The organism is Eubacterium sp. AM05-23, from assembly GCF_003477535.1.
Lineage (GTDB): Bacteria > Bacillota > Clostridia > Eubacteriales > Eubacteriaceae > Eubacterium > Eubacterium maltosivorans.
In genome coordinates this window covers 1-56,652 of sequence record NZ_QUDF01000018.1, presented here as the reverse complement: position 1 = coordinate 56,652, position 56,652 = coordinate 1, and the positions used below count along the sequence as shown (strand labels likewise).

Below are 56,652 nucleotides of genomic sequence, written 5' to 3'. Positions count from 1 at the left end.
TCAGTATTATCTTTTTTCATTTTCTCCTTGACTTTTTATTTGCAGGCTTTATAAAAGAAAATCCAGCATGCATAATGCCGTTACCGCCTCGACCACCGGGCAGGCCCGCAGCACAATGCAAGGATCGTGCCGGCCCTGAATTTCGATTTCAGCGTCCTCACTGGTCGCCATGTTAACAGTCTTCTGGGGCTGCGCGATGGAAGCCGTAGGCTTAAAGGCTGCCCGGTACACGATGGGCATGCCGTTTGTAATTCCGCCGTTGATGCCGCCGTTATTGTTGGTCGTGGTCTTAACCCGGCTGCCGTCCATATAAAAGGGATCGTTGGCCACAGAGCCGCGGAGGCCGGTGATGTCAAAGCCCAATCCAAATTCAACACCCTTAACCGCCGGCACTGAAAACAGCAGCGCGGACAGCCGGCTTTCGACTGAATCGAACAGCGGGTCCCCCACGCCGGCCGGCATTCCCGTCACATAGCCCTCGATCACACCGCCCACAGAATCCTGATCCTTAATGGCGTCGAGGATTTCATCCTTCATCGCCTCCTCCAGCGTCTTTGTATACAGCGGGAACATCGGATTTTCATAGCGAAGCGCTGCATATTCTCCAGGCTTTAAATCTTTTTTATCCCAGACACTGCCGATGGATAAAATCCGGCTGCCGATTTTAACCTCGGGAGCGACCTGAGCCAACGCAGCCTTAGCGACAGCGCCTGCAAAAACAAGGGGTGCTGTAAGACGTCCTGAAAAATGGCCACCTCCCCGGTAATCCTGAAAACCACTGTAGCGCACCCAGCCGCTGTAATCGGCGTGCCCCGGGCGCATAAGATCCTTGGTGCGGGCGTAGTCCTTAGAACGGGTATTACCATTGCGGATGATCCCGGTAAGCGGCGTGCCTGTAGTTTTTCCTTCAAAAAAGCCACTGACAATTTCCACCTCATCTGCCTCCTTACGCGGTGTCGCCAGTCGGCTGCTGGATGCCGCGCGGCGTTTCATCTCAAAGGCGACCGCCTCCTGATCAACACTCACGCCAGAGGGAAGCCCATCAATGGTCGCGCCAATGGCAGCTCCATGGGATTCTCCAAACACCGAAACCTTTATCTTATTTCCCCAGATCGAACTCATGGATGTCGCCTCCCATTTTTTTAAAATCTTCCCAAAAATCCGGATAGGATTTCCGCACACTTTCGGCACCTGTGATCGTGAGTTTATCCTCACAGGCAAAGCTGGCAATAGCTGCGGCCATGGCGATACGGTGGTCATTATGGCTGTCAACCACGCCGCCTTTCAGGCGCTTAACCCCTTCAATGGTCATCCCCTCAGGATGCTCGGTTACCTTTGCCCCCAGCATGGTCAGCACTTCATTCATGGCAGCCAGCCGGTCAGACTCCTTAAAGCGCAGCCGGGCGGCTCCCACAATCTCTGTCACCCCCTCGCTCAGAGCCGCCAGCACCGTGAGCACCGGCACCAGATCCGGGCACTGAGACACATCCACCACCGTGCCATGTGTCGTTCCAGGCTCTGCCACATAGCCCGATTTTGTCTGGGATACACAGCCGCCCATGGACTGAATGATCTCAACAATGACTTTATCCCCCTGGGATGAGGCGGGCTGCAAATCCTCACAATCCGTTTTTTCGCCCAGGATACCGCCCACCAGCCAGAAAGCGCCCTGGGAAAAATCGCCCTCTACCCGGTAATCCCGAGCCTTATACCGCTGCTTTCCGGCAATGCGGAACAAACGGTAATCCTCATTGATCACAGCAATGCCAAATTTTTCCATCACATCCAGTGTAATGTCGACATAAGGCTTAGATTCCAGCGGCGTAGTGATCTCGATGACTGAATCCCCGTCAAGCAGCGGCAGCGCAAACAGCAGCCCTGTAATAAACTGAGAAGAAATGCTGCCATTTAGGCGGTAAGTCCCGGGTTTTAAAGCCCCTGTAAAACATAGAGGCAGCTCCTGGCCTTCGGTTTCCTTTTGATAGGCGATGCCCTGCTCCTCAAAAATATCATAGTAGGGCTGCATTGGCCGCGCTGTCAGCCTTCCGCGGCCAATGACCCGCGAATTCCTGGCTTTTAACGCAAGCAGTGGAATGATAAAGCGCAGGGTGGAGCCGGACTCAATACAGTCAATGGTCTTGCCCTCTGTATCTGGACGACTCACACCAGTGATCATCAGGGTAAAACGCTTTCCCTCATTTTCTTTATATTTGATCTCTGCTCCCAGGGTTTCCATAGCTTTACAGGTCGCGGTGATATCGTCGGACAAAAGGATATTGGTAATCACGCTGGTTCCCTGTGACAGGGCCGCGCACATCACCGCCCGGTGGCTGACGCTCTTGGACGGAGGAATACAGATAACGCCGCCGAGCTTTTTAGGTGTAATTTCGACTTTTTTCATGCTGTCCCTTTCTACTGAAATAACTGAATGGCCTGATCCTTATGGATTTTTACGATCTCTGCCTTGCCAATTTTAGTGATGATGCACATATTTAAAACGTCATTCTCAAACTTTTTATCCGAATACAGAATCTCCTTCACACGGTTCATATCCATCTCAGGCATTTCATAGGGAAGGCCATAGGTTTCCAGAATCAGCTGAAGGTTGCCCAGGGTTTCCGGCGCAGTGATCCCCTCGCGCACGCTCATCTTGGTGATCTGGTACATACCGATGGCTACTGCTTCACCGTGGGAGTACTCCTTAAATTCAAAGTAGGATTCAATGACGTGACCGATGGTATGACCAAAGTTGAGCACGCGGCGGAGGCCTTTTTCCTTTTCATCGCTTTCCACCACATTGCGCTTGATCTGCACACATTTGGCAATGATTTCCTCCATATCCTCCAGCAGGTCCTCCTGATACTCAAAGCCCATGAGCCGCACAAACAGCTTGGCCGAGCTGATGCACCCGTACTTGATCACCTCACCCATGCCATCGGTCAGGTAGTGGTCGTCCAAAGTGTCCAGAAATTCGGGATCGATGATCACGGCCTTTGGCTGGTGGAAAGCGCCCACCAGGTTTTTGCCAAAGCCGAGGTCCACGCCCACCTTGCCGCCAACGCTGCTGTCCACCTGAGCCAAAAGGGATGTCGGAATCTGCACAAAATCGATACCGCGCATATAGGTAGCGGCACAGAAACCAGCCAGATCTCCCACAACGCCGCCGCCCAAAGCCACAATGGCATCGGAACGGGTGATGCCGATATCCATCAGTTTATAATAGATTTCCTCGACCTGAGCCAGATTTTTGGATTCCTCTCCGGCAGGTATCACGATGGTATAGACCTCTGCGCCAAGGCTTCTAAGCTGCTTTCTCACATTGCTCAGGTACAGCTTGGCCACGTTCTTGTCGCTGATAATGACAATGCTGCGGTAGCTGCCAAAGACCTCATCCATTTCGTACAGATGCTCTTTTAACCCATTGCCAATCATAATCTTGTACTGGTGTTTGTTTTCCGTTGTACAGGTTAGTTCCTTCATGATTTCGCTCCTTTATCTATAATACAATATGCAGTTTCGATATTTTGATTAATTATTATATCATACTTTTACTAAAGTGAGAAAACAACCTTTAGGTAAAGCATTTCAAACTTCATTTTATAATATGAAACTTTCACTACAATTATCAAGAAAGCTTCAAATTAAGAAAACTTTGTTGCATTTTACGGTATAATCCTGTATGATAAACATATAAGCAACCAGGTTGATTATAGTGTTATTTACCTTTCACCGCGGGTATACAATAGAATAACAGAAAACAGACATTTTTTTAATGAAAGGAGTCTTTATTTATGTATGAAGAACAAGAACCCAAGGGACCGATTGAAACACTTGAAGAGGACCTGGAAAAGACCATAAAACACTGGTGGATGTTCCTGATTCTGGGCATCCTGGCCATCGCCATCGGCATCTGGCTGTTCTTTACACCCATGCAGGGCTATGCTGCCTTGACCATTATCTTTGCCCTGACCTTTCTGGTTTCAGGGATTGCTTCTATTTTTGTTACCATTTTCAACCGGAAAGCCATTCCCGCCTGGGGGTGGAATCTTATATCCGGCATTCTCATGCTGGTGCTCGGGATCATTCTGGTGGCAAATCTGAATCTGTCCGCAGACGTACTGGCCTTTTATGTTGCCTTTGCCGTCATGTTTGGCGGGTTTAATACCATCGGCTATGCCTTCACCACGAAATCGTTGGGCGATACCGGCTGGGGCTGGAACCTGGCACTGGGGATTCTGGTTGTCATTTTGTCAATCGTTCTTCTCCTCCACCCAGTTTTCACCGCGCTGACCATCACCATCTGGACAGGCATTGCTTTTTTAAGTCTTGGTATTTCCTTCTGCGTGCTGGCATACCGGTTGTCTAAAACCAACAGCATGCTGAAAAAATAAATCCGGCCAGCGGCCGAACTGTGATAAAACCCCGGAACCCGGTCACACCGGCTTGGTTCCGGTCTTTATCATAGTTTGATGAAGTGAGGTATTATGATGAAAAAGGAAAAAAAGAGTAAGAAACCGGCTGAAAAGAAGAATTCAAAGAAAAAGAGCGGCAAGAAAAAAGAAATTCTGAAAACGGCGGAAGTCAAACCGTCAAAAACCAAAGCGCCGGCGGCCAGAATCGACCTCCAGGCGGCCCTGTCCGAAATCGCGGCCCAATATCAGATGATCGAGAGTCTCCCACGGTTTTATGGCGGCGATATTCCCCTCTACCTTTCCGAAACCAGCGCCCTGCGCGTCATCGGCACTACCCCCGGCCTCAACCTGACCGCCATTGCGGCAGCCCTGAACGTCTCCAAGAGCGCCGTTTCCAAAAGCACGAGCAAGCTTCTCGAAAAAGGACTTGTCACCAAGGAGCGCTCCCTGCGCGAAGTCATCTTTAACCTGACAGATGACGGGCAGGCTCTTTACAGCCGGATGAAGGCCGACGAAGACCACCTGGTGGAGGGCGTGGATAGCCTCATCGGCCACCTAAACAGTGCTGATAAAAAGGTCATCTCCAACTTTTTAACCGGACTGACCGGAGAGCTCGAAAAAATCATCAATAAACTCAAAGAACCCCTAGAGGATATTGATGAAAAATAACACTTCCGAAATGCCGCTCTGCCGGCATTTTTTTATTTTTTAACTTCTGTCACAATTTTGCCATAAATCTCCTCTATAATAAAGCCAAGATCAAGAAATAAGGAGTGTTTAAAATGAAAACGAACAAAAAAGTCATGACTGGACTCATTGTCGGAGCAGCACTGCTCACCGGTACCACGGCCCTGGCCGCTGGAAACGGCGGACGGTTTATGCAGGAATACAATGCCCAGAATACCGCAGTGGTCTGTGACGCAGACGGCGATGGTATCTGCGATGTTACCGGCAGTCCCGTTCATACTGGAGACTGTAACGGTGACGGAAACTGTGTTTCCACCGCCGTTCAGAATAGCGAAGCCCCGGCAGAAAACCCGGGAAATATCCTGGTCTCCAGCCAGAATAAAGGCGGAAATGGCTGCGGCTACGGCGATACCGATGGTGACGGCATCTGTGATGTTAGCGGCAATCCAGTTGGCCAGGGCTGCCAGAATGGCAGCCCCAAGGCCTACGGAGACGTCGATGGCGACGGTATCTGCGACCGCTCCGGCAACCCGGTAGGTGAGGGGCGACACCATGGCGGGGGCCGTCAAGGCAACGGTCAGCACTGCCAGTAAACCCGCACCGCAAAAGCCCTGCTCCTGTCCCGTTTTGGGACAGGAGCAGGGCTTTCTCATTGTTTTCCAGTTTCCAGCGTTTTGTCATAGGGAAGGGTATCTCTGGAATAAATATGCTTCTCGTAAACCTTGGTACCTGGCTTTTCCAGCTCCCGCATCAGAAACTGATAGTAAGCGCCGGGGGTAACAATCCCCGGTATGGCCGGCTTGTCAAAATTCGTATTTTCAAACAGAGAGTCCGCCACCTTCACGCAGTTGGTATCCACCGCAAAATAGGTTTTCAGGGTACCCTTTTTAAATTTATAAAAGGAAGCGCCGTTCCCCTTATATATCTGGTCGGCAACATCATCGTATACTTTTTCCGGAAGCAGCCCCTGCTCCATGAGCTGAGTATCGCAGTACCACTCAGTCATATTCTCACGCATGGTTTCAAAATTCCGTTTAATCTGCAAAAGCTCCTCTTTCTCAAAGGCCACCTTAAAGGCAATGAGCACCTTATCGTCGTGATAGGTGGACTGCTGGAGATAGCGCTCCCGGTTGCAGCGAAACAGCACCCCATCGCTGATCACTCCGAACAGCCTGTAGCTGTGGCCGTCAAAGTTACCATAGGATACAGCCTCATCACCTAAAATGAGGTCTACATGGCCAAAGGATTCCATAAATTTCTTGGAAAGGTGCACCAGGATCTCGACGTTAAAGGGCGCCAGCCCCGCTGCTTTTCCTGGGATAGACACATTCTGCTCGTGGAGATAAATGTTAGCGTCCTCGGACGCCACCTTTGCATCATATTCCTTGAGCAGCCTCCTGGGCAAAAGTCCGCCGAGCACCGGTGGAATGGCAAAGCGCAGCTTTCTCTGCATCTTTTTAGCCGTAGCCGACATTTTTTGCTGAGTCGATTCCTCGTTAAAAGTATCAAAAATCATGGTAAAGCCGTACCACAGCACATAGATCCCCGCCACCAGCCCAAATCCAATGGCATTTAGGCGGTTGTTGACCAACATAAGTGCCCCCGCCACCAGTGTGACCACTCCGTTCACAAAATAGGCGCCGTAGTTTGGCGCGCCGTCCTTAAAGTAAGTGACCGCGGACATAAAACGGATGATAGAGTTTAAGATAATCCATCCGGCAAAAATATCCGGTATCCAGCGTATCACCTTAAAACGCAGCACAAAAAAGGCAACGGCAAAGCCAAGGTTGACCACGGCCTCCAGCACCTCGCCCTGGCCCTTAATTTTCTTTTTGTAGATCACTGCCACCAGGTTCATAAACGCAATGATCAGCAGAACCACAGCGATAAGCAACACCAGATCGGTGAGCGAGGTCTTTGGCCGCAGAATTAAAAACATTCCGGCCGAGATAACGAGGAGCCCGGCCAACAGGCCGACGAGCTTTTGTGCAACAGTTTTTTCCATTCTTCTTCCCCTTTTTAGTCTTGTCTCCATTTTATCCTGTTTCTGCCGCCCACGCAACTAAAAAATCCCTTCCCGTCGCGCCGTGCGACAGGAAGGGATAAATTCTCGATTTTAGTAGGTTTCAACAAACAGCTGGAAGTAAGAACGGTCATGTTTACAAGCCGGGCATACCTGAGGCGCGTCGTTGCCTTCATAGATATAGCCACAGTTGCCGCATTTCCATTTTACATCGCCAAAACGTTTGAATACTTTGCCCTGTTCGATGTTGGCCGCTAATTTTTTATAGCGGTTTTCATGAGCTTTTTCAGCCACGCAGATCTGAGTAAAGGATTCTGCGATATCGTCAAAGCCTTCTTTTTTAGCGGTTGCCGCAAAAGCCGGGTATAAATCTGCCCATTCTTCCTTTTCGCCGGCAGCAGCGTTTAACAGGTTGCTTTTTGTATCGCCCAGTGCTACTGGATAGTCAGCATTGACATTCAGCATCATGGCTTCGCCGCCTTCTAATTCAGCAGCCATATATTTGTAGAAAACTTCAGCATGTTCTTTTTCGTTCGCCGCAGTTTCCAGGAAAATTTCCTGAATCTGTACATACCCTTCTTTTTTAGCCTTTGAGGCAAAAAATGTGTAGCGGTTACGTGCCTGGCTTTCACCTGCAAATGCCTTCATTAAGTTAGACAGGGTTTCCGTACCTTTTAATCTTCCCATTGGTAAATTCCTCCTTGATTAATGAAATATTGTTCGTTTCTTTATTATAACGCGATCTAAAAAAAATTTCAAATTATTTCACCTGCCAGTTTAGAATTATTTTATTTTTTAAGCTGCATTTAAAGGCTTGTTCGTTTTTAATGACTTCTGTGGTAAAAAAGACCGCCGAAGCGGTCCTATATGCCTATTTGATATTTTTGATAAACTCTACCAGGGATTCGGCAGCAACGAAGGGGCCGTCCTGCTCAAAGCCCGGAATGCCCAGCTGGGTGCGGATCACACCGATTTTGACGCCCTTTTCCTTCATGCGCTTAAAGTAGTTTTCCGCAATTTTTTCATGCTCCTTCTTCAACTGCACTGCGCCAAATGGGTTAGCAAAATAGGTCGTGGTGATGCCCACCTCTCCGGTTGTACCCTTGGCCATACGTTTACCCTCGGAGAAGACCGCCAAGGCGGTGTCGAGATCCTCGAACATTTCGATGGGCTGGTGTTCCTCGTCAATTTTTTCATAATTATTGATATAAAAAATATAGTCCACCGGCGTGGAGGCGGAGATTTCCTCATAGGTCATCTGCGGCACAATCACGCGGGCATTGACAATGTTAGGGTTCATAAAAATGGAGCGGTCCATTGTGCTGTAGGCATAACCTGGCTGGAGGTCATCCAGCCTCACAAAGGCACCGATTTCGGTACCCACAGCCATGAGCTCGTCCTCCTTGTTAAAGTGGAGAGAGCCCATATCGTCGATGAGGATATCCACATCGCAGCCCAGCTCCTTGGGCAGCTTGTGAATGGCTTCCAGGGTTTCAGATTTTCCAGCCCCGCTGTCTCCTACCAGCATGATGTTGACAGGCTTTTCAGCCGCCAGACGTATTTTTGCAAAAGCGCCGTGGATGGGCAGCCAGAAGTTTTTGATCTGAATGATATTGTGCAGGGTCAGGATCATTTTCTTCATATAGCCAAAGTAATCGATGGTCGCTTCGTTGGGCAGCATGCCATAATAGACGCCGTCTTCTTTCACCACAAAGCCCAGCATTTCATCCTCGTCAAAGAGGCTCTTGTCCAGACCGAAGAACACCACGCCGTCAGGCTTTTTGTGGAGGAACTCTTCCGGGGTAGCCAGCTCAAAGAGGTTAAACAGGCCTGCGCCCAGCTCCAGAAAATCCTTGTGGCAGTACACAATAATCAGCAGACGGCCGGCTTTTACCGGAATGGCGTACCAGGACTCCGCGTCCATATAAAACCGCTCGAGGATTTTTTTATCCTTTTTAATAGGGAACACACCGTTTCGCTTGCTGGACTGGGTATAGAAAATGACCGGAGGCTCAAAAATGGCCTCCCAGACATAGGGCACGCGGTACAGCGAGTCGTTTTTGCTCTTGACATCGTTTGGGAAATCAAAATGGTCGACCAGAAAAGAGACCTGGGCGCCGGAGGGCAGCTGTCTGTAAATACTGAGGCTCTTACCGGTGACGTTGTATAAAATATTCCGGTACAAATCCAGCACCAGCTTTTTGAGGGAGTCATTGTTGGATGCCAGCGAGTGTGCTTTGGAACGCTTTGCGCCATCGTCCGGATTATAGGTTTCGTTTTTGACCATAAAACGCTGAATATTACGCCAGTAATTGTAAAAACCTTCAAGGAAATCCAGCATGATGGCTGTATACTCATCCACGCCGTACTGGATATCAAAATAACCGCTGCGCATGACCTCCTTTAAGGGTTTCATATTGAGCAGGGTCACAAAATCCCGGAATTTCTCCAGATCAAAAGATTTGTTTTCGTCCCTGAAGGGAATGACTGCCTTCAGCTTTCTGGAATGGCGGATTTCCAGCTCGTTCACAAAGGTGGTGATCATTTTTCCAAAGGTTTTGGACTGCAGCACACGGCTCACGTTCGTAAACTTCAGATCGCCGTTGATCACAATGCTGCGATGTACATTCAAACTTTCCATAATATTTTTACTTCCTTTCTGTTTTATCCTTTTACGATTTCAATCAGATCCATCATGTGATCCACCACTGCGATGGAGCCCGCTTCAAGCAATTCTTCCCGGGTTCCGTTGCCAAAGGCCACTCCGGCTGCGTCGATACCGCAGGCGTGAGCGCCCTCAATATCGTAATAGCGGTCCCCCACCATGAGCACGCCGGCTTTTTTCTCCGGCGTATCGTAGCCGTAATCCTCTAAAAAAGCGCTGATGATTTCGATCTTGTTGGTGCGGGTGCCGGCCTCGTCGGGGCCATACACATGATCCGCGTCGATATTGACCCCGGATTTCCCCACAATCTGCCGGGCTGTGGGCTCCCCCTTGTTGGTACAGATGCCGACCGTACAGCCTAAAGCCCGCAGCGCCTCCACAGTTTCGGTTGCTCCGTCAAAGAAAGGGTCCTTATACATACGGCCATGAGTTACGTACTCTTCCTGATAAAAGTCGTAGCCACGCCAGCCGTCTTCCTCGCTGTAGCCATAATATTTCGTAAAGACCTGCTCGATCGGCGGCCCGATAAGGGGCTCAATATCCTCGATTTTTGGGTTGGGATGCCCCAGCATCTTAAGCGCGTACTCAAAGGAACGCCAGACGCCCTCCTTGGAATTCAGCAATGTGCCGTCCAGGTCAAACAATACGCAGTGATATTTCATGAACACCCTCCTTCAATTGTCCCATTGGGATGAAAATAATCCCATCTGGGTTCTGCTACTTATTATAACTGTCTCTCATTATAATACAAATGTCTCTCAAATAAAAGCTTTTCTTGGCTGCAAAAGGTTTTCAGCTTTGCTTTTTCTCAAATTCCCCGTGCAGTCCGCTGCTTTTTGTACTATAATGTTATGCAGGATTGAATCCATTTTTCATTTATCCCATAAAGGACAAAGATTAAAGGACAAAGATACAGAAAGGAAGCACAACATGCAGCAGATTCACAACAATATTTTAGAGACCATCGGCCGCACCCCCATGGTGCGCCTTAACCATTTAAGCCCAAACCCCAGGGTGGAAATCGTCGCCAAGGTAGAAGGTTTTAACCCCACCGGCAGTATTAAGGACCGCATCGCCCTTAAAATGATCGAACAGGCCGAAGCGTCCGGCGCTCTGACCAAGGATAAGACCATCATTGAGCCCACCTCGGGTAACACAGGCATCGGACTGGCCATGATCGGGGCCGTCAAGGGCTATAATGTGGAGATCGTCATGAGCGAGGCGGTTTCCATCGAACGCCGCAAGATGATCCAGGCCTTCGGTGCCAAGGTCACGCTGACCGCGCCCGACAAAGGTACTGACGGTGCCATCTGCCGGGTGCGGGAGCTGCTGGCAGAAAACCCGGATAAATATTTTAACCCCAACCAGTTCAGTAACGAGTATAATAAGTTGGCCCACTACACCACCACCGCCGAGGAAATCTGGGAGCAGACTGGCGGAAAGGTTACCCATATGGTCTCCTCTCTGGGAACTTCCGGCACCATCATGGGCATTGGCATGGGCCTTAAAAGTCATAATCCGGACGTACAGATCGTGGAGGCACACCCGGTAAAAGGGCACTATATTCAGGGGCTCAAAAATATGGAGGAGGCTATTGTTCCTGCCATTTACGATCCTGATAAAATCGATACGCATATCATGGTGGAATCTGAGATCGCCTTTGAGTACGTGCGGCAGATTGTCAAAAAAGAAGGGATCTTTGTGGGTATGAGCAGCGGCGCGGCCATGTACGCGGCCTGCGAGGTGGCAAAAACTTTGGACTCGGGCCTCATCGTGGTCATTTTCCCGGACCGGGGCGAAAAATACTTAAGTACGGATTTATTTAAGCTGTAGGCTGTCTGAAATTCTTTTAGAAGGCAGGAAAATGTGGTATAATGAGATCAACTTAAACGCAGGAGGTTTACAATGATTGCACTCATAATCATCATTGCCATTGTGGTCATCCTCGCCCTTGTGGTGATGGGCAGCTATAATGGTCTGGTTAAAACAAAAAATCAAACCGAAGAAGCATTCTCAACCATGGATGTTTATATGAAAAAACGGTATGACCTGATTCCAAACCTGGTGGAAACCGTTAAAGGCTATGCCAAGCATGAATCCCAGACGCTGGAACAGGTGACCGCAGCCCGCAACGCTGCTATGACCGCCACATCCATCGACGATAAGCTGAAAAGTGAAAACGCCCTGACCGGCACCTTAAAAAGCCTGTTTGCCGTTACCGAATCCTACCCGGATTTAAAGGCAAACACCAATTTCATGGATTTACAGCGTCAGCTTCAGAACATTGAAGAAGACATTGCCAATTCGAGAAAATACTACAATGCTTCCGTTAAAAACCTGAACAACAAAATTGAAATGTTTCCGGGCAGCATCATCGCCGGCATGTTCCATTTTGAAAAGAAACCTTATTTTGAAGTATCTTCTCAGGAAGAGCGTGAAAACGTCAAAGTACAATTTTAAATCAACGGACAATTATGCTTGGAGAATTGAGAATTAAAAGAATAAAAGCTTTAATTCTCCATTCTCCTTTTTACATTCCTTTAAGGAGGTGCACCAATGAAAAAGAAACTGCCTGTACTGACGGCACTTCTTCTACTGCTGGCGCTTGTGTTTCCCGGAGCCGGTTTGGCCAGGGAATACTTCACCATAGACAGCTACGCTGTGACCATGAACGTACAGGAAAACCACGCCTATGATGTCAACGAAAAAATTAATGTTACTTTCAGCCAGCCACGACATGGGCTTTACCGTTATATTCCCTACAGTGGAAGCTATTACCGTGATATCGACGGCAAAGCGACCGAAACATCTTACAATGCCCGAATATCCAACATCAAGGTTCCGGGCTACAACTTTGACACCGATACCGAAAACGGCAGTAAGGTCCTTAAAATCGGCGACGAAGACGAATATGTAGATGGCGACCAGACCTATGATATCTCTTATACCTGGGATCCCGGGGATGACCATATCAGCCAGTTTGACGATGTTTATTTCAATATCATCCCGGGGAAATGGGACACTACCATTGACAGCGCAAGCTTTACCATCAATATGCCCAAGGAATTCGACCCTTCAAAAATCGAATTTATTGTGGGCGGCTATGGTGTCACAGATACCAATGCAGTAACCTATACAGTTGACGGCAACACCATTCATGGCACGCTCAATCGGCCGTTGCAGGCCAATGAGGGCGTTACCCTTAATATCCGTCTGCCCCAGGGCTATTTTGTGGGCGCACGCACCGGCAATGAGTGGAATCCGATCGTCTATATTGTCTCAGGTATATGTCTGGTTCTGGCTGTTTTTCTGTGGTTTCGCTATGGCCGTGACCACAAGCCGCTGGAGCCAGTCATGTTCTACGCCCCGGATGGCCTCACACCAGCTCAGATTGGGACGGTGATCGACGGTAAAACCGGCAACGAGGAAATCCTGTCCATGATTATGTATTTGGCGGACAAGGGCTATCTGACCATTGAGCAAACCAGCAAAAAGAACTTTAAGTTCGAGAAAATACAGGAACTCCCAGCCGATGCACTGAACTTTGAGCGCACGGTCATGCGCGCCCTTTTCCCAAACAATCGCACAGTCTCCAACATGAAGGACCTTGAGGATACCTTTTACGAGGATATGCAGGTGGCTAAGGCAGAGGTTGGCGGTTTTTTCGCAGAGCCTCAGAACAGACTGTTCACCCCAGGCTCCAAAACGGCTCAGGCTTTTATTCACCTGGCCTGCTTCCTCCCACTGTTCATTTTTGGCTGTGTTATGGGCTACAGAAGCGAAGGTTACTTTGATGTGTTCATGGTACTGATCATGGGCTGCCTGTTCGGGATTCTTCCCTTTGCAGGACTCAGCTTTTTAGCCCACACCATCGAAACCCGCCAGGGTATGACCGCGGGCTCTTTTACCGGGCGTGTGATTGCGGGCACTCTGATTTCCGCTGCGCTTCTGGTCATTGTTCTGGCCACAGGCACGGTCACCTTTGGCACCATTTTAATGCCGCTGGTACCCGTTTTGGTATCTGTTATCGCAGCGTTCTTCGCCGCCTTTGCCACCAAGCGGACACCTCAGGGCAGCAAGTGGCTCGGCGAGACCCTTGGTTTTAAAAACTTTATCCAGACCGCAGAGCTGGACCGCATCAAAACCCTAGTGGATGAAAACCCCAACTATTTCTTTGATGTACTTCCGTACGCTTATGTGCTGGGCGTAACAGATAAATGGGCCAAACGTTTTGAAAGTCTGGCGATCGAACCGCCACATTGGTACAGAACCTATGACTCCTACAGCATGTTCAATACGATTTATTTCACCAACGCGCTCATGCACAGCATGAACGCCATCTCAACCAACATTACCGTTCCACCGAATTCCGGTTCCGGCGGATTTGGCGGCGGCGGCTTTACGGGTGGCGGCGGCTTCTCCGGCGGCGGCGGTGGCGGCGGTGGCGGCGGAAGCTGGTAAATAGCTTCTCCGCTCCTTCAAAGAATAAAAACAGTCCCTATGGCCCTGCGTCTTTGCAGCATTAGGGGGATTTTTTACAGGCTCTGATAAATAAAAAACACCATGCTGGGCGTCTCCCTCATGGTGTTTTTATTCTTAATACCTATTGTGGATTACCTCAACCACACACAGGCAATCCTTTAAATCCATAACTTCTCCGCCATCCTGCGCTACTTTTCCGGTAAAACGGTCAGACATCCCTTCCCCAGTCCAGTACACTCATGGCACTATCCGGTCTAAAGCGGTGCTTTTTATCCCCGGCCTTACCCAGCAGCAGGCAGGCATACAGTTGATCTTCTGGTTAAGAACAGAAACTATCTTACCCTTGATGTTAAAAATGTCAACTTCGATTATGATTAATTTCTGGATGATGGAGTAGATGCGGATGGACTAATACCCTAGAATCATCAAAAGTACCAGCGCCAAAAGTGCGCCTGCAGCCAGCAGAGCTGATCCCTCATCTGCCAAGGCAGCGCAGGTAATCAGTCCGCCTGGTCTGGCATTTGTGTTTTTCAGGCTCAGGACAATCTGCATCTCGGCGTCCGCATAGCCATCCTCGTCCCTACGTTAGCGGGAGATAAGAGTATAAGATCCGGCTTTGGCAGGATAAACGCCGCTTTCCGATTTTAAACTTGTTCTCGCCACACTCTCCTTTACTGCCGTTCCGGGACTAACGCTCAGACGCACTGTTGTCTCCACTGGATTATCCATATCCGCTGCCCACACAGCTGGAATCCCCATCGAAAACAGCACTACTCATCGGCTTACCTCTCGCAGCCTTTTTTTACAGCCCAAAGCCGATGATGATGTTATGCACATCGCAGTCAATCATCCTCTGCATGCTGTCGACATCGTTGACGGTCCAGGGTGCACATCCTTGTTCTTCTGGTTAGCACGCTCCATCAGTGCTTCACTGGTAAATGTTTCCTCAATACTGAGGGCATCTACATTTAAATTTTCTATGTCACCATAGACAATAGGCGTAATGTACAGATTTATATTCCGAGTCAAAAAGCTTCTGATGTCCAGGTCCTTAATCTCCTCATAGCCAGACTTCCAGAATCCCAATAAGGATCATCACTCCCAGAGACGCTCCTCCTCCGCCTGCAGTCCGCCAGGTTACCATAAGAATAACTGCGCCCGAAAGCAGAGAAACGCCCCTGAGAAACAGTACGATGCCCGCAAAGACTAAAAACAGTATAAGCATCCAGATCAAAAAGCTGCCCACAGTTCTGAAAGAATATCCTTTTAAAAGGATGATACTTTTCTGGCAGGGCGATATGAAATTTTACTCCTCGCGGCAAAGACGTTAAACGCGGCCATGACCAGCAGCAGAAGCGACATCCTGCCAGTCTTCCAGGGCTTCATTTTGTCTCTCCTCTCGCCTACAGCTGTCTTGGCAGCTCCATATCATATTCCATAGGTAAAAAAGTGTATCCTTCCTTCAGCAGGGTTTTAAAGGTTTTATCCAGTGCCTTGCGGGTATTTTCCTTCTGCTCGGCATGGCAGAGCACCGTGGAGACATTATGCCCGTGAACACCGTCAATAAAGTTTTTCGTCAGCTGATCAACGCTCAGGCTGTTGCTGGTGCCATCGCCGCACACCACGTTCCAATCCACATAGTTGTAACCCCGGTTCACTATCCCCCGGGTACAGGTAGCATTGGCGTTTGCAGAGCCGCCTGGAAAACGGAACAGGTGGGAGGTCTGCTTTAGACCAGTCACCTGCTTCTGGTAAGCGTCCAGTTTTTCCACATCAGCGTAAAAGGCATCCGCATTATTGTAGAGGCTGTACTGATGGCTCCAGGTATGGTTAGCCAGTGTATGCCCCTCCTTCACAATGCGCCTGTAAGCCTCTTCCATGGCTGGTCCTTCCCTGCCGTTCGTAAAGAAGGTGGCTTTGATGTTATACTTTTTAAGCATATCCAGAATCTCCCCGGTATGCTCGCTGGGGCCGTCGTCAAAGCTAAAGAAAACTACCTTCAGGTCCGCGGTGTCACCCGCTGCTAACTTGGCCTTCACTTCATCCATCTTTGCTCTCAGCTCAGCGTCCACCCTTGGCCCTCCGGCCTTTTTCTGTTCATTGACTGCCATCTGCAGCACACCGGCTGCGGCTGGTACCTGAAAGCTGCTGCTGACCTCTGCCATTTTACCGGCAATCTGTTCCTGGGCAGCTGCTCCTTTCTCAATGTTGTGCCTTCCGATCACCATGGAAGACACAACGAGGCATACCAGCAGCACTGCTGCCAAAACTACAAAAAACCGCGGTTTTAAATGAATTTTTCTCTTACTTCTGTAATAACGTCCTTTTCTCATTTTATCTGTCCTTTCCTGGCTGTCTGCGGTCTTCTACGACCCCCTATTGATTATTGACCTCATCGATCACTGCTGCAAATTCACTCTTAAAGGTATTCTTATCCAGTCCGACTGCAGACATGGAATAGGTCATGTCTCCCTTGGTAAAACACGCGACAATCGCCTGATCGTCAGCATTTTCGGCAATATTATAGGTGATACCGTTATAGGTTTCCGGGCTGTAGCTCAGCTGTTGATAGCCGCTGATGTCACCTTCTGCATTCTTCTGGCTGCGGAGGGCCGCTTCTGCTCCGCCGGTTTTCTGATATCTCAGATCCACCAGTTCATCGCCGATAATGTACATTTCTTTCAGCTCAAAGCCCGAGTAGGCTGGCAGAATCGCCGGGGAATACCCAATTTTTTTCTCAATCTGATCCATTGTATCATAACGCACCATGGGATTCGGAATTTCTTCCTTTTTCTGACTGGAATTTGAATAGGCTGTAGCCACCAGCACAGCAAATACCACAATACTTAAAAATACAGCTGTCTTACGTTTCATTTTGATTTCTCCTTTATGAATACTTTTTTCTGTGTCGGACAATCACAGCCTCGGCGATGGCCAGCGTAAGGCTCAGATCACCTTGCTGCACGTACAGAGGTGTTCCCTTCTTCTAGGCATAGCCAGCCTGTTTTCCTCCAACCATAAAGCCCTTTCGAGCCTGAATGGCAGATAGTGCAGCGGCTTCCTACCCTTCCTCCCGCCTTGAGCAGCAGGAAGGCGAGAAAGGTGATGAGTAAAGTATGAATCCTTCTAATTTTAAGTGCTCCCTTCTTTTGTATCCTTAGATTATTTCTTACCCTATCTTACACCCCAGAGTACAACAAAAGAACAACAAAACCCAGTCTTATTCAATTTAGAGCAAATAAAAATCCGCGGCGGCGTATTTCGCAGCACCGCGGGATTCTATACTTGTTTTTACCCTAGACGGTATTCAATCCATGCCAGGGCATCCTCGATAACCTCGTCACGGATATATTCATTAAAAATTTCATGACAGGCATTACCATAAATTTTCATCTGCTTGTCCTTGGATGGGATATCGGCGAAGAAATCCATGGTGTCCTTGGGGGATACCAGCGCGTCCTTCTCGCCGTGGAGCAGCAGCACCGGATAGCTGAAAGTCTTGTTGTCCATGAGCCAGCGCAGCCCCTCAGCGATGCTCTGGCACAGACCGGCGGTAAAGAACTTGCCATTGAGCGGATCTTTTCCATAGGCTTCCACCACTGCCGGGTCACTGCACACGCCGTCGCCAAGCTCATTTGGAAATTCCGTTTTCGGAGCAAGCTCCATATCCACGTTGATGATGAGTCCAGTGTTGTCGCGGGTCAGGCCGCCGGAGAGTATGATACCGTCCACCACATCCGGATACTTAGTGCCAAATGCCGCTGCCGCGAAGCCGCCCATGCTGTGCCCGATCACGTATACTGGCAGCTCTGGATTTTCACCTTTAGCCAGTTCAATAATAAAGTTGGTGTCATCGATGATTTCATCCTTATTCGTATAAAAATATCGGTCACCGGAGGATTTTCCATGGCCTCTGTGGTCAAATCGATATACCTTAAAATCACGTGCGGTAAATTTGTCGGTGATGTAGTCGTACCGCCCCTGATGCTCACAGAGCCCATGAACAAAGACCACAACCGCCCTGCATACCTCCGGGCTATCCACAGTCACTACCAGTTCCATACCGTCAAAGGATGGTACGGTCTGTTCTTTTCTCATTATTTTTCTCCTTTTCAATTTGATTAACGTTATATCTATCTCTATTGTAAAGGGCAATTGCTTTTATGTCAATTTACCTTAAAGGCTTAGAACAGTATTAATTTCTTTTGGGTGCAGGCTCAGAAATCTCAAAGCCAGACCAAAGCAAAAAAGCCAGCGCAACACTTTACGATTTTACTGTTTTGGCTCAGTTACAACTCCTCAGACAGAAATCGACCGGCGCAGCTATGCCGGGACTAATGAAAACACCGGATGGATGAGTTGGGCAAAAAACAGTAAAAAAACCGGCACCAGCAGTTTAGACAAAGTTATCAGGAATATCTAGATTATTCTTGTAAATAAAGGGGATACTCTGAATAAAAATAACTACAGCTACGATACGATCGCAGCCTATGAAGCCAGACAGCCATAAGATGCCCAAGTACCAGCTGATCAATTCTCTCTTAGAGTACCGGCATTCTCCGTAAAGACTGGTACTCTGTTTTTTGACAGCAGTCCCGGGCCTTGATCTTTATTCGCCAAAATATTCTCTTATTCTGGGACAACTGCATCCTGGGATGTGCTCTCTGCCGGCAAATTTGTAAAACAGAGCGCTCTCCCCCACTCATAAAAAGATCCGTTGTGCCGCCAGATGCGGCACAACGGATCTTTTTATGACTTCTTTTCGCAGAACGCCGCCGGCGTCATACCGGTGTGCTGTTTAAAATATTTATAGAAATTATTCAGGCTCTCGTACCCTGTCAGCAGAGCCGCTTCTTTAACGCTGGCCTCACCGCTTTCCAGCAGGGTCATGGCTTTCTCGATGCGCACTTTGTGCACATAAGTCATGACAGTGCTGTCCATATACTTTTTAAAGAGCCTGGCAATCTGGCTGGGCGTTGAATAGGAGATGTCCGCCAGTGTGGTCAGATCTATTTTTTCGGCGTAGTGACTGTGGATATATTCCAGCACACCGTTCACGGTAGCGTTTCCGGTAAACTGCCAGCCGATGGCCCGGGTAAGGGCTTCGGTAAACTGTTCGTACTGGATGGGCTTGAGCAGAATATCCTTTGCCCCCAGGCGCAGGGCTTTCTGGGCATAGCTGAAGGACTCAAATGCAGTGATGATGATAAAGTCCGTTTCGCTGTTGCTCCTCTGCATGACCTCAAATCCGTTCATGACAGGCATCTGAATATCCAGAAATACCAGCCGAGGCTTTTCCTGCCCGATAAGCGCTATGGCCTCCTGGCCATCCTCAGCTATTCCCACAATCTCAATGGGCAGCTCATTCTTTTTGATAAAAAAGGTCAAAATCTCGGATACGGCTGGTTCGTCGTCGACAATAATGGCTTTAATCATGGAGTTCCTCCTCTGCGGCTGTGACTGGCAGGTTGACCACCACGCTGGTACCGTTCTGGTCTGATAGAATGCTCATGGTAAAATTTTCACCAAAGGCAGCGGCCAGCTTGGTGTAAATCAGGGAAAGTCCGTGGCCGCTGCCGCTGGCGAGGCTGCGGTTAACACGATTCAGGGTGATGGGGTCCATCACCGTGCCGTTATTCTGAATAACAATGTGGGCGCGGCCATCAGACACCCAGGTTTTTAACGCAATTTTCCGCTCCTTGACGTTTCCTGCAAAACCGTGAATAAAGGCGTTTTCTGCGATGGGCTGTAAAAAATTAAAAGGCACGGCAATTCCCATGAGGGCATCGCTCAAATCATAGGTAAGGCTCAGGCCCTTTCGGTACCGGAGCTTTTGAAGGTTGAGGTAATTATTGAGATAGGCCAGCTCTTTTTCGAAGGGGACAAAGCGGCAGTCGGTTTTCATGGTATAGCGAAACAGATCGGCCAGATCGATAATCCCGGCGTACAGGCGCTCCGAGCCGTCCTGCAGGGCCATGGAGGCCATACAGTTGAGGGTGTTGAACAGAAAGTGGTGATTAATTTTTAAATTGGTCACGGTATCCTGGGCCAGCTGAAGGTTCTGCTCGAGGATTTCACCCTGCCGCTGTGAGTTCTTTATGGCCTTCTCCTTTGTCTCGAGCTCCCTCCGGGCATCGTCAAACACACAGTAGTTGACAATATTATTGGCAATTTCGCCCAGAAGCTTTTTAATGCTGAGGGCCGCGCTTTCAGGCATATCGTACAGGCCCTCGTGCTCTTCCACCCGGGAACCAGACAGCAGGATAAAGCCGCCGCGCACCACGCCGATGCACAGGTCATTGTGGATGATGGGCACGCTGTAGACCCTCAGGCTCATGGGACAGACACTCTCGGTACAGGCGGCGTCGGCCGTAAAGGAGCAGGTGTCCATACAGGCGCAGGCTTCCGGATGCTTTTCGGGGTCGCAGTGCTTTTTGCAGAATGCGGGAAAATGTGGTGTCTGGAGCACGGTACGCCATTCGGCATCAAAAATAGTGAGCGGCAGGTTAAGCGGCTCAATGAGCGGCGCACGCAAGCTCTCGACCGCCGCGTACAGGGCATTTTTACCGCTGCTGTCCATTCTTTTCATCTCGCGCATGGTAATTTCCCGCGCGCCGCTGACAGGATTGGATACTAAAAGCTCACAGATGGGCTCGCCGGTGTCATTAATGGTTTCGTGTGTGCTGCCCGCCTCCATATAAAGCACTGCCCCTTTGGCACAGCGCCTGCGCTCGCCGTTGATCACGTAAATTCCCTCGCCGCTCAGGATATAAACCAGCTGCTCCTGGCCGTAATGCACATGCTCTACCTGGTGCTTTCCAGGCAGAATCACCGTCCGCCCAATATTCATGGACTGTCTGGGATTGTCCTCCTCATGAATATGCTGCCACTCCACATAACCCCAGTCTGTCTCCTGTATTTTCATGCCGTCACCCCCTGTTTTGGTTTATTCATTATATCACAAAAACTCCCAAAGACAGCTTTGGAAGTTTTCTGAATTTTTATTTCTCCGCATACTTATCCCAGATGTGGTCTGGGTCGTCAATGCCGAAATCCGCGGGATGAAATACCGGATCCAGTCCCTCGCACTTCTGCCGTTGATAGTCCTTTACCATACTGACCGCCTGTCTGGATAGAAGTAAAACGGCCACAATATTGAGCCAGGTCATAATGCCCGCGCCGGTATCGCCCATGGTCCAGATGGCATCGGCGTTTACAATAACGCCGGAAAAGGTGGACAGGATAAAGATAGCCCTAAATACCTGAACAGCTATCTTTTTTCCATGGAACAGATAATTCACATTACTCTCTGCCTGGTAAGAGTAGCCAATGAGACTGGTAAAAATAAAAAGGCTGATGATGACTGCGAACAGCTTCCCGCCGATAAGGCCGCCATAAGTGGCTTCCAGAATGTCTTGTGTCCAGCCTACGCCGTACTGGCTGCCAGGAAGATATTCTACCAGCATGCCGCCATCCGGTCCTGCCACATTATAGGACATGCTCAGCAGAAGAATAATAGCCGTGGAGGTACAGACAATAAAGGATACAATGTAAACCGACAGCGCCTGCACCAGGCCCTGCTTCACCGGATGAGATGTCTCAGCCGCCGAGGCCACGATGGCTCCGGAACCCTGCCCCGCCTCGGTGGAGTAAACACCGCGCTTAACCCCCCAGGCAATGGCCGAGCCCACAATACCGCCAAAGACAGCGTCTGCGCCAAAAGCGGATTTGAAAACCAGCGCAATGGTAGATGGGATATTCTGGTAATAAATTACAATAATGCCAATGGCCATGAGCATATAGACCAGACACATGGCCGGCGCTGCCTTTTCCGCAAACTTCCCGATACGTTTGACCCCGCCGAAGGTCACTATCCCCAAAAACACGCAGAGCAGAATACCGCCGAAGATCATCGGCAGCCCAAAGGAGCGTTCAAAGGTGCTTGCCAATGAATTGGAATGCAGCCCTGGCATCAGGATACCCGGCCCCAGAATAGTCGCCACGGCAAAAACCTTAGCGTACTTACTCGAAATCCATTTGTTCTTGAAGCCACGCTCAATGTAAAGGGCCGGACCGCCGATATATTCATCGTTGACCCGGCGCTTATAGGCCTGGGCCAGCGTTGTTTCTACAAGCGCCGTCGCCGCGCCCAGAAGCCCCAATATCCACATCCACACCAGTGCGCCTGGGCCGCCAAAGTAAATGCCTGTGGCCACACCGGCCACAGAGCCCATGCCCACGCGGGAGCCGACCGTTGTGGCAAAGGCCTGGAATGGCGTAATTCCGCTTTTACTTCCCTTTTCCTGGTGAACAATCAGGCCGACCATATCCTTAAAATGACGGATTTGCGGAAAGCCCAGCCATATTGAAAAAACAAGCCCTGCGATCAGGCACAGCACCACCAGCGGCGTGCTCCATACCACACTGCTGACAGCATTGATGATATTATTAAAAGTTTCCAAAAGTTACCCTCCCATACGATAAACCGATGGCGGCGGATACCTTGGTATCCGCTGCCAGCTTTTTTCCAAAGCCTGCTAAGAGGCCTCAAACTGCTTTCTGAATGTGACAGGCTCAATCCTCAAAGTAGCCTTCCGGGTACAGTGGAAATCTTGAAATCAGGGCTTCTGCCTGAGCCTTGAGCTCATCGAGCTTGTCCTTATCGTCCACATTATTTGCGACCGCGTTCATAATACCGGCGATCTCTGTAATTTCTTTTTCCTTAAGGCCGCGCTGGGTGGTAGAGGTGAGACCAATACGCACGCCGCTGGTCACCATAGGGCTTTCCTTGTCAAAGGGGATGACATTTTTGTTCACGGTAATCCCCACATATTCCAGGGCTTCCTCAAAGGCTTTACCGGTCAGGTTCTTCGGCCTTAAATCTACCATGACGATATGGTTATCTGTGCCGCCGCTGATAATGCGGAAGCCGTAGTTCTGAAGCACCTCGGCCAGACACTTAGCGTTTTTGACAATCTGCTCCATAACTGCCTTAAATTCAGGGGTAGCTGCATAACCAAATGACCAGGCCTTAGCGGCAATGGTTGCCAGATGAATGGAACCGAGGGTGCCCGGGAAGGTGCCCTTGTCTAAAAGCTTGGCATGTTCTTTTTTACAGAATACCATACCGGAGCGCGGTCCGCAGAAGGTTTTGGTGGTGGATGAAGAGACAAAATCAGCATAGGGAATTGGGCTTGGGATTACCCCTGCTGCTACCAAACCGGCAATATGCGCCATATCGATCATCAGGTAAGCACCGCATTTTTTCGCGATAGCCGCCATCCGTTCGTAATCGATCAGGCGCGGATAGGAGCTCGCACCTCCGATAATGAGCTTTGGTCTGTACTCCATGGCTTTTGCTTCAAGGGCGTCGTAGTCAATCTGTTCGGTTTCGGGATCGACGCCGTAAAAATCGTATTCGTAGACCTTTCTCAAAAAGTTTACCGGGGAACCATGGGTCAAATGGCCGCCCTGATCCAGACGCATGCTGAGCACGCGGTCGCCGGGCGTCAGAATGGCGGAGTAGACACAGTAGTTGGCTGTAGAGCCGGAGTAGGACTGAACATTGACATGGTCTGCCCCAAAGAGTGCCTTTGCGCGGTCGCGGGCCAGATTCTCAATCTTATCGGCTTCCTCCGAGCCAGCCTGGAACCGGGCACCCGGGTAGCCTTCCTCGGTTTTATTGGTGAAGATAGAGCCGCTGAGCTCAAGCACCTCAGTGGGCGCGGTACTCTCAGATGCGATCATTTCAATATTGTGTTCCTGACGCTTCAGCTCTGCCGCGACAATTTCGTAAACAGCCGGATCGGATTTTCTTGTAGTTTTTAACATTTTTAGAACCTCTTTCTTAATTTAAAACATTTTATCAGGGGTTGTCGACATCCCGTTCTTCTTTGTAATGGATGCTTTTATTTTACTCGAATTTTACGAAAGCGTATATTCTGATTTTTGACCGATTCTTGATGGATTTTGACTATTCGCCTTTGCCCGTTCCGATAAAAAAGCTGCTCCCCTGTCAAGCGCAGAGTAAGCAGCTTTTTATATTCCTTTACGATTCCTCTGTGAGCTGGCAGCCTTTTTTGTAATAGGCCTTCATCTCCTCCTCTGGCACCATATTGCCACCGGTAGCCCAGACCAGGTGCACGGCATTTTTTAATCGTTCCCCTGTCAAGCCCTTTTCTTGAAGATAAGCGGCGTCGCCCACCACGTGGGATGGACCCGGGAAGCCCGCACAGCCTGAAGGCTCGATGGTCAGACGCTCCGTATCCATAACCAGCCTCAGCAGCCGATACATTTCCGCATCCTCTACGGTAAACGCGCCGTCGATCAGTGTTCTCATCACTCGTCCCACCAGGCGGGAGGGACGGCTGACCGCCAGACCGTCAGCGGCTGTTTTTCCGTCCAAGCCAATGTCTGAAACGCTGATGCCATCGTTAAGGCCAGTCATCATCCCCAGCAGCATACAGGGCGCGTGGGTGGGCTCTGCAAAAAAGCAGTGAGCGTTTTCGCCAAACACGGTTTTTAACCCAAAGGTCACCCCGCCGGGGCCGCCGCCCACGCCACAGGGCAGATAGACAAACAGAGGGTGCACGCTGTCGATAACGATCCCCATGCCATCAAGCTGTTTTTTCAGGCGCTCCGCCGCTGTGGAATACCCCAGAAACAAATCGGAGGAGCCTTCATCATCCACGAAATGACATGTAGGATCTCCTTCTGCCTGTTTTCTTCCCTCGGCCACAGCTTTCTGATAATCCTCAGGATACTCGATGACATGCACCCCCTTTGAGCGCAGCATATCCTTTTTCCACTGTCTGGCGTCTGCCGACATGTGCACTGTAACGTCAAAGCCCAGCTTTGCGCTGATAATGCCAATACTCAGTCCAAGATTACCAGTAGAGCCGACAGCAACCCTGTAACCGGAAAACAGGTCTTTAAAGCGTTTTTCGGCCAAAACGGCATAATTATCCGCATCGCTCAGCATTCCTTTCTCAATGGCAATGCTTTCCGCCAGCTTGAGCACCTCGTAAATGCCGCCCCGGGCCTTGATGGAGCCAGAAACCGGCAGATGGCTGTCACATTTAATCAGCAGCCTGCCGGGGATATCCCTTCCATACCGCTTCTCGAGAGCGGCCTGCATATCCGGCGCTTCCTTTACCGGTGATTCAATAATGCCGCCGGCCCCTCTGGTTTCGGGAAAGCTGGCCTTAATATAGGGTGCAAAGCGCCGCAGTCTCGCCTCCGCATCGGCGGTATCGTCTGAGGTAAAAGGCAGCACCTCCTGTTTTCCAGAATCCGGATTAAACCATATAACCTCCTCGCCCCGCTGCATACGACGGGTCAGGGGATAATCCTCATATAACTGATTCACGTCCATTTTAATTCCTCCATGATCTCATTGTTACTTTAAAGTATACCGTTTTCCAGGAAAAATTCCATTCCATATTCTGCCAAATTTTATACCAATCTTGACAAAAAACAAAGCCGGGGCTCTGTGAAAACAGTCCCCCAGCTTATACTTTATCTATTCGCTTTTTTCTTCAACATCCGATGCGCCGGCTCCCTCCTCTGCCGCTTTTGAAGGCTCTTCGTCTGGCGTCAGTTCCAGATAAACTGTTGCCTTGAACAAATCACCGTCGATACTCAGGTCAAACTGGCCGTTCTGCAGTTCGGTCAGATCCTTGGCAATAGCGAGTCCCAGGCCGCTTCCCTCACTGTGACGGGTATCGTCCCCGCGTTTAAAACGTTCCAGCAGCTCTTCAGCCGGAATATTCAGCGGATCAGCCGAAATATTTTTAATAATAAAAACGCCTCGGTCTGTAAACAGATCCCTGTCAATGGTCATATAGACTCTGGAGCCAGGCAGCGCATATTTCAGCACATTGGACAGCAGATTTTCAATCACCCGCCAGAGCAGGCGGCCGTCTGCGCGTACCAGCACTTTCTCCTGGGGACGGCTGACAATAAACTGAAGACCGGAATCTTCAATCTTGTCCTCAAGCTCACCCATCCCCTGGTTTACCAGCGCTTCCATATTTACGGTATCCCAATGTACCTCCATATTACCTGTGGAGGCTTTCGCCGCCTCAAAAAGATCGTCGGTCAGCGCTTTCAGCCGCGCCGCTTTCTGTTCCAGTACACCAATGTAGCGCTCCCTGGATTCCTCGTCAATATCCTCTTTTTTCAGCAGGTCGATATAGGTGATGATGGATGTCAGCGGGGTACGAATATCATGGGAGACATTGGTGATCAGCTCTGTTTTCAGCCGCTCGCTTTTCAGCTCTTTTTCCACTGCGTCTCTGACTGCCGTCGACAAGCCCTCATTGATATTATTGATGTTTTTTGCCATTTCTTCCACCGGCCCGTGCCCTTCAACCTCAATTTTATAGTCCGTATCACCCTCATAGATGCGCTCCACGCCTTTGATGGTCTGATCCAGAGATTTTGCCCGCTTTGCGCCAAACCACAGCGCCACGCCCAGCAGAATAATGCCGACTGGCGGCAGTGCAATAATGAGCATTCCCACGATCGCGCAGATGATAATGGCGGCGCACAGCAGCAGCACCAGTGAGCGGCCCTTGATCACATTCCGGTAAAAATCCCGGATTCTGCGGCAAAAACGCTTGATCAGACGCCAGCATTTTTTCCACAGCACCAATGTTCCAAACCGGTCCATAAAGCGGTGCGCCTTGATCACACGCACAATGCTCAGCACATAGTTATAGGCAAGAGCCACTGCGATGATCAGCAGAATCGCCGACATGTAGGCTGGCAGCCTGTACATAATGCAAGCCACCCCCGCCGCAATGAGCATCCCCTCAACCCATGCCAGAATAATCAAATGAAGATCCCAGTATATACGGTCAATGACCAGCAGGTGAATGTCGTTGTCTGTCTCGCGGCGCCCGGCGCCAATACAGGCCACTACCAGGCAGATCAAAGATAATAATCCACAGACGAAGAAAACCTGAACCGCCAGTACCGCGTCCGCCCGATCCTGGCTGTAAATTTCAGCCATCTCATTGACCTTATGATCATCAAAGGCAAGGATAATACGGTTGTCAGTATTGCTGTTTCCACCATAATTATAATGACTCATTTCCTGAGAAGCGTTGATCTTACCCTTGTCATTTTCGAGATAGACCTTAGACTGTATCAGGGACTCCGGCGTCACGCCTTCGCCGCTGGTTCTTTTCTGCCCGTCCCGCTCAATATACCATTTAAGACCAAAGCTTTTCTGGGCATTTTCCAGACTGTTAAGCGTGTTTGCATAGTCCTGAAGCTGCTTTTGTATCTGCTCCGCCCGATACTTCTCGATTTCCTTGCCATGCCTTTCCATGAAAGCGTCGGAGTTGATCACATCAATAACGGTCTTTGGCACACTGCTGTCGGAACGCTCACCGTAGTAATAGCTGTCAACATTTCCAAGTTCATTTTCCCACAGCCCGAAACGGCTCCGGTCTTCTGCGAGCAGCGAGAGCTTATATTCCTCGATGACAGCGTCCTCATCGAGAAGGGCACCGCTGCGGATATACTCCTCGGAGCGGTAGGTATCTGCCAAAGCAAACAGGTCGTGATAAACACTGTAAACCTCTGAGCGCAGCGAGCTGCTCTTCAGATAATCCTGTTCATCCCAAGTTTCGGAAATACCGAAGCCTTCCATTTTTGTTGTGGCTGTCTGCTCCAGCACAAAGATGCCTGTGCTCAGAAGTAGCACTGCCAGTATAAACGCAATGAGCTTTACGCCTGTATTGCGGAGCAGATGCTCACTTTTTATTACAATCACACCGCTATTGCGGAGGGTATTTTTCGACTTTGTATCCAATTCCCCACACCACCTTTAAGTATTTGGGCTCCTTCGGATTGATCTCAATCTTTTCGCGAATGCGCCGCACATGGACGGCAACAGTATTGTCCGCATTGTACGAAGGTTCCTCCCAGACATTTTCATAAATCTGCTCGATGGAAAAGACCTTTCCCATTTCCCGCATCAAAAACTTCAAAATTTTATATTCTACCGGGGTCAGCTTAACCTCTTCCCCGTCCACTGTCACTTTTTTATAGGCGTCGTCCAGTTCAAGACCGCCTGTTTTATAGACATCTGTCCGCTTTACATAGCTGCCAAGCGTCGTGTAACGCCGCAGTTGAGATTTCACCCGGGCTATGACCTCCAGCGGATTAAAGGGCTTGGTGATATAATCGTCTCCGCCCACGGTCAGCCCCATAATTTTATCGTTGTCCTCTGCCTTTGCCGACAGAAAAATAATCGGAATGTTTGCGGTCTCACGGATTTTCAGGGTTGCGTGAATCCCGTCCATTTCAGGCATCATGATGTCCATCAGTATAAGATGGATGGTATTTTCAGAGACTATTTCAAGTGCTTCTTTTCCGGAATAGGCCTTAAAAATATCATATCCTTCATTTTTCAGGTAAAGCTCCAAAGCGTCGACGATTTCCCGTTCGTCATCACATATTAATATGTTCATTTCTTACTCCTTCTGTCCTTCAGTATCGATCTGATGGTATTATGATACCATAACATTCTTACAAAGAAAGTGCCGATTTTATTAAGAATTTATGAAGCGATAAAAAATGCAGAGAAGCGCTGCCTCTGCCAGACCTTATAAAAGAATGAACCCTCCAGTACTTCGGAGGGTTCATTCTTTTACGGGTTAGAAGGTCCTTATTCTTAAATCGGGCAGAAGGGAAATCTCCCTCCTGCCACCATTAAAGAAAGGAAATGGTACCCGCTGTACCGGGTACGCAATTTCAGTATAGCGCAACGCAGGTCAAAAAAACAGTGGCAGACGAGAAAGTCACGCTGAAAAATTGACACGCCTGCGGTCTCGATGAATTCCCACTCAGGCTTCGGCTCTCGGCAGAATTCTAGAGCCATAGCGCATGCCGAAGACGCCCCGGTGCTCATCGGCAATCATCTGGATAAAGGTATCGCCGTACTCCCCTGCAATCATTCCATGACCGGGTTCGATCATGATAACAGGAGAAGTCTTCACGCCGTTTTTCAGCAGCGCCTCTCCCGATTCATTCATCAAAAGCTCCACCCTTGTGCCTTCATCCGAGGCGTAAACACCGCAGGCTGCCTTGAGGTCCTCTGCATCCCAGGGTTTGTTCTCATAATGATGGGCCTTTCTCTCAGCCTCGAAGCCCATACCCATGCTCAGGGCTGCCTCTGCCACCCCGCTGACTGGCACATCCTCTGTGTTGCACAGCACAATGACGCCCACGCCCCTTTCCAGACACCACAGCAGATGTGAGGAAACGCCGGGCAGGCTGCCTCCGTGCCCGGCTACCTGAAAGCCGTTCAGCTCCTTGATATCCAGTCCATAACCATAATCGGTCACATAGGAGTCCATCTGGTGCTTTGTGGTCATGGCCTTGATGGTCTCTGGCTTTGCAATGGACGCTTTGTTAAGGCCTGTCCCGCCATTCAGGTACATGGCAATGTATTTTTTCAGGTCCTTTAATGTTGATTTCATAGCACCGCCGCCGTTTAACACAAAGGCATTGTCATGATAATCCCTGACCTTTGTCAGCTCTCCCGCAATCACCGCATAAAGCGTCGCGTGGTTTTCATCCTTCAGTGGGCGCACAAAATCACAGAAGCTCCGCTCCATTCCCAGAGGCTTTAAAATATGCTCCAGCAGATAATCTGCGTAGGAGGCGCAGCCGCCGTGATGATAAACAATATCGGACAGCAGCCCGTAGCCATCGTTGCAGTAACTGAAATATTCGCCTGGCCGGCCGATAAACTCGTTCTGGGCATCCAGCCTTCCCGCCACCTGGCGGCAGCCTTCCTGAGCCAGCTCTGCATTGTAGGCCAGGTCGCCCACAACAGCTTCATCCAGCCCCAGCTCTGCGGCCACAGTATCCACCACAATCCGTGACTGGGGAAAATACCCGCCGCTGTGGTACATCAGGTGCCTGATCAAGACCGGCTCTCCCTGATTCATTCCCTTAAATTCCGGAATATAGTCGCTCACTGGATCGTCGATGCTCAGAATACCCTCCTCCTGCATTTTTAAAATGGCCAGGCAGGTAAAGGATTTGGTCAGGGACGCCAGCCCAAAAATAGTCTCATCGTCGATGGCCGCGCCGCTCTCCTGATCCCGTTTTCCAAAAAACTGTTCGTAGCTTGTCCCGCCCTGGGCGTCCACAACGGCCACAGCCATGCCCACAGCCTGGTGATCCTCCATACATTTTTTCACATAGGCTTCAAATTTTTCTTGCTCTGTCATCTTTATTCGCTTCTCCTTTAAGGCTTTTGTCTTTCCATAGTATACAGCTTATCCATTAATAAATAAAGTCATAAATAAAAAAATCCCGTGGTGCCGAAAAACGGCGCCGCGGGATGTGTTTTCTTTTTAGAGACCCATGAAGATTGGTGCGAATACCAACGCAACGATAGTCATTAATTTGATTAAGATGTTGATGGATGGTCCGGAAGTATCCTTAAACGGGTCGCCTACGGTATCCCCAACAACTGCAGCTTTATGTGCTTCTGAGCCTTTTCCGCCATGCACACCGGATTCGATATACTTTTTAGCGTTATCCCAGGCACCACCAGCGTTAGACATCATGATTGCCATGAGTACACCGGAAGCCAGCGCACCAGCCAGTAAACCACCCAGCGCTTCAGCGCCTAACAGGATCCCCATTAAAAGAGGAGCAACGATGGCCAGAAGACCAGGAGCGATCATCTTCTTCAGTGCAGCGGCGGTTGAGATATCAACACATTTTGCATAATCCGGTTTGCTGGTACCAGCCATAATGCCGGAGTCTTCTTTGAACTGACGACGAACTTCTTCGATCATGTCGTTAGCGGCATCGCCGACAGCTTCCATGGTTAAAGCTGAGAATAAGAACGGCAGCATTGCGCCGAGCAATAAACCGATGATAACCATTGGGTCCAGTAAGCTGATCTGGCTTAAGCCAACGGTTTCGGCATAGGAAGCGAACAGACCGAGAGCGGTCAGCGCTGCAGAGCCGATAGCAAAGCCTTTACCGATGGCAGCAGTGGTGTTACCAACAGCATCCAGCTGGTCTGTAATGTTACGGACATCTTCAGGAAGTTCAGACATTTCCGCAATCCCGCCCGCGTTATCAGCGATTGGGCCATAAGCGTCGACGGCGATGGTCATACCACAGGTGGATAACATACCAACAGCTGCTAAGGCGATACCAAACAGACCGGCAGCCCAGTAAGCCAGGAAAATAGCAATCGCGATGGCGATCAATGGCAGGGCTGTAGACTTCATACCAACAGCCAGACCGGAAATAACAGTGGTTGCAGAACCAGTTTCAGACTGCTGAGCAATATGCTGTACTGGTTTGTATTTTTCAGAGGTATAGTATTCAGTCAGCTGGCCGATGGCAATACCAACAATTAAACCAGAGATAATGGCAATGAATGGATAGAAGCTGCCTAACATATAGGTAGACAGGAAATAGGAAGCAATAATAACCAGAATACCGGATACATAAGTACCCATATTTAAAGATTTCTGCGGGCTTCCGCCTTCTTTACCGCGTACGAAGAAAGTACCGACGATTGAAGCGACGATACCGATAGCGGCCAATAATAATGGGAATAAAATACCGACAACGCTCTGAGTTACAACAACACCCAGGGTCATTGCAGAGATTAAAGAACCAACATAAGATTCGAATAAGTCAGAACCCATACCGGCAACGTCACCAACGTTGTCACCAACGTTATCGGCGATAACTGCGGGGTTTCTCGGATCATCTTCAGGGATACCGGCTTCTACCTTACCAACAAGGTCAGCCCCAACGTCAGCAGCTTTTGTATAGATACCACCACCGACACGGCCAAATAAAGCCATAGAGGAAGCACCCAGGCCAAAACCTGTTACAATAGCTGTATCCTGGAAAATAATGTAAAGTACGCTGACACCAATCAGGCCTAAGCCTACAACACACATACCCATAACGGCACCGCCTGAAAAAGCTGTGCTCAGGGCTTTGTTCATGCCTTCTTCCTTAGCGGCATTCGCAGTTCTTACATTTGCTTTGGTAGCAACGTTCATGCCGAAGAAACCAGCCAGAACTGAGAAAAGTGCACCGATTAAGAAGCAAACAGCCGTCTGCCATCCGAGGCCAGGTGTCACACACAAGATAATAAATAAAATAACAATAAAGACAGCCATCATTTTGTACTCTCTGGTCAGGAAAGCCATGGCGCCTTCATGAATGTAAGAAGCAATTTCCTTCATACGGTCTGTGCCTTCAGCGACTTTATTGACACGGGCAGTATAGAAAACTGCAACTAACAATGCGATTACCCCAATAATAGGAGCGATCCATAATTCCATTTTGCAAATTCCCCCTTCGTGAAATTTTCAGATTTTTCGATTAAGCTAAAAGTGAATAAATGAAAGCAGATAACATAAATACAATAGCGGAACCAATCGTGATCTTTTCAAGAATGGCTTCAAGACCTCTGGCTTTCTTACGGCCGAATAAAGTTTCAGCGCCGCCTTCGATCGCGCCACCCATACCTGCAACCTTTGCCGGTGACAGCAGAATGCTGATAATCAGTGCAAAACTTGCAATCACTAAAAGAACGATTAAGAATGTTTTCATTGTATCACCTCCGTTTTAATCGTACGATAAATCTTATCATAACCTTAAGAATTTTTCAATATTAAAATACGCCCCGAAACTAATTTTCGGGGCTTTTTTTGCATGTAATCGATTTTTAACCGCAATTTTTTCCTATTTCTTAATAAGTGATGTCCCGGTCATTTCCGCGGGAACGTCCATGTCCAGCAGGTCCAAAATCGTCGGCGAGATGTCGGCCAGACGTCCATCGTCTCTCAGCTCAACTTCACCAGCGCCGGCGATCACACATTCTACCGGATTGGTGGTGTGGGCGGTCCACGGCTTCTTGGTGTCATAGTCGATCATCTTTTCAGCATTGCCGTGGTCAGCGGTCAAAATAACATTACCGCCTTTAGATAAAATGGCGTCGATCACCTTTTTAGAGCATTCATCAACAGCCATAACGGCTTTTTCAGCCGCTTCCATCACACCGGTGTGTCCAACCATATCGGTGTTGGCGTAGTTGAGGATAATGACTTTATATTTATCCGAATCAATGGCTTCCAGAACCTTTTCGGTTACCTCGTAAGCGCTCATTTCCGGCTGCAGGTCATAGGTTGCTACCTTTGGAGAAGGCACCAGGATACGGTCCTCGCCTTCATACTGTTTTTCCAGGCCGCCATTAAAGAAATAGGTGACATGGGCGTATTTTTCTGTTTCGGCAATACGCAGCTGCGGCACGCCGCTGGCGCTCAGATATTCACCCAGGGTATTGGTGACGGTTTCCGGCTTAAAGGCAATCTCAACCCCTTCAAAGCTGGCGTCGTACTGGGTCATGGTAATATAGTGTACTGGAATATAGCCCCGCTCACGGTTAAATTCAGCAAAATCCGGCTCGATAAAGGTACGGGACAGCTCACGGGCGCGATCAGGGCGGAAGTTGAAGAAAATAATGGTATCATTGGCCTGGACACGCTTGTCCACTTCTGGCTTAATGACAGTTGGAACCACAAATTCGTCATTAACATCTTCTTTGTAGCTCAGCTCCATGGCTTCTACAGCAGAAGCCGCGGCATTGCCCTTGCCCAGAGCAATGGCATCGTAAGCTTTTTCAACACGTTCCCATCGGTTGTCGCGGTCCATGGCATAGTAACGGCCTTCAACTGTTGCGATTTCACCCACGCCGATCTCAGCCATCTTTGCTTCCAGTTCTTTAATAAAATCAAGGCCGCTGGTCGGAGCAGTATCACGGCCATCCATGAAACAGTGGACATAGACTTTCTCAACGCCTTCCTTTTTGGCCAGTTCCAGCAGACCATACAGGTGTTTCAAGTGGCTGTGGACGCCGCCGTCCGACACCAGGCCCATCACATGCAGGGCTGTGCCGTTTTCCTTAACATTTCTAATACCGTCCATAAAAACCGGATTTTCAAAGAAATCTCCGTCCTCAATGGATTTGGTAATACGGGTTAGCTCCTGGTAGACCACGCGGCCTGCTCCCAGATTCAGGTGGCCGACCTCAGAGTTCCCCATCTGTCCTTCAGGCAATCCAACGCCTAAACCACTGGCAACAATATGGGTATGTGGGTATTTTTCATAAAAAGCGTCCAGGTTTGGAGACGGTGCTTCAAGCACAGCGTTGCCCTCCGCAATGGGGGTGTAGCCGTATCCATCCAGGATAATTAGCGCGGTTAAATTTCCTCTCATAAATATCAATCCTTTCTTTGCATCTCAACTCAAAGCAATAACGGGAGCTCGGAGCTATTGTATTTCTCCTCGTCTCCCGTTATCAAATACAAATTCTAACACAGCCGTTCGGTCTCTATGGACGGCTCCTGTTAAAATTTAACGATCTTGGCAAAATCGGCGGTCAGGCTGGCACCGCCAACCAGAGCGCCATCAATGTTTGGCATTGCCATCAGCTCTGCCACATTGGCCGGCTTCACGCTTCCACCGTACTGTACACGCACAGCTTCGGCGGCGTCTTTGCCGTACATTTCTTCAATGGTCTTGCGTACCCAGCCGCAGGCTTCGTCTGCTTCTTCCTTGGACGCAGTTTTGCCGGTTCCGATGGCCCAGATAGGTTCATAGGCAATGACGACCTGAGCGATATCATCGATATTTTTACAGCCTTCCTTGATCTGACCAACTACCTTGGCTTCAGCTTTTCCGCCTTCACGTTCTTCCAGGGTTTCGCCGCAGCAGACGATGGGCGTTAAGCCCAGTTCCAGAGCCTTGATGGCTTTTTTATTAACGGCTTCATCTGTTTCGTTGTAATATTCGCGGCGTTCGGAGTGGCCGATCACCACGTATTTTACACCGATGGCTGTCAGCATTTCGCCAGCGACTTCGCCGGTAAACGCGCCGCTTGTTTCATAGTGCATGTTCTGTGCGCCGATACCAATATTGGTGCCTTCGGTCAGTTTAACGGCTTCCACCAGATCCACATAAGGCGGGCAGAAAACAACTTCTGCCTCTGCGCCTTCTACTAAGGGCTTTAACTCGTTGATTAAAGCGGCCGCCTCGTTGATATCCTTGTTCATTTTCCAGTTGCCGGCAATGATTGGTCTTCTTGACATAATGGTACTCTCCTCTATAAATATTTATAATTTATTTTTTATTATTTATTTTCTAAAACGTCGATACCTGGTAATACTTTTCCTTCCATAAATTCTAAGGAAGCGCCGCCGCCTGTGGAGATATGGCTCATGCCGTCCTCAAAGCCCAGCTGCTTAACAGCCGCCGCGGAGTCACCGCCACCGATGATGGTCACCGCATCGGATTCTGCCATCGCTTTGGCAACCGCAACCGTTCCTTTGGCAAATTCTGGGAATTCAAAGACGCCCATTGGTCCGTTCCAGATAACTGTCTTGGCATCCTTAATGGTGTCGGCAAATAATTTCTGAGTTTCAACTCCGATATCCAGCCCCATCTGGTCTGCCGGGATCGCGTCAATTTTTACATTGGTTGCAGGCGCGTCAGCCTTGAATTCGGGCGCTACGACAACGTCAACGGGCAATAACAGCTTAACGCCTTTTGCTTCAGCTTTAGCCAGTAAATCCTTTGCCAGATCGATTTTGTCTTCTTCTAACAAGGAGGTACCAATTTCGTAACCCTGTGCCTTTAGAAAGGTATAAGCCATACCACCGCCGACAATCAGAGAATCAACCTTTTCCAGCAGGTTGTTGATCACGCCGATTTTATCGGATACTTTTGCACCACCCAGGATTGCGACAAACGGTCTTTTAGGATCTTCCAAAGCGCCGCCGATGAAATCAAGCTCTTTCTGGATCAGGAAGCCGGAAACTGCCGGGAGATAATCTGCAACACCTGCTGTGGAGGCATGGGCACGGTGGCTGGAGCCAAAGGCGTCTTCAACAAAGACATCTGCCAGACTTGCCAGTTCTTTGGCAAAAGAAGGATCATTTTTCTTTTCTTCCGGTCTGAAACGTGTGTTCTGTAACAAAAGAATCTGGCCTGGTTTAAGCGCTGCAGCCGCATCCTTTGTCACCTGTCCAACCACTTCGCCGTCATCGTTAAAGACCACTTCAGTTCCCAGCACTTCGGACAGTCTTTTTGCAACTGGCAGTAAAGAAAACTTCGGGTCAGGTTCATTTTTAGGACGTCCAAGGTGAGACATTAAAATGAGTGAAGCCCCCTGGTCTAAAATATACTTGATGGTCGGCAGCGCCGCCTGGATTCTGGTATCGTCGGTAATAACGCCGTCTTCATTAAGCGGAACATTAAAGTCCGCACGCATCAATACCTTTTTGCCTTTTAAATCGATATCTTTTACTGTTTTTTTCATAAGTTTCCTCAACCTCGTTTTCAAATTTTCATTAAAAAAGGGGGTCGCGCGACCCCCCGTTTTAAAATCTACCGGTAGGGGCAGATTTAGTACTTGTTATTATGTAGTTTAATGTTGTAAATTTTTTCAGATTTGGTTCAAATGCAAGGCGGCTTTTTCAGAAAGATAAGGCGCGTATTGCGCATACGCAACGCAGTCTTGATGGAAAAACAACGCAGCTTTTGAGCCAAAGATGGAAAATTTATGCAAGTTCAGAGAAGTATTTGATCGTTCTTACCATCTGGCTTGTGTAAGAGTTTTCATTGTCATACCAGGAAACAACTTTTACTAAGGTTTCGTTGTTGCCCATGTCCATAACAGTAGTCTGAGTGGCATCGAATAAAGAGCCATAGGTAATACCAATGATATCAGAGGATACTAATTCTTCTTCAGTGTAACCAAAGGACTGGTCAGCTGCTTTTTTCATTGCTTCGTTAACCTGGTCAGCTGTTACAGTGCCTTCAACAACAGCCACTAACTGTGTTAATGAACCTGTCGGAACTGGAACACGCTGTGCGCCACCGTCTAAAACACCCTTTAATTCTGGGATAACCAGGCCGATTGCTTTAGCAGCACCGGTAGAGTTTGGAACGATGTTTACAGCTGCAGCACGAGCTCTTCTTAAATCGCCTTTTCTCTGAGGTCCGTCTAAGGTCATCTGATCGCCGGTGTAAGCATGAACAGTGGTCATGTAGCCTTTTCTGATCTTCGCTAATTTATTTAAGGTATCCGCCATTGGAGCTAAGCAGTTTGTTGTACAAGATGCAGCAGAGATAACCTTGTCATCTTTGGTTAATGTTTCTTCATTAACACCGTAAACAATGGTTGGAAGATCGTTGCCTGCCGGAGCAGAGATAACAACTTTCTTAGCACCTGCATTGACATGAGCCATTGCTTTGTCTTTAGAAGCAAAGAAACCTGTACATTCCAGAACAACGTCTACGTCTAATTCACCCCATGGTAATTTTGCAGGATCTGCTTCTGCATAGATTTTGATTTCTTTACCGTCAACAACGATAGAATCTTCCTTAACTTCTACCTTATCAGCTAAAGCATAGGTACCCTGGGCTGAGTCATATTTTAATAAATGAGCTAACATTCTTGGGCTTGTTAAGTCGTTAATTGCTACTACTTCATAACCTTCAGCACCAAACATCTGTCTGAATGCCAGACGACCAATTCTACCAAAACCATTAATTGCAACTTTTACAGACATTTTATCTGCCTCCTTAAAAATATAATACTTATTTATTTAACTTACGGATGATCTCTTTAGCAGCGCTTTCATCCGTTATTAACACCATATTCGGCTTAACGCGGCTGACCCCTATAATGGCGTCGGCTTTGCTTTCGCCGCCCGATATCGCAATCACATGCTGGATACGGTTATAGTTTTCAATGCTGATCCCGATGGTACTGGACGGGGAAACCACGTTTCCGTCAATATCGAAATAATGTCCGAAAGCCTCTCCCACAGCGCCCTTGTCAAGCAGAGCCTGCTTTTCGCTTTCTTTCATATTCCGCCAGTCCGCCAGAACATCTGCCCGGCCGATACCAAAGACAAAAATGTCGATGTCATCCATTTTATTAAATACCCGTTTAATCTCCGGGTAATCCTTCAGGGCTTCCAAAAGGCGGTTATCGATGTTATCGGGTAAATGCAGCAGTTCATAGTTCGCATGGAGCTTAAGCCCCATTTCAGCGACGACGTTGTTGGCCTGAGTCGAGTGACTCTTGCCAATCCCGCCCCTTGCCGGAATCACATAGACGTCCGGGTAAAAGGCTTCCTTCATCTGCTCCGCGATGGCTGCTGTGCTGGCGCCGCCAGTCAGTGCCAGGATATCCTTGTACTTCATGATGGACAGCACATAGCGGGCGCCGGAACGCCCCATGAATTTCAGGACCTGATAGTTCATATCCATATCGCCCGGGGAAACAATGGCTTTTTTCAGATGCAGCTTTTCCTCCAGCTCACGCTCAAGCTGTTCGAGACCATTATAGGTATACAGCATGCGTTTAAGCTGAATGATGATCTTGCGGCCAAGCTCTGTCAGGACAACGCCCTGGCGTTCTACCTGAACGAGTTTCTGGGCCTGGAGAAAATCAATCTCATTTCGCACCTGGCGCTCACTCATATCGAGGACAAAAGCAAGATTTCGTCTTCCGATGGGCTCTTCGCTTTTGATTGTTGACAGAATGTTGTAGCGCATCTCAATCAGTGAGCCGATTTCCGGCACAACTAAACGCTGCAGGTCAACTAACTCTTTGCTGATTTTTATGTTTTCGCTTGACAACTTTTCACTTCCATTCCGTCTCAGATCTTGTCTGTTCATTTTTGTTCCCGCTGGGACAAATTTATTATATACCAATTCTGAAGATATTTCAAGTTAAAAAAAAATTAAAATGAAAGCCTTGAAAAATCCTTAATTCAGCCCATAAAACATTCTTTTTTAACATTGTTAAATGATAAACATAAAAAAACCGGCTGTATCCTCTACAACCGGTCTGTGATGTCTTATCGAAACTGCTTGCGCTTCGATGATGGAAGTATGTTAAGTGCTTCCCGGTATTTGGCGATGGTCCTGCGGGCCACATCAACCCCCTGCTCTTTGAGCATTTCAACAATTTTCTGGTCGCTCAGCGGCTTGCGCTTGTCCTCGGCATCCACAAAGGCCTGTATTTTCTGTTTGATGGCCTCTGATGATACATCGTCCGCCCCCTGGGAAAAGCCCCTCTTAAAAAAGAACTTCAGAGAGAAGGTTCCCTTTGGCGTCTGGACGTATTTTCCACGAATGGCGCGGCTGACCGTAGATTCGTGAACCTCGATCATATCTGCAATGGCCTTAAGCGTCAACGGTTTGAGGTCCTCTACCCCTTCCCTGAAAAAATTTTCCTGGTAATGGGCAATGGCCTCGATCACCTTGCGGATCGTATCCCGGCGCTGCTCAATGCTCTTGATGAGAAAAGCTGCTGAATCCAGCTTCTTCTCAATATATTTCTTGGTATCCTCATTTTCATTCCGCGTCTTCAGCATTCCCTGATAGAAGGAGTTGATCTGAAGCCGCGGTGCTGAAATATCATTGATCTGAACCACCAGCTCGTTGTCGATCCACTCAATGCTGCCATCCGGAATAATATACTTCACACCGTCAAAATTGGTAAACTGACGTCCCGGCTTGGGTTCCAGCGTCTTTATAAGCTCCTTAAACGCTGCCAGCTCGGAGGTGGAAATGCCTGTTTCCTGACTGACCCGTTTGAATTGGTTTTCGGCCAGGTCGGTCAGATAATTGTTGACAAGATTTTCATAGACTTCATCGTCATAGCCCTCCTGCCGCAGCTGTATCAGGAGACATTCTTTAATATCCCTGGCTCCGACCCCAGCGGGATCAAATTGTTGTATAATTCCGATGAGCTTTTCGACCACATCCTGCGTTACACCCAGGATATCGCAGATATAGTCCATATCAATGAGCAAATAGCCATTGTCATCGATACAGTCAATCAGGTATTCCCCGATCAGGTTCTCTGTTTCTGTCAAATCTTCTGAGAGCACGTGGAACTGGAGCAGCAGGTACTCGTTAAGTGTGGTCTCATAATAGGAAAACTTCTCGAAATTAAACTCATCATCAGGATCGTAGCTGGATGACGGCGTATTCCTGAATTCTGTGGACTGCATATTCTGGAAATAATCATCCCACTCAATCTGATCCTTGCTTTCCTCTTTCTTGGCTGCCTCGTCTTTGACGACCTCCATGGATTCCATGGGGCTGTCGTTAAATTCCAGCATGGGGTTTTCCAGAAGCTCCTTATCAATAAGGTTGTTTAGCTCCATGGAAGTCAGCTGCAATATTTCGATCGCCTGCTTCATTTCGGTTGTCATTACGAGTTTTTGTGTCTGTTTTAAATTTAAATCAACCTTAATATTCATTCTTCATCCCCTCTTCTCCTTCAAAGTATATCATCTCAGGTAAAAAAGTGCAATCGTTCTTACAGCACCTGGGCGGCCCATCCCGAAACACAGCAAAGGCAGGCTATAAAAAAACAGACCCGCAAAAAATCACAGATCTGTAAGTCATAGACAAAGTGGTGCCGAAGGCGGGGGTCGAACCCGCACGGTATTGCTACCACTGGATTTTGAGTCCAGCACGTCTGCCAATTCCATCACTTCGGCGCATAAAACAAAAAGTTGAATCTTATTTTCAATAGCAGCCGCCGCAACGTCCCCGACTAAGCGATTCACACCAAATCAAAGATTTGGGTTCACTGCTTATGCCAATTCCATCACTTCGGCGCATAAAATAAAAAGTATGCTACTATAATACCCGCACAGCGAGTACGATTAATATAATAGCATACTCTAAATTAAAATTCAAACAAAAATCAAAATAAATTTCAACTTTTTTGATATGCCTCTACAATCCGTTCAACACAAATTTTCTCTGATAATTCATCTGTTGGTATCATCATATCGCCAATCTCATAATAGGGCTTCCGGGCTCTTAGCATATCCACAATCTTCTGGTAGGGATCAGCCTCCTGAAGCAGCGGACGGTCTGTATTTCCCCGCACCCGGCTGTAGATCGCCCCTGGCGAAGCGGTTAAAGTTACCAGAAAGGTCCGCTCTTTTAATACCTTTCGGTTCTGTTCACTTAAAACAATCCCGCCACCGGTCGAAATCAGGAGATTCTCATTTTCCATCAGAGCTTTAAGTGCGGTCTCCTCCATCCTTCTGAAAGCTGGCTCTCCATCTTCCTCAAATATCTGGGATATCTTCTTTCCCTGCTGTTTTTCGATATAGGCGTCGGTGTCTACAAAGGTCAGACCCAGCTTCCTGGCCAGGCGTTTTCCGATGGTGGTTTTCCCGGTCCCCATGTAGCCAATCAGTGCAATGTTCTTCTTTCTCATATTAAAGCCCAAGGGTCTCCCGCAATTTCAAAATGTCCTCCAGCGTAATCTGACCCGGCGCAGTCGCTTTGACGCCTGACGCAAAGGTCAGGCATCCCCCCATCACTTCCGGCAGAATTCTGGACAGGCGGCCTTCCTCACCCATGGAAATCATGATCATGGGCTTGTCTGTTTTCAGGCTGTAGGTGCCACCAGCTGCTGAGGCAGTCTTAAAATCGACTTTATCTCTTGCATACAGCGCCAGCTTAAAGGCGTCCGCTCCCTTTTCCGACATCCTGTCCAGAATAGAAATGATTTCATCATAGGCGCCGGTTTTATCAAAGTCATGATAGGAAACCATCAGCCTGCTCTGTGTGGATTTCACCACCTGCCTGACCGCTTCAAAATATTCCTCGCTGCTGTTAAGTTCAACATCAATGTAGGTAACCGCGTTGGACTTGGCCGCATTGGCGATATGTTTCCAGCGGTCCTCGTTTAAAACATGCCGGAAACCGCCCTCCTTCACATCGCGGAAGGTATAAATAAGGCTTACGCCCAGGTTCCGGATTTTTCTTAAAATTCTCCGTTCCTGTTCATAGTCATCCTCCAGAAAATAATCCCGGCGCCATTCCAGATAATCTGGCTTCTGGGCCAGTGCCTCGTCAATCTCGCGGTACAGGTCCTCTTCATTATCCGATACTAACGGAATACAGGTAACAAATTGGTTTTTACTTAACATTTTACTTCCCTCTAAATCATTTTAGATTCACGGATACGTGTTACCTCTATTATAGATGATTTCACGCATTGTATCCAGCACTATTTCTCCATATAATAGCTCATTCCACTGATCTTTCGGGTGTTTTCGTCCATCCTGCCCGTTCCCTGAAAGACCTTTTTATAATTTTTAACCTCGGCAGTTACCCGCACAGACCGCTCCTGCCCGGATACCGGGACGACCTCAATACTGTAGCGTCCGCCGTTATCCTCGCTTTTCAAGACGCCTGTCCCCCGGTAGTCAAAATCAGCATTGAGCTCGGCCTCGGCCTCGGCAAATGCATTTTCTACCACCAGGATACAGATTTCGTAATCGCGGTAATTCTGATTGGCGTCCAGCTGATTCCGGATCTGCCCCAGCAATGCCGCCGCCACAGTGAACAGCAGCGCCAGAACGATCAATACAAGGGGGAGCGCGTAGCCTTTCTGATTCATCTCAACAACACCTCATTAGGATAATAAAACCGGACGTCCACTGCCGGTTCTTCTTTTATGAATTCTATGATCAGCCGCACTCCGTCTTTTTCCTCGAGCCTGAGTTCGAAGCGCACAACATTGTGGATCAGCTGGCTTTTTCCGCCAGTCTTAATGGGCTCCAGCTTCGCCTTATCGACCTTATTTCGATAGACGGTTCCAGACGCTTCAACCGTATAAAAATTATAATAGTCCGGGTTTTCCATATCCTGTAAATACACCCGGCCATCCTTCACGACCATTTCCCTGGATTTCGAGAGCTGCTTCTGTAAAAACAGGCAGGCCCGTCTGCTCTCCTGGCCGCGGATCATTTTGCCTGTTATTTTTCCAGCCATTTCCCCGCCAAATTGAAGCGAGGTGACGAGCAGCACCAGTACCATCGATGTAATAAAGAGCCCGGTCAGCACCTCCACCAGCGTATAGCCCTCCCTGCTACGGATAAACCACCTTCGCATAAAAAACCTTCTTTCTTCCGCCAGCCGCATCATAGCTCAGCTGTAACGCGTAAAGCCCTGAGAGGCGCTCGGATAGGTGTGTTTCGACCTGCCAGCCCGGGTGCCTTCTTACAATGGCTCTGACTTCCTCTTCAAACTCCTGCTCCGACCTTCCGGCAGGGATTCCGGTGCGTATTTCGTTTACAATCCCGTTGATATTGACGCTTTGCTCCAGAATCCCCTCAGAAACCCTTTCCCCCATAATCACTGTGTGGTAAATGGTAAAGACGGACACAATCCCCACCCCAAGCACCGCAATGGCCACCACTGCCTCAATGAGGCTTACGCCCCGTATATCAGACTGTATTTTTATCACTTAAATAAATCCTCCCTGTGACAGGCTGTATAATCAGGTATTTCTCCGGCCGGTCGTTGTGGTAAAAGGTGATGGTGCCCCCGCGGTTGACCACGCCAGCCCCACTGAAAACAATCTCATTCTGAACAAGGTTCCATGTAATCCGGCACTGCCTGAGCTGTACAGACTGTGTCACCACCATCTCCCGCCTGCCCGGATCAAACGCTATAATATCCACCCGGTCTTTATACAGCTTTGCCGACGTGCCGTAACGATCACCAGACATCATGGCCGCGTCGCGGCTCTTTAAAACCGCGTCAAGTACCTGCTCGTACTCTGCCTCAGCAGCCCGCTTTGCATTTCCCTCAACCGCCGAATACCCCAGTCCCGCGGTCACCGCCAGGGCAAAGCCCAGAATGGACAGGGTAATGATAAGCTCAATCAGGGTGTGCCCTCTCTGACCGGCCATTTTTCCTGTCAACTAGACGGAGAAGGCGGGGATGATTTCGGCGCGAAGCTGACCTCGCCGTCTTTATAGTTAAAAACGCCGCCGGACTGCGAAACAATTTTATCTGTTTTCAGATATCCGGCGTTTTTCAGCGCGGTGACCAGCTTGTCAAAGTCGCTGCTCTCTCCGGCTGCCAGCGTTGGCAGGCTGCCGTTATTATCCGCCTTATAAACCTCCAGAGCTGTCTGGACAATGGATAGATTCGCCTGGTCTGTCTTTAAGCCCGAATTATCCAGCACCTTTGAAAACTGAGGAATCGCCAGTGCTGCCAGCATTCCCAGTATGGCCAGCACAATGATCAGCTCAATGAGGGTAAAACCGCATTTTTCCATAATCTGTCTTTTTATTTTTTTCATCCTTTTCCCCTTACTTACACGAGCTCAGAATAGCCCGAATAGATTTCAAATACTGGCTGCATAACTGACGCCATGATAAAAAACACCAGGCCGCCAACCACAAGCAGCACCACCGGCTCCAGCAGCGCAGTCATTTTCTTGATTTTCCGATCGATCTCGCCGTTATAATAAGCCGAAACCTTTATGAGCACCTGCTCCATGGTTCCCGAGCTCTCGCCGATACGAATCATCTGGACAAATCGCCGGTCAAAGATCCCAGCCTCTGCCAGGCTGTCGGACAAGGCTGCCCCACGCCTAACTGCTTCCTGCACAGCGCTTATTTTATGGCGCATGACACGGTTTCCCAAAATTTTACCGGCGATTTCCAGCGCGCTGATCATATCAATGCCGCTGTTGACCATAATGGCCATGGCGTCCGCAAAGCGCACCCCTTCCATCAGCCGGATAAACGGCCCAATCCACAAAAGCCGCAGCAATAAACGATCCCTTGCCAGCGCGCCCCTTTCTTGTCTGACCACCAGCTGCCCTGCTGCCAGCAGCAGTAAAACCGCCAGCAGTATCCAGCCGCCGCCGGACATCAGCGCTGTGCTGGCCCGCATGAGAAGTTCGGTGGTCCGCGGCAGCTCTGCCTCCATACTCTCAAATATTTCCACAAAGGCTGGCAGCACGCCTGCCATAAGGTACATAACCACCCCCACAGCCACCACCATCACCAATGACGGATAGAATAGCGCCTGGGCGATTCTGCTCCTCAGATCAGCCTGCCCCTCATAGTAAACTCCCAGATTTTCCATGACTAAATCCATGCAGCCGCTCATTTCACCCGAGCGCACCATCTGGACCATAAGCTCAGGAAAAACCTTTGGAAACTGGCGCAGCGCCTCGGAAAGGCTGTTCCCCTGTTTTACCAGTGCCTTGACCTGCAAAACCGTCTCCCCGAAGGCGCTGTTTTTATGCTCCCTCCCGGACAGCTCCAGAGCGTCGATGATCGAAACCCCTGCCGAAAGCGTAATCGCCATCTGCCTGCAAAAGAGCCCGAGCATCCTGATGCGCCCTGATTTAAACGACACTGCTTTAAGCCATGCCGGTTTCATCACTTCCATAACTCATTACCCTCAACCCTTCTGCCACATCGGTGACACCGTTTAAAATTTCATTGCGGACTATTTCCGAAAACAGAACCAGACCGCTGCCACGCGCAAGGCTAAGGAACTGCTCATAGGACGCGCCGGCGTGAATGGCCTCCCTCAGCCCCTGGTTAAGACACAGCACCTCGAAGATCCCCTTTCTCCCCAGATAGCCGGTGTGCCGGCATTTTTCACAGCCCACCGCACGGTACAGCGCCTGCTCCTTTTCAAAGGCGAAAAGCGCACGCTCAGCCTCGGTTGCCGTACAGGCTTTCCGGCAGTGCGGACACAGCTTTCTCAAAAGGCGCTGTGCGATAATGCCCCGAAGCGCTGTGGATAGCAGATAATCTGCCGCGCCCATATCCAGCAGCCGGGTAATGGTTGACAGCGCGTCGTTGGTGTGCAGGGTTGACAGGACCAGATGGCCGGTAATGGCTGCGCGCACAGCAGTAGCCGCAGTCTCCTCATCCCTGATTTCCCCAACCATGATAACATTGGGGTCCTGCCTTAAAATGGCCCGCAGCCCCTCGCCAAACCCAAGGCCAATCCGCTCATTGACAGGTATCTGGTTAATACCCTCCAGGTGAAATTCGACCGGGTCCTCGATGGTGATGATATTGAGGGCCTGGGTATTCTTCTCCTTCAGAAGACTGTACAGCGTTGTCGTTTTTCCGCAGCCCGTCGGACCGGTTACCAGCAGGAGCCCGTTGGCCTGATTGAGCATTCCCCTGACTTTCTGCTCATTTACAAACGAAAGCCCCAGGTCTTTCACCGGGATTAAAAAGGTCTGGGCGTCCAGAATCCGGAGCACTGCCTTCTCGCTGTAAACGGTCGGTACCACCGACACCCGCAGGTCGATCTTCCTTCCCTCTGTCTCAAAGCAGAAGCTGCCATCCTGTGGTCTCCGTTTCTCTGAAATATCGAGCCCGGATAAAATCTTTATCCGGCTGATCATGCCAAGATAATCCTTTTCAGTAACCTCCATCGTCGTGACCAGCTCACCGTCGATGCGTATACGGACCCGCATCTTATCCGGGTTCATCACCTCAAAATGAATATCCGAGGCTTTTTTCTGAACCGCAAAGCGGATAATGCTGTTGACAAGCTTTACAAAACGATTGTCCTGAGCCTCATCCCGTTCCTGCCCAGGAGACGCTTTCTTTTCCCCACCCCAAAATCTGTATTTCACATTCGCCCTCTTGTTAAATTATAATCATTTCTAAATTATTTGACTGCTTATATCTCATCATACAGGACATTCTATTTTTTGTCAACGATTTTATTATATTACATAATAGTTTATTATTTTTTGCGACTAAAAAACAACCAGCAGAAGTAATTATTTCTTCTGCTGGTTGTTTTCTATTTTACAATCTCAAAAACAATTCCTTCAAAGCCCTCCAGCGCCATTTTTAGTAGATGTGAACGCTCTGGCTCTGGCTTTAAAGCCGGGCTTTCTGCCTTTTTTAATTTACCGGCACGATGTGGTGCGGACATTAATTCACCCTTCTGGGTTTTTAACTTATAGGCGATTCTTTTGCTATTATTACCAGTACTGAAAATTTCTTTAACTTTTTTGCTTTCTGTCATCTCAAGAATCAGTTCTTCAACAGGTTTCGCGGCAAAATTAAGCACTGTCAGCAGCTCCTGCTCGCCCGCGCTGCGCCGGTAAGCCAGTACGGCAGTTTCCTTTGTTTTAACCGGAACAAAGGAAAAATATCCGCTGTGGTAGTCATTTTCATAGAGCGCCGGGCACATCCTGTAAAACTGGTTCAGGGCAGAAAAATAATCAGAAAATTCCTGATGGGCAGGGTATTTGAGCAGTCCCCAGTCCAGCTCACGCGCTTCATCCCACTCTCTGAAATGCCCCATTTCGTTCCCCATGAAGTTCAGCTTTTTACCGGGATGGGTAAACATGTAGAGATACAAAAGACGCGCCTGCTCAAACTTTTCTTCATAGCTGCCGTTCATTTTATCCAAAATAGTTTTTTTCCCATGCACTACCTCATCGTGGGAAAAGGGCAGCATATAAAGCTCATTATAAAAATAATGCATGGAAAAGGCCAGCCTGCCCATGTGGTCCTTGCGGTCATCCGGGTGAATCTTCATAAAATCCAGGGTATCATTCATCCACCCCATATCCCATTTATAATCAAAGCCCAGCCCGCCATATTTCACAGGCGCTGTCACCTTTAAAAAATTGGTGGAATCCTCGGCCATGCGCAGCACTCCTGGATAACGCTCCGCCAGGCCCTCATTCATGGTCTGGATAAACTCAACCGCCCCCTCATTGACACCGCGGGCGGCGTCTCCCTGCCAGTACAGGGCGTTGCTGATGGCATCCATGCGCAGGCCGTCAAAATGATATTTCTCGATCCAGAAGGCTGCCGCCGACTGAAGAAAACTCCGTACCTCTCCCCGGTAAAAATTAAAATTATAGGAACCCCATTCGCTGTAGCCTGTATCCGCGTCAGGGTATTCGTACAGTGCTGATCCGTCAAACTGAGTCAGGGCATAATCGTTGGTGGCAAAATGTACGGGGACAAAATCCAGAATCACACCAATCCCAGCCTGGTGGAAGGTATCGATGAGATACTGCAGCTCTGCCGGCGTACCGTAGCGGGAGGTCGCGCTATAAAAGCCCGACACCTGATACCCCCAGGACTCATCGGCGGGGTACTCTGTCAGCGGAAGAAATTCCACATGGGTAAAGCCGTGCTCACGCACATAATCCAGGAGCTCCCCGCACAGCTCTTCATAGCTGTACCAGCCCGCCGGGCCCTCCTCCGCCTTACGCCGCCAGGAGCCAAAATGCATCTCATAAATGCTCATGGGCTCATTATAATGGGGCCGCTTCGCTCTTTTCTTAAGCCATGCCTCGTCCTTGAACACGTAATCCCACTTTACTAAAACCGATGCAGAATTTGGCCGCAGCTCCATAGCGCAGCCATAAGGGTCTGCCCGGTCCAGCACACGCCCGTCCATTTGGTGAATCCGATATTTATAGAGCATCCCGGCGTCTGCATTCTCTACAAAGCATTCATAGATTCCTCCCGTACCAAGGGGCTTCATGGGGGTGTCCTGCCATCCGTTAAACTCCCCGATGAGCGTAACCGCTTCTGCTCCCGGCGCGTATACTCTGAAAACAAAGCCCTCCCGGCCGGCCTTTTCAATGCGGTGCGCACCAAAGTAATCGTAGGCGTCAAAGGCCTTTCCGATATAAAAATCATGCATTTTCATGATGATGTCCTCCCCAGTTTATTACTTACAATTATATGGGAAAAACCTCGGCCCGTCTACTGCCAAAACGCCCGAAGTGTCAAAAAAGGCAAAGCCAGAACACTCTTCGGCTTTGCCCTTTGTAAACTTTCTTCAATTTTTCTTATTTTTCCAGGTAGGCCATGAGTGCCGCCCACTCGGCCTTTGCCTGATCATAGCCGGTCTTATAGCTCTTCTGAACGCCCTCTGGGTTGCGGTCAATCACCTTTGTCTCAATGGGGTTTTCTGGCCGCAGCACGTAAATCTTCCCTTCGTCCTCCAGCGCGTCAATGAGATCCATGGTTTCGTTGTAAAACAGATGGCGGTTTAGTATGCCATCGGCAAAGGCCGGGTGCTTCCGGTAATAGGAGCGTACCATCCTTTCATGGCCATAGGGCTCCTTTCGGTAGCCTTTTTCACGGGTCAGTACCAGGACGGCTTTCTCGTTGCCGTCCGAAAGCGCCCGCCGGACCGGGACGGAATCCGCAATCCCGCCATCCATGTAAGGCCTGCCGTCGATTTCCACCATTTGGCTCATAAACGGCAGCGAAGTGGACGCGGCAATGAGCTCCGCCACATCGCCCTCCATCTTTTCAAAATAGCGGACCTCCCCGCTTTCACAGTCGGTAGCGGTCAGGTAAAAGGTGATGTCAGAGCTGTAGTAGGTTTTCATATCAAAAATATTATAACGTCTCGGCAGCTCGTTATAGGCAAAGCTGCGGCTGAAAAAATTTCCTTCCTTCAGCAGATTTCCCATCCCCATATACCGCTTATCCGGCATAAAGGTTTCCGCGATGGCAAAGCTGCGGCCCGGCTGCTCAGAAATATAGTTGGCGCCGTTGATGGCGCCCATGGAAACACCGATGATGTAAGGAAATTCCAGTGACTTTTCCATAAAATAGTCCAGCACGCCGGAGGAATAAATGCCTCTGAAGCCGCCGCCCTCCAGCACCAGCGCTGTTTTCTCAAACCTCATCGTCATTCCTCCCTTATCCTCATGGTCATTTCAATCTGACAGAGGAGGGTTCCCTCCTGGTTCTCGATGTCCATTCGGTAAGTGTCCTCAGCGATTTCGGCAGATTTCACGGTGATCATGTCGCCGTAGAAGCCCTGATTTTTGTAGATAATTTTCGCGGTTTCGATCTCGCCTGCCTTTACCTTTTCCAGGGGCAGGGTCTCCAGCGCCCACGCCAGATACTTGACATGGTTGACGTGGCCGTTAAAATCAATGTCCAGGTAACGAACCTGAAAATTCTTGGAATCCGTCCATTCATCCACCTTCGCGACCCGTTTAAGCTTAAAATGGTTTTCGTGGCCGCTTTCGTAAACGTCCAGCTCCGGCACATTGCTCAGCCGCTCCAGACGGTTTTCCCTGCGGTTTTGCAGCATCCATTCTGTATCGCCCTCCACCATCATTCTGCCATCCAGAGATTTGATGGCAAAACGGCGGTGGGCGGCGAATTTGTCAAAGGCGATGGCCTCCGTCTCGACCATAACCTCATCGTTAAACTTCGGGTATTCATGAAACTGCAGCTTGTATTTTACCAGGAACCAGGCCAGGCCCATCTCATCCAGAACCTCTGGCCCTACGCCGAGCTGCTCGCTCTGCTCCTGGCTGGTCTGCTGAAAGTAGTTCAACGCTGCTGTCGGCTGCAGCTGATAATTATAGGTGCATTCATAGCCGTTGATCTTCTGTTTTTTCTCGTAAATAATTCCCACTTCTGTTGTCTCCTTATTCTTTAAACATTAGCCGAATGCTTTAATTTTCAATGAGTCCAAGGGCGCGCAGGATAAACTCGCCGGTGCGCCGTTCAGTTCCCTGATAAGGGTAAGCGTGCATATCGGTACTCGGATTAAAATTCAGTTCAATGATGCCGAAGGGTGATTTCTCGTCCCGGTAGTCCTCAATGATGATATCCACACCGCAGAATACAGCCTTCACCGATGCCGCGGCCTCCACGGCAATGCGTTTAAAGAAGTCCGGCATTTCATCGGTCATGTCAATGCTGTCGCCGCCGGTGCTGATGTTCGAGTTGCCCCGCAGATAGACTGTTTTTCCATCTGGCAGCACATCGCCAAATTTCAGCTCCTGCTGTTTTAAATAAAGCTCGGTCTGCTCGTCCAGCTCAATTTTTTTAAGGGGCGCAGTATAGCCGTAGCCTCTGAAGGGATGTCTGTTTTTAACATCGACCAGCTGGGTGATGGTGTGGACGCCATCGCCGGTCACATTGGCCGGAACACGCTTCAGAACTGCGGCCACCTCCCCGCCGATCACCAGGAAGCGGTATTCCTGTCCCGGGATAAACTCCTCAATGATGACGGTCTTGTCGTATTCGAAGGCAATTTCAACTGCTTCAAGGAGGTCCTTCTCGCTGCCTCCCTGGTCAAAGATACAGATTCCCAGCCCATAGTTTGTGGATTTTGGCTTAATAACTACCTTTTTCCCGACATAGGGGCCAATGCGGCGCGCGGCTTCATCATAGCTTGAGAATTCCTCGCCGGCTGGTACCGGAATGCCCTTTTGCGCCATGATTTTCTTGGTAACCACCTTATTTTCCATAACGAGAACGGTGATATAATTGTCCAGCTCCGTTTTTGTCGCCTGCTTGACATAGGTCTTCTTATCTCCCCTGCCAAGGCCGATAAAATTATCCTGAGGGTCGATCTCCTCAACTGGAACGCCTCGGGTGATGGCCTCCTTGATAAGGATCTGGGTGGAAAGCTCGTAGTTATCAAAGCCCTTTAAAAGATAACGGGTGTCGTGGCTTTCCTTTTTATAGGTTTCCGCCAGACGCATCATCCCCTTTAGATAGCCTTCCTTTTCCACAATTTCGGCCATCCGGTAAGCGTAAGTATGCTCCGGATGGATAACACGGTCCGTCATTACCTTCAGCACACCGCCGTTTCCGAGTTCCAGCTCAATATCCATCTTCTGCATTTTTTCGAGAATCTCAAGGGCCCAGCGGGTCATAGAGACCTCTTTGCCGTTCTGGCGGATCATAAGGTTGGGGTCCAGACCAAAAAAGGCGACTTTTTCTTCATTTTCAAGCCCCTCCTTCTGCCAGTCCGCATCGTCTGATTCCTCTTCAACCAGCAGGTAGAGCATAAACTGGTGCAGAAACACCAGATCCTTTTCGGCAATGCCGCATTTGTCAAAGACATTCAGGTCCACTGTCCGGATTTCAAGGTATTTAATGCCATCCTCTTCCAGTGATTCTAGAATATTGTCCACACCCTTTGCCTTCATCCGAATTTGGGTATAGAGCTCCTTGGGCGCTGAGATCAGGCCCTTGTCCACAAAGTTCTGGACATCCGCCGTATACTCTCTGACGGTGCGGTAGCTTGGGAAAAGGGCGATTTTATTTTTATAGCCGCAGATGGAATTTCTGAAGGATGGGCCAGTTTTTAACACATAGGAGTCATCACCCACAGGCTCCATCTGGCTGACACATTCGGGAATATAGCTTTTATGCAGGGCCGAGCTGCAGCCTAAAAGGTAGACGACCAGCCACCGGTAGCGCAGATAATTTCGGACCAGCTTGAGGTATACGCCATCCTTGAAGTCCTTGCGCGGCTTCTCCGGCGCGACGGCGTCGTGCAGCTTATCAATAAAACGTTCGGTAAAGGAAAAATTGAAATGAATGCCGGAAATCAGCTGTTTTTTGCCGCCGTAACGCTCAATCAGCCCTTTCCGGTAGGCCATGGCCGCCTCAGCGTCCTTTTCCCCCTCATACACCGCGATGGGGATGTCCCCGTCCTCTGGAATGTCACAGGGCATGGACTGGGGCCAGAAATACTCGTCTCCGATTTCATTGTTGACAATGTCGCAAAGCCCTTCAAGCACCGCGTAGGTCTTAGGCACTGTGTCATAGGCTGGTGTAACGACCTCCACCTGGCTTTCTGAAAAATCGGTCGTGATGTAAGGGTTTTTCAGCTTGTTGCCAAAAATCGCCGGATGCGGTGTCATGGCGAGCTTTCCTGCCGCTGTCACCCGCAGGCCTTCGCGTTCCAGACCAAAATCACCGGTCAGCAGCTCGTTGCTTGTAAATGTATTTTTTAAAATATCTAAGTTCATTTTTACACCTTGGTTATTCAAATTTTATTGGTTATTATACCACAAATCAACCTGAATGCATATTGAAGACGAATCCAACTTCTGTTAAGTTTTAAATCTGAAAAAAGCTTAAACGAAACAAAGACATCCCGGTTTAATAAAGATCAAACCGGGATGTCGCTTTTATGCGTTGGCTTCTAACTCGCGGTATTCAGGGTGTTTGTCAAACTCCGCCCGCGCAAAGGGACACAGCGGAATGATTTTTTTGTTTTCATCCCTTGCCTTTCGTACTGCTTTTTCGACCAGTACTTTTCCAATGCCCAGGCCGCCCATGTCTTCTGCCACTTCTGTATGCGAGATAATAAACATGCTCTCTCCGGTCGGCACAAATTCGATTTCTCCGACCTCTATTCCTGCATCAGTCACAGCATAGATGCGGTTTTCACCATTTTTATATTCAATCATATTATAGCCTTCTTTCACAATTCATGTTGAAGACTATATACCCTCTGACAGTCAGGTAAAACACTGCTGCTGCTCTCTGTCCACCAGAGTGTCTATTTATCGGCACAGAGCTCTGCCAGGTATTCCTCAGCATATTTAGACGCTACCGCGCCGTCAGCCGTAGCGGTAACAATCTGGCGCAAGGGCTTAGTGCGCACGTCACCGACCGCAAAGACACCAGGGATATTGGTTTTTGTTGTCTCGTCCGCAATCAGGTAGCCCTGCGCGTCAAGGTCCAAAACGCCCTTGAACATATCTGTGTTCGGCGTCCGGCCAACCGCTACAAAAACACCCTCGCAGGAAAGCTCTGACACCTCGCCGGTTTTAACATTCTCTACCTTTACGCCGGTTACCAGATCGTCATGAAGCACCTCGACCACTCTGGAATCCCAGACAAATTCAATGTTTTCAGTTTTTTCTAAAGTCTTCATGTATGTTTTTGATGCCCTGAGGGTATCTCGGCGGTGCACAATATAAACCTTCTTGCAGATTTTTGCTAAAAACAGGGCGTCCGCCACCGCGGAGTTGCCGCCGCCCACCACAACCACTGTCCGGTTGCGGTAAAACATACCATCACAGGTCGCGCAATAAGCCATCCCTCTGCCGCGGAGCTCATCCTCCCCGGGAATACCGAGTGTTCTGGGGGCTGCGCCCGTCGCTAAAATAACGGCCCCTGCCTCAAGCTCGCCCTTGCCCGTCCGGATTACTTTCGGCTGGCTCTCCAGATCAATGGATAACACCTCGCCGATTTCTGTTACAACGCCAAAGCGTTCGGCGCTCTGCTGCATCTTTCCGCTGAGCTCAACGCCGTCCACGCCCTCCTCAAATCCCGGGTAATTGTCGACCCGGCTGGTGGTCGCCATCTGTCCGCCCGGCCACATCTTTTCGAGCACCATTGTAGAAAGGCCTGCGCGCGCGCAGTACAGTGCCGCTGTGTAACCGCCCGGCCCGCCGCCTAATATGATCACGTCGTATTTATTATTTTCCATTATTTGTCTCCTTTTGGAAGTTGCTGCAATTTTCTGTAACTTTATAAATTACATATTATACAGTTATTTTAACAGCCTAGGGCGAAAAAGTCAATAGCGTATCTGGAATGATTTGTTTTTGCACCCAAAGGGTATGTATGGTATAATAGAAGAAAATTATCAAAGGACTTTAAACCAAGCGATGTATTCGTTTTAATCCTTGGTCGAAAAGGCCACTGTGCTAAGGGGGCAACATAAATGAAGATGTTTGACGTTATTGTACTGGGCGGCGGACCTGCAGGCTATACGGCCGCGCTATACTGCGCCCGGGCGAACCTGAAAACCATGATTTTAGAAAAGATGTGGCCGGGCGGGCAGATGGCGACCACCAGCCAGGTCGATAATTATCCTGGATTTAATGAAGGGATTGACGGCCATGAGCTGAGCGAGCGTATGAAGCTGGGCGCGGAACGTTTTGGCGTGATCTCCGAATACGGCGAGGTCGTCAGTATCGAAGCCAGCGGCCAGCCAAAACGCATCAAGACAAACAGTGCCGAGTATGAGTGCAAGGCCCTGATCATCGCCACCGGCGCCGCCCCGAGAAGCCTCAACCTTCCTCATGAAGACGAGCTGCGTGGACGCGGCGTAGCCTACTGTGCCACCTGTGACGGCATGTTCTTCAAAAATAAAGTGGTCGCTGTTGTGGGCGGCGGCAACTCCGCGGTGGCCGATGCCCTGTATCTGTCCAAAATCTGTAAAAGGGTTTACCTCATTCACCGCCGCAACCGGCTAAACGCTACCAAGACCTATCTGGCGCCACTGGATGAGGCCGAAAATATCGAATTTATCTGGAACAGCCAGGTGGTGGAACCCATTTACGGTGACGTTTTAACTGGTATTAAGCTTGAAAACACCGAGACCGGCGCGGTTTCCCAGTTAGACTGTGACGGGCTGTTTATCGCCATTGGCCGGCGCCCCAACACGGATCTGTTCGAGGGCATTGTGGATATCGACGAGGCAGGCTACATCATAGCTGATGAAACCACTCAGACCAATGTGGAAGGCGTCTACGCGGTCGGCGATGTCCGCACCAAGCCGCTGCGCCAGATCATCACCGCGGCCTCTGACGGCGCGGTGGCCTCAAAATTTATTGAGGACTACTTTGTGCAGCTGTGTGGCAGAAACCATAAGGCAAAAAGCCTGCGCTACAAGAGTGAGCCTAACCGTTTCTTTGTCCTGACTCCGGAAAACTACGAGGTTGGCGAGCTGAACCTTGAGCCCACCACGGACAACACCTTTATCATCACTCATGTGGGCGTTGACAACAGCTACAACGGCCTGGGTATTGCGAAAGAGCTGGTGCGGCAGACCGTTGAAGCCGCGCGCCAGAATCACTGGAAGCTTATTCCAAGATGTCCCTTTGCAAAGGTAGAATATGACAAGCATCCCGAATATAAAGACACCTTAGCCTGATGGCAAAACAGCCTCCGCTTCACCGCAGAGGCTGTTTTTCTGTCAAGTCTCAAAAAATAAAAAAAACAGCCATATCCCTATGACTGGTCATCTCTTTAAAAAGTTATATCCTCAAAGGCTTTAACGATAAATTGTTTTTAAGGAAAGGATATGCTATACTAGCCAGACAGGAGCATCCGGCTCTTGTGGCACTGGCATGGTTAATCTTGCCCCGGAAATGGGGTGCCCGTTTATGGACAGTAACCAGTTGATTCTGATTCTGGCGCTTATTGCGTTTATCGTAGGCTGCATAAACAAGAACGACCGTTAGCCTTTTCCACGAGCACTAACGGTCAAATCTAATGAATTATTGGGGCTGGCCGTTGCCGGTGTCCCTGTTTCTTTTTATATTATACCATATTTCCTTAAACTTTTCAAAAAAATAAAAAAAAGCCATATCCCTATGACTGGTCATCTCTTTAAAATGGTCTTCGTTCGAGGATCGCGCTGCTTCGCACCGCCGTGCTCGTCGCACAGCTCCTCACACATTCGGCTAAAAACGATCCACGATTTATTGCCGATGCCACCTTTTTGATTAGAGATTGTGATGACTTTGGTTTTTGCCATAATTGGCACCTCCTCAATAAAAAAACCGTTCAATGGTTTTTGAGCGGCTTTATCATTCTCCTTCTACATACAGCCTTGAATTGTACGCCAAATTCGTACGCTTGCCTCTTTTGCTTTTCTTTGTAATTTTTAGTATAATGTTCTTATTCTTGTAAACAAGTGAGGCGGCATATGGTTGA

At 49.1% G+C, this 56,652-nt stretch carries 53 protein-coding genes and 1 tRNA gene; 7 read left to right on the top strand and 47 right to left on the bottom strand.

The annotated features are described in order from the left end of the window. Positions 1 to 48 precede the first annotated feature (48 nt). The 3 genes from aroC to aroB are packed head-to-tail and all read right to left on the bottom strand — an operon-like array spanning position 49 to position 3,480. On the bottom strand, positions 49 to 1,122 hold the full coding sequence (gene aroC, locus DW091_RS18735; RefSeq protein ID WP_074617833.1) for a chorismate synthase: 1,074 nt from the start codon (positions 1,120 to 1,122) through the stop codon (positions 49 to 51). Beyond that, positions 1,100 to 2,401, bottom strand: a complete 1,302-nt coding sequence (gene aroA / locus DW091_RS18730) for a 3-phosphoshikimate 1-carboxyvinyltransferase (protein ID WP_118518957.1) — start codon at positions 2,399 to 2,401, stop codon at positions 1,100 to 1,102. The genes aroC and aroA overlap by 23 nt, the downstream gene beginning before the upstream one ends. Before the next feature lie 11 nt (positions 2,402 to 2,412). Next, the gene (gene aroB, locus DW091_RS18725) at positions 2,413 to 3,480 is read right to left on the bottom strand and encodes a 3-dehydroquinate synthase (protein ID WP_058695805.1); all 1,068 of its coding nucleotides are present in this window, start codon (positions 3,478 to 3,480) and stop codon (positions 2,413 to 2,415) included. Positions 3,481 to 3,791: 311 nt separating this feature from the next. On the opposite strand from aroB, the gene DW091_RS18720 reads away from it, so the two are divergent. The 3 genes from DW091_RS18720 (at position 3,792) to DW091_RS19950 (ending at position 5,692) form a co-directional block, all read left to right on the top strand. Continuing rightward, positions 3,792 to 4,391 (top strand): HdeD family acid-resistance protein, encoded by a 600-nt coding sequence (locus DW091_RS18720; protein WP_058695806.1) that lies wholly within the window; start codon positions 3,792 to 3,794, stop codon positions 4,389 to 4,391. 93 nt (positions 4,392 to 4,484) lie between these two features. Beyond that, positions 4,485 to 5,081: a MarR family transcriptional regulator gene (locus DW091_RS18715; RefSeq protein WP_118518956.1), complete on the top strand. Its 597-nt coding sequence runs from the start codon at positions 4,485 to 4,487 to the stop codon at positions 5,079 to 5,081. A gap of 113 nt (positions 5,082 to 5,194) precedes the next feature. Further along, the gene (locus DW091_RS19950) at positions 5,195 to 5,692 is read left to right on the top strand and encodes a hypothetical protein (protein WP_147365310.1); all 498 of its coding nucleotides are present in this window, start codon (positions 5,195 to 5,197) and stop codon (positions 5,690 to 5,692) included. A 56-nt stretch (positions 5,693 to 5,748) separates the two neighbouring features. Here DW091_RS19950 and DW091_RS18705 read toward each other — a convergent pair whose 3' ends face one another. From DW091_RS18705 to DW091_RS18690, 4 genes are all read right to left on the bottom strand, one after another. After that, positions 5,749 to 7,104: a DUF308 domain-containing protein gene (locus tag DW091_RS18705; RefSeq protein ID WP_096920165.1), complete on the bottom strand. Its 1,356-nt coding sequence runs from the start codon at positions 7,102 to 7,104 to the stop codon at positions 5,749 to 5,751. Positions 7,105 to 7,215: 111 nt separating this feature from the next. Next, positions 7,216 to 7,809, bottom strand: a complete 594-nt coding sequence (gene rbr, locus DW091_RS18700; protein ID WP_058695810.1) for a rubrerythrin — start codon at positions 7,807 to 7,809, stop codon at positions 7,216 to 7,218. Between the two features lie 184 nt (positions 7,810 to 7,993). After that, positions 7,994 to 9,763, bottom strand: a complete 1,770-nt coding sequence (locus DW091_RS18695; protein WP_118518954.1) for a hypothetical protein — start codon at positions 9,761 to 9,763, stop codon at positions 7,994 to 7,996. A 23-nt stretch (positions 9,764 to 9,786) separates the two neighbouring features. Further along, positions 9,787 to 10,449, bottom strand: coding sequence for an HAD hydrolase-like protein (locus DW091_RS18690; RefSeq protein WP_118518953.1), 663 nt, complete (start codon positions 10,447 to 10,449; stop codon positions 9,787 to 9,789). Between the two features lie 268 nt (positions 10,450 to 10,717). On the opposite strand from DW091_RS18690, the gene DW091_RS18685 reads away from it, so the two are divergent. The 3 genes from DW091_RS18685 to DW091_RS18675 all read left to right on the top strand — a co-directional run bounded on the left by DW091_RS18685 (position 10,718) and on the right by DW091_RS18675 (position 14,248). Next, positions 10,718 to 11,620, top strand: a complete 903-nt coding sequence (locus DW091_RS18685) for a cysteine synthase family protein (RefSeq protein ID WP_187368486.1) — start codon at positions 10,718 to 10,720, stop codon at positions 11,618 to 11,620. Positions 11,621 to 11,692: 72 nt separating this feature from the next. Next, positions 11,693 to 12,247: a LemA family protein gene (locus DW091_RS18680; RefSeq protein WP_058695813.1), complete on the top strand. Its 555-nt coding sequence runs from the start codon at positions 11,693 to 11,695 to the stop codon at positions 12,245 to 12,247. A 96-nt stretch (positions 12,248 to 12,343) separates the two neighbouring features. Further along, a complete protein-coding gene (locus tag DW091_RS18675) occupies positions 12,344 to 14,248 on the top strand; it encodes a DUF2207 domain-containing protein (protein ID WP_118518952.1) in 1,905 nt (634 codons plus the stop codon). A gap of 429 nt (positions 14,249 to 14,677) precedes the next feature. On the opposite strand, the gene DW091_RS20215 is transcribed toward DW091_RS18675, so the two are convergent. From DW091_RS20215 to trxB (DW091_RS18495), 39 genes are all read right to left on the bottom strand, one after another. Next, positions 14,678 to 14,821, bottom strand: coding sequence for a hypothetical protein (locus tag DW091_RS20215; RefSeq protein ID WP_158577943.1), 144 nt, complete (start codon positions 14,819 to 14,821; stop codon positions 14,678 to 14,680). Positions 14,822 to 14,854: 33 nt separating this feature from the next. Beyond that, on the bottom strand, positions 14,855 to 15,028 hold the full coding sequence (locus DW091_RS20210) for a hypothetical protein (RefSeq protein ID WP_158577942.1): 174 nt from the start codon (positions 15,026 to 15,028) through the stop codon (positions 14,855 to 14,857). Positions 15,029 to 15,115: 87 nt separating this feature from the next. Then, positions 15,116 to 15,355, bottom strand: coding sequence for a hypothetical protein (locus tag DW091_RS18670; RefSeq protein WP_118518951.1), 240 nt, complete (start codon positions 15,353 to 15,355; stop codon positions 15,116 to 15,118). Further along, on the bottom strand, positions 15,330 to 15,494 hold the full coding sequence (locus DW091_RS20410) for a hypothetical protein (RefSeq protein ID WP_207665251.1): 165 nt from the start codon (positions 15,492 to 15,494) through the stop codon (positions 15,330 to 15,332). The genes DW091_RS18670 and DW091_RS20410 overlap by 26 nt, the downstream gene beginning before the upstream one ends. 178 nt (positions 15,495 to 15,672) lie before the next feature. Further along, positions 15,673 to 16,602, bottom strand: coding sequence for a polysaccharide deacetylase family protein (locus DW091_RS18665; protein WP_118518950.1), 930 nt, complete (start codon positions 16,600 to 16,602; stop codon positions 15,673 to 15,675). Positions 16,603 to 16,645: 43 nt separating this feature from the next. Further along, positions 16,646 to 17,143, bottom strand: a complete 498-nt coding sequence (locus DW091_RS18660) for a hypothetical protein (RefSeq protein WP_118518949.1) — start codon at positions 17,141 to 17,143, stop codon at positions 16,646 to 16,648. Positions 17,144 to 17,560: 417 nt separating this feature from the next. Then, positions 17,561 to 18,367, bottom strand: a complete 807-nt coding sequence (locus tag DW091_RS18655; protein WP_074617822.1) for an alpha/beta hydrolase — start codon at positions 18,365 to 18,367, stop codon at positions 17,561 to 17,563. Between the two features lie 651 nt (positions 18,368 to 19,018). Then, a complete protein-coding gene (locus DW091_RS18650; RefSeq protein ID WP_058695820.1) occupies positions 19,019 to 19,705 on the bottom strand; it encodes a response regulator in 687 nt (228 codons plus the stop codon). After that, the gene (locus tag DW091_RS18645; RefSeq protein ID WP_118518948.1) at positions 19,698 to 21,194 is read right to left on the bottom strand and encodes a histidine kinase; all 1,497 of its coding nucleotides are present in this window, start codon (positions 21,192 to 21,194) and stop codon (positions 19,698 to 19,700) included. The genes DW091_RS18650 and DW091_RS18645 overlap by 8 nt, the downstream gene beginning before the upstream one ends. Positions 21,195 to 21,270: 76 nt before the next feature. Further along, positions 21,271 to 22,731 carry an alanine/glycine:cation symporter family protein gene (locus DW091_RS18640; protein WP_058695822.1) on the bottom strand — a complete coding sequence of 487 codons (1,461 nt, stop codon included), beginning with the start codon at positions 22,729 to 22,731 and terminating at the stop codon, positions 21,271 to 21,273. 112 nt (positions 22,732 to 22,843) lie between these two features. Then, positions 22,844 to 24,100: a serine hydroxymethyltransferase gene (gene glyA / locus DW091_RS18635; protein WP_118518947.1), complete on the bottom strand. Its 1,257-nt coding sequence runs from the start codon at positions 24,098 to 24,100 to the stop codon at positions 22,844 to 22,846. Positions 24,101 to 24,317: 217 nt separating this feature from the next. Further along, positions 24,318 to 25,643: a D-serine ammonia-lyase gene (locus DW091_RS18630; RefSeq protein ID WP_118518946.1), complete on the bottom strand. Its 1,326-nt coding sequence runs from the start codon at positions 25,641 to 25,643 to the stop codon at positions 24,318 to 24,320. Between the two features lie 147 nt (positions 25,644 to 25,790). After that, positions 25,791 to 28,091 carry a HAMP domain-containing sensor histidine kinase gene (locus DW091_RS18625; RefSeq protein ID WP_118518945.1) on the bottom strand — a complete coding sequence of 767 codons (2,301 nt, stop codon included), beginning with the start codon at positions 28,089 to 28,091 and terminating at the stop codon, positions 25,791 to 25,793. Beyond that, entirely contained in the window at positions 28,057 to 28,752 is a 696-nt protein-coding gene (locus DW091_RS18620; protein ID WP_013379005.1) for a response regulator transcription factor, read from the bottom strand. The genes DW091_RS18625 and DW091_RS18620 overlap by 35 nt, the downstream gene beginning before the upstream one ends. A 375-nt stretch (positions 28,753 to 29,127) precedes the next feature. Continuing rightward, entirely contained in the window at positions 29,128 to 30,522 is a 1,395-nt protein-coding gene (locus DW091_RS18615) for a serine hydrolase domain-containing protein (RefSeq protein WP_118518944.1), read from the bottom strand. Between the two features lie 126 nt (positions 30,523 to 30,648). After that, on the bottom strand, positions 30,649 to 32,619 hold the full coding sequence (locus tag DW091_RS18610; RefSeq protein WP_118518943.1) for a sodium-translocating pyrophosphatase: 1,971 nt from the start codon (positions 32,617 to 32,619) through the stop codon (positions 30,649 to 30,651). 40 nt (positions 32,620 to 32,659) lie between these two features. Beyond that, positions 32,660 to 32,890: a preprotein translocase subunit SecG gene (gene secG, locus DW091_RS18605; protein ID WP_013379001.1), complete on the bottom strand. Its 231-nt coding sequence runs from the start codon at positions 32,888 to 32,890 to the stop codon at positions 32,660 to 32,662. A 132-nt stretch (positions 32,891 to 33,022) separates the two neighbouring features. After that, entirely contained in the window at positions 33,023 to 34,555 is a 1,533-nt protein-coding gene (gpmI, locus tag DW091_RS18600; RefSeq protein WP_074617816.1) for a 2,3-bisphosphoglycerate-independent phosphoglycerate mutase, read from the bottom strand. 131 nt (positions 34,556 to 34,686) lie between these two features. Then, positions 34,687 to 35,427 carry a triose-phosphate isomerase gene (gene tpiA / locus DW091_RS18595; protein WP_058695829.1) on the bottom strand — a complete coding sequence of 247 codons (741 nt, stop codon included), beginning with the start codon at positions 35,425 to 35,427 and terminating at the stop codon, positions 34,687 to 34,689. Between the two features lie 41 nt (positions 35,428 to 35,468). Beyond that, positions 35,469 to 36,656, bottom strand: coding sequence for a phosphoglycerate kinase (locus DW091_RS18590; protein WP_058695830.1), 1,188 nt, complete (start codon positions 36,654 to 36,656; stop codon positions 35,469 to 35,471). Between the two features lie 241 nt (positions 36,657 to 36,897). Then, on the bottom strand, positions 36,898 to 37,911 hold the full coding sequence (gene gap / locus DW091_RS18585) for a type I glyceraldehyde-3-phosphate dehydrogenase (RefSeq protein ID WP_118518942.1): 1,014 nt from the start codon (positions 37,909 to 37,911) through the stop codon (positions 36,898 to 36,900). Positions 37,912 to 37,939: 28 nt separating this feature from the next. Further along, positions 37,940 to 39,028, bottom strand: a complete 1,089-nt coding sequence (locus tag DW091_RS18580) for a sugar-binding domain-containing protein (protein ID WP_058695832.1) — start codon at positions 39,026 to 39,028, stop codon at positions 37,940 to 37,942. Positions 39,029 to 39,210: 182 nt separating this feature from the next. Then, positions 39,211 to 40,623 (bottom strand): RNA polymerase factor sigma-54, encoded by a 1,413-nt coding sequence (gene rpoN / locus DW091_RS18575; protein WP_058695833.1) that lies wholly within the window; start codon positions 40,621 to 40,623, stop codon positions 39,211 to 39,213. 156 nt (positions 40,624 to 40,779) lie between these two features. Continuing rightward, positions 40,780 to 40,866, bottom strand: a tRNA-Leu gene (locus tag DW091_RS18570). Between the two features lie 221 nt (positions 40,867 to 41,087). Continuing rightward, positions 41,088 to 41,600 carry a shikimate kinase gene (locus DW091_RS18565; RefSeq protein WP_118518941.1) on the bottom strand — a complete coding sequence of 171 codons (513 nt, stop codon included), beginning with the start codon at positions 41,598 to 41,600 and terminating at the stop codon, positions 41,088 to 41,090. Position 41,601: 1 nt separating this feature from the next. After that, positions 41,602 to 42,318, bottom strand: a complete 717-nt coding sequence (gene aroD, locus DW091_RS18560) for a type I 3-dehydroquinate dehydratase (protein ID WP_096920735.1) — start codon at positions 42,316 to 42,318, stop codon at positions 41,602 to 41,604. Between the two features lie 80 nt (positions 42,319 to 42,398). Beyond that, entirely contained in the window at positions 42,399 to 42,791 is a 393-nt protein-coding gene (locus DW091_RS18555; protein ID WP_118518940.1) for a hypothetical protein, read from the bottom strand. Then, positions 42,788 to 43,285: a hypothetical protein gene (locus DW091_RS18550; protein ID WP_118518939.1), complete on the bottom strand. Its 498-nt coding sequence runs from the start codon at positions 43,283 to 43,285 to the stop codon at positions 42,788 to 42,790. The genes DW091_RS18555 and DW091_RS18550 overlap by 4 nt, the downstream gene beginning before the upstream one ends. Beyond that, positions 43,263 to 43,640: a prepilin-type N-terminal cleavage/methylation domain-containing protein gene (locus DW091_RS18545; protein WP_096920733.1), complete on the bottom strand. Its 378-nt coding sequence runs from the start codon at positions 43,638 to 43,640 to the stop codon at positions 43,263 to 43,265. The genes DW091_RS18550 and DW091_RS18545 overlap by 23 nt, the downstream gene beginning before the upstream one ends. Beyond that, the gene (locus DW091_RS18540) at positions 43,621 to 44,100 is read right to left on the bottom strand and encodes a type II secretion system protein (RefSeq protein WP_144432350.1); all 480 of its coding nucleotides are present in this window, start codon (positions 44,098 to 44,100) and stop codon (positions 43,621 to 43,623) included. The genes DW091_RS18545 and DW091_RS18540 overlap by 20 nt, the downstream gene beginning before the upstream one ends. Beyond that, positions 44,097 to 44,483, bottom strand: a complete 387-nt coding sequence (locus DW091_RS18535; RefSeq protein WP_118518938.1) for a prepilin-type N-terminal cleavage/methylation domain-containing protein — start codon at positions 44,481 to 44,483, stop codon at positions 44,097 to 44,099. The genes DW091_RS18540 and DW091_RS18535 overlap by 4 nt, the downstream gene beginning before the upstream one ends. Before the next feature lie 14 nt (positions 44,484 to 44,497). Continuing rightward, entirely contained in the window at positions 44,498 to 45,586 is a 1,089-nt protein-coding gene (locus tag DW091_RS18530; RefSeq protein WP_074617810.1) for a type II secretion system F family protein, read from the bottom strand. Beyond that, complete coding sequence (locus tag DW091_RS18525; RefSeq protein WP_074617809.1) at positions 45,558 to 46,799, bottom strand: GspE/PulE family protein; 1,242 nt, start codon at positions 46,797 to 46,799, stop codon at positions 45,558 to 45,560. The genes DW091_RS18530 and DW091_RS18525 overlap by 29 nt, the downstream gene beginning before the upstream one ends. A gap of 173 nt (positions 46,800 to 46,972) precedes the next feature. Continuing rightward, the gene (gene glgB, locus DW091_RS18520) at positions 46,973 to 48,850 is read right to left on the bottom strand and encodes a 1,4-alpha-glucan branching protein GlgB (RefSeq protein WP_118518937.1); all 1,878 of its coding nucleotides are present in this window, start codon (positions 48,848 to 48,850) and stop codon (positions 46,973 to 46,975) included. A 142-nt stretch (positions 48,851 to 48,992) separates the two neighbouring features. Further along, on the bottom strand, positions 48,993 to 49,844 hold the full coding sequence (locus DW091_RS18515; protein WP_158577941.1) for a patatin family protein: 852 nt from the start codon (positions 49,842 to 49,844) through the stop codon (positions 48,993 to 48,995). Between the two features lie 2 nt (positions 49,845 to 49,846). Beyond that, on the bottom strand, positions 49,847 to 50,587 hold the full coding sequence (locus DW091_RS18510) for an acyl-ACP thioesterase domain-containing protein (protein WP_118518935.1): 741 nt from the start codon (positions 50,585 to 50,587) through the stop codon (positions 49,847 to 49,849). A gap of 40 nt (positions 50,588 to 50,627) precedes the next feature. After that, on the bottom strand, positions 50,628 to 52,943 hold the full coding sequence (gene gshAB / locus DW091_RS18505) for a bifunctional glutamate--cysteine ligase GshA/glutathione synthetase GshB (protein WP_118518934.1): 2,316 nt from the start codon (positions 52,941 to 52,943) through the stop codon (positions 50,628 to 50,630). A gap of 162 nt (positions 52,944 to 53,105) precedes the next feature. Further along, positions 53,106 to 53,387 carry a GNAT family N-acetyltransferase gene (locus DW091_RS18500; protein WP_199678190.1) on the bottom strand — a complete coding sequence of 94 codons (282 nt, stop codon included), beginning with the start codon at positions 53,385 to 53,387 and terminating at the stop codon, positions 53,106 to 53,108. Positions 53,388 to 53,479: 92 nt separating this feature from the next. Continuing rightward, positions 53,480 to 54,415, bottom strand: a complete 936-nt coding sequence (trxB, locus tag DW091_RS18495; protein ID WP_118518933.1) for a thioredoxin-disulfide reductase — start codon at positions 54,413 to 54,415, stop codon at positions 53,480 to 53,482. A 237-nt stretch (positions 54,416 to 54,652) separates the two neighbouring features. On the opposite strand from trxB (DW091_RS18495), the gene trxB (DW091_RS18490) reads away from it, so the two are divergent. After that, positions 54,653 to 55,867 carry a thioredoxin-disulfide reductase gene (gene trxB, locus DW091_RS18490; protein ID WP_118518932.1) on the top strand — a complete coding sequence of 405 codons (1,215 nt, stop codon included), beginning with the start codon at positions 54,653 to 54,655 and terminating at the stop codon, positions 55,865 to 55,867. A 450-nt stretch (positions 55,868 to 56,317) separates the two neighbouring features. On the opposite strand, the gene DW091_RS19945 is transcribed toward trxB (DW091_RS18490), so the two are convergent. Next, positions 56,318 to 56,473 carry a ParA family protein gene (locus DW091_RS19945; RefSeq protein ID WP_147365309.1) on the bottom strand — a complete coding sequence of 52 codons (156 nt, stop codon included), beginning with the start codon at positions 56,471 to 56,473 and terminating at the stop codon, positions 56,318 to 56,320. Positions 56,474 to 56,652: the final 179 nt, after the last annotated feature.

Bases quoted from the DNA above. Each gene is read 5' to 3' on its own strand.
- DW091_RS20215 (WP_158577943.1), bottom strand. From the start codon at position 14,821: ATGCAGATTGTCCTGAGCCTGAAAAACACAAATGCCAGACCAGGCGGA.
- DW091_RS18500 (WP_199678190.1), bottom strand. From the start codon at position 53,387: ATGATTGAATATAAAAATGGTGAAAACCGCATCTATGCTGTGACTGAT.
- DW091_RS18655 (WP_074617822.1), bottom strand. From the start codon at position 18,367: ATGAGAAAAGAACAGACCGTACCATCCTTTGACGGTATGGAACTGGTA.
- DW091_RS18665 (WP_118518950.1), bottom strand. From the start codon at position 16,602: ATGAGAAAAGGACGTTATTACAGAAGTAAGAGAAAAATTCATTTAAAA.
- trxB (WP_118518932.1), top strand. From the start codon at position 54,653: ATGAAGATGTTTGACGTTATTGTACTGGGCGGCGGACCTGCAGGCTAT.
- aroD (WP_096920735.1), bottom strand. From the start codon at position 42,318: ATGTTAAGTAAAAACCAATTTGTTACCTGTATTCCGTTAGTATCGGAT.
- rpoN (WP_058695833.1), bottom strand. From the start codon at position 40,623: ATGAATATTAAGGTTGATTTAAATTTAAAACAGACACAAAAACTCGTA.
- DW091_RS18620 (WP_013379005.1), bottom strand. From the start codon at position 28,752: ATGAACATATTAATATGTGATGACGAACGGGAAATCGTCGACGCTTTG.
- DW091_RS18630 (WP_118518946.1), bottom strand. From the start codon at position 25,643: ATGGACGTGAATCAGTTATATGAGGATTATCCCCTGACCCGTCGTATG.
- trxB (WP_118518933.1), bottom strand. From the start codon at position 54,415: ATGGAAAATAATAAATACGACGTGATCATATTAGGCGGCGGGCCGGGC.
- DW091_RS18565 (WP_118518941.1), bottom strand. From the start codon at position 41,600: ATGAGAAAGAAGAACATTGCACTGATTGGCTACATGGGGACCGGGAAA.
- DW091_RS18550 (WP_118518939.1), bottom strand. From the start codon at position 43,285: ATGCGAAGGTGGTTTATCCGTAGCAGGGAGGGCTATACGCTGGTGGAG.
- gshAB (WP_118518934.1), bottom strand. From the start codon at position 52,943: ATGAACTTAGATATTTTAAAAAATACATTTACAAGCAACGAGCTGCTG.
- aroB (WP_058695805.1), bottom strand. From the start codon at position 3,480: ATGAAGGAACTAACCTGTACAACGGAAAACAAACACCAGTACAAGATT.
- DW091_RS19945 (WP_147365309.1), bottom strand. From the start codon at position 56,473: ATGGCAAAAACCAAAGTCATCACAATCTCTAATCAAAAAGGTGGCATC.
- DW091_RS18555 (WP_118518940.1), bottom strand. From the start codon at position 42,791: ATGAATCAGAAAGGCTACGCGCTCCCCCTTGTATTGATCGTTCTGGCG.
- rbr (WP_058695810.1), bottom strand. From the start codon at position 7,809: ATGGGAAGATTAAAAGGTACGGAAACCCTGTCTAACTTAATGAAGGCA.
- DW091_RS18695 (WP_118518954.1), bottom strand. From the start codon at position 9,763: ATGGAAAGTTTGAATGTACATCGCAGCATTGTGATCAACGGCGATCTG.
- DW091_RS18705 (WP_096920165.1), bottom strand. From the start codon at position 7,104: ATGGAAAAAACTGTTGCACAAAAGCTCGTCGGCCTGTTGGCCGGGCTC.
- DW091_RS18610 (WP_118518943.1), bottom strand. From the start codon at position 32,619: ATGGAATTATGGATCGCTCCTATTATTGGGGTAATCGCATTGTTAGTT.
- DW091_RS18660 (WP_118518949.1), bottom strand. From the start codon at position 17,143: ATGAAACGTAAGACAGCTGTATTTTTAAGTATTGTGGTATTTGCTGTG.
- glyA (WP_118518947.1), bottom strand. From the start codon at position 24,100: ATGTTAAAAACTACAAGAAAATCCGATCCGGCTGTTTACGAAATTGTC.
- DW091_RS18590 (WP_058695830.1), bottom strand. From the start codon at position 36,656: ATGAAAAAAACAGTAAAAGATATCGATTTAAAAGGCAAAAAGGTATTG.
- gap (WP_118518942.1), bottom strand. From the start codon at position 37,911: ATGTCTGTAAAAGTTGCAATTAATGGTTTTGGTAGAATTGGTCGTCTG.
- DW091_RS18515 (WP_158577941.1), bottom strand. From the start codon at position 49,844: ATGAGGTTTGAGAAAACAGCGCTGGTGCTGGAGGGCGGCGGCTTCAGA.
- DW091_RS18720 (WP_058695806.1), top strand. From the start codon at position 3,792: ATGTATGAAGAACAAGAACCCAAGGGACCGATTGAAACACTTGAAGAG.
- glgB (WP_118518937.1), bottom strand. From the start codon at position 48,850: ATGAAAATGCATGATTTTTATATCGGAAAGGCCTTTGACGCCTACGAT.
- DW091_RS18680 (WP_058695813.1), top strand. From the start codon at position 11,693: ATGATTGCACTCATAATCATCATTGCCATTGTGGTCATCCTCGCCCTT.
- DW091_RS18715 (WP_118518956.1), top strand. From the start codon at position 4,485: ATGATGAAAAAGGAAAAAAAGAGTAAGAAACCGGCTGAAAAGAAGAAT.
- DW091_RS18690 (WP_118518953.1), bottom strand. From the start codon at position 10,449: ATGAAATATCACTGCGTATTGTTTGACCTGGACGGCACATTGCTGAAT.
- DW091_RS20210 (WP_158577942.1), bottom strand. From the start codon at position 15,028: ATGGGGATTCCAGCTGTGTGGGCAGCGGATATGGATAATCCAGTGGAG.
- DW091_RS20410 (WP_207665251.1), bottom strand. From the start codon at position 15,494: ATGCTTATACTGTTTTTAGTCTTTGCGGGCATCGTACTGTTTCTCAGG.
- DW091_RS18645 (WP_118518948.1), bottom strand. From the start codon at position 21,194: ATGAAAATACAGGAGACAGACTGGGGTTATGTGGAGTGGCAGCATATT.
- DW091_RS18535 (WP_118518938.1), bottom strand. From the start codon at position 44,483: ATGAAAAAAATAAAAAGACAGATTATGGAAAAATGCGGTTTTACCCTC.
- aroC (WP_074617833.1), bottom strand. From the start codon at position 1,122: ATGAGTTCGATCTGGGGAAATAAGATAAAGGTTTCGGTGTTTGGAGAA.
- secG (WP_013379001.1), bottom strand. From the start codon at position 32,890: ATGAAAACATTCTTAATCGTTCTTTTAGTGATTGCAAGTTTTGCACTG.
- DW091_RS18580 (WP_058695832.1), bottom strand. From the start codon at position 39,028: ATGAACAGACAAGATCTGAGACGGAATGGAAGTGAAAAGTTGTCAAGC.
- DW091_RS18685 (WP_187368486.1), top strand. From the start codon at position 10,718: ATGCAGCAGATTCACAACAATATTTTAGAGACCATCGGCCGCACCCCC.
- DW091_RS18675 (WP_118518952.1), top strand. From the start codon at position 12,344: ATGAAAAAGAAACTGCCTGTACTGACGGCACTTCTTCTACTGCTGGCG.
- gpmI (WP_074617816.1), bottom strand. From the start codon at position 34,555: ATGAGAGGAAATTTAACCGCGCTAATTATCCTGGATGGATACGGCTAC.
- DW091_RS18615 (WP_118518944.1), bottom strand. From the start codon at position 30,522: ATGACAGAGCAAGAAAAATTTGAAGCCTATGTGAAAAAATGTATGGAG.
- DW091_RS19950 (WP_147365310.1), top strand. From the start codon at position 5,195: ATGAAAACGAACAAAAAAGTCATGACTGGACTCATTGTCGGAGCAGCA.
- DW091_RS18530 (WP_074617810.1), bottom strand. From the start codon at position 45,586: ATGGAAGTGATGAAACCGGCATGGCTTAAAGCAGTGTCGTTTAAATCA.
- aroA (WP_118518957.1), bottom strand. From the start codon at position 2,401: ATGAAAAAAGTCGAAATTACACCTAAAAAGCTCGGCGGCGTTATCTGT.
- DW091_RS18650 (WP_058695820.1), bottom strand. From the start codon at position 19,705: ATGATTAAAGCCATTATTGTCGACGACGAACCAGCCGTATCCGAGATT.
- tpiA (WP_058695829.1), bottom strand. From the start codon at position 35,427: ATGTCAAGAAGACCAATCATTGCCGGCAACTGGAAAATGAACAAGGAT.